This is a genomic window from Streptomyces spongiae (genome assembly GCF_009377185.1).
Classification (GTDB): domain Bacteria; phylum Actinomycetota; class Actinomycetes; order Streptomycetales; family Streptomycetaceae; genus Streptomyces; species Streptomyces spongiae.
In genome coordinates this window covers 1-55,878 of sequence record NZ_VJZC01000013.1, presented here as the reverse complement: position 1 = coordinate 55,878, position 55,878 = coordinate 1, and the positions used below count along the sequence as shown (strand labels likewise).

44 protein-coding genes are annotated in these 55,878 nt (G+C 71.2%); 29 read left to right on the top strand and 15 right to left on the bottom strand.

What is annotated here, in order from left to right:
- Positions 1-102: 102 nt before the first annotated feature.
- The gene (locus tag FNH08_RS03925; RefSeq protein ID WP_322723618.1) at positions 103-843 is read right to left on the bottom strand and encodes a GNAT family N-acetyltransferase; all 741 of its coding nucleotides are present in this window, start codon (positions 841-843) and stop codon (positions 103-105) included.
- 318 nt (positions 844-1,161) lie between these two features.
- Here FNH08_RS03925 and FNH08_RS03920 point away from each other — a divergent pair, with 318 nt between their 5' ends.
- Genes FNH08_RS03920 through FNH08_RS03895 form a run of 6 tightly spaced genes read left to right on the top strand, consistent with a single transcriptional unit; the run spans position 1,162 to position 10,193 of the window.
- Positions 1,162-1,800 carry a 4Fe-4S single cluster domain-containing protein gene (locus FNH08_RS03920; RefSeq protein ID WP_152769828.1) on the top strand — a complete coding sequence of 213 codons (639 nt, stop codon included), beginning with the start codon at positions 1,162-1,164 and terminating at the stop codon, positions 1,798-1,800.
- Positions 1,790-3,190, top strand: coding sequence for a coiled-coil domain-containing protein (locus FNH08_RS03915; RefSeq protein WP_152769827.1), 1,401 nt, complete (start codon positions 1,790-1,792; stop codon positions 3,188-3,190). The genes FNH08_RS03920 and FNH08_RS03915 overlap by 11 nt, the downstream gene beginning before the upstream one ends.
- Before the next feature lie 6 nt (positions 3,191-3,196).
- Entirely contained in the window at positions 3,197-5,734 is a 2,538-nt protein-coding gene (locus FNH08_RS03910; protein ID WP_152769826.1) for an AAA family ATPase, read from the top strand.
- Positions 5,721-7,337 carry a WD40 repeat domain-containing protein gene (locus FNH08_RS03905; protein WP_152769825.1) on the top strand — a complete coding sequence of 539 codons (1,617 nt, stop codon included), beginning with the start codon at positions 5,721-5,723 and terminating at the stop codon, positions 7,335-7,337. Before FNH08_RS03910 ends, FNH08_RS03905 begins: the two co-directional genes overlap by 14 nt.
- Positions 7,334-8,245, top strand: coding sequence for a hypothetical protein (locus FNH08_RS03900; RefSeq protein ID WP_152769824.1), 912 nt, complete (start codon positions 7,334-7,336; stop codon positions 8,243-8,245). The genes FNH08_RS03905 and FNH08_RS03900 overlap by 4 nt, the downstream gene beginning before the upstream one ends.
- A complete protein-coding gene (locus FNH08_RS03895; RefSeq protein ID WP_152769823.1) occupies positions 8,238-10,193 on the top strand; it encodes an Hsp70 family protein in 1,956 nt (651 codons plus the stop codon). Before FNH08_RS03900 ends, FNH08_RS03895 begins: the two co-directional genes overlap by 8 nt.
- Positions 10,194-10,240: 47 nt before the next feature.
- Here the strand turns inward: FNH08_RS03895 and FNH08_RS03890 are convergent, their stop codons facing one another.
- Entirely contained in the window at positions 10,241-11,233 is a 993-nt protein-coding gene (locus tag FNH08_RS03890) for a coiled-coil domain-containing protein (protein ID WP_152769822.1), read from the bottom strand.
- Positions 11,230-12,333, bottom strand: coding sequence for a hypothetical protein (locus tag FNH08_RS03885; protein ID WP_152769821.1), 1,104 nt, complete (start codon positions 12,331-12,333; stop codon positions 11,230-11,232). The genes FNH08_RS03890 and FNH08_RS03885 overlap by 4 nt, the downstream gene beginning before the upstream one ends.
- Before the next feature lie 221 nt (positions 12,334-12,554).
- Between FNH08_RS03885 and FNH08_RS03880 the strand changes: the two genes are divergently transcribed.
- The gene (locus FNH08_RS03880; protein WP_152769820.1) at positions 12,555-12,884 is read left to right on the top strand and encodes a CU044_2847 family protein; all 330 of its coding nucleotides are present in this window, start codon (positions 12,555-12,557) and stop codon (positions 12,882-12,884) included.
- A gap of 11 nt (positions 12,885-12,895) precedes the next feature.
- Positions 12,896-17,311: a tetratricopeptide repeat protein gene (locus FNH08_RS03875; protein ID WP_152769819.1), complete on the top strand. Its 4,416-nt coding sequence runs from the start codon at positions 12,896-12,898 to the stop codon at positions 17,309-17,311.
- A 72-nt stretch (positions 17,312-17,383) separates the two neighbouring features.
- On the opposite strand, the gene FNH08_RS03870 is transcribed toward FNH08_RS03875, so the two are convergent.
- Complete coding sequence (locus FNH08_RS03870) at positions 17,384-20,251, bottom strand: glycosyl hydrolase family 95 catalytic domain-containing protein (RefSeq protein WP_152769818.1); 2,868 nt, start codon at positions 20,249-20,251, stop codon at positions 17,384-17,386.
- Positions 20,252-20,357: 106 nt separating this feature from the next.
- On the bottom strand, positions 20,358-21,416 hold the full coding sequence (locus FNH08_RS03865; protein ID WP_152769817.1) for a LacI family DNA-binding transcriptional regulator: 1,059 nt from the start codon (positions 21,414-21,416) through the stop codon (positions 20,358-20,360).
- An 83-nt stretch (positions 21,417-21,499) separates the two neighbouring features.
- Here FNH08_RS03865 and FNH08_RS03860 point away from each other — a divergent pair, with 83 nt between their 5' ends.
- From FNH08_RS03860 to FNH08_RS03840, 5 genes are all read left to right on the top strand, one after another.
- Positions 21,500-22,798, top strand: coding sequence for an ABC transporter substrate-binding protein (locus FNH08_RS03860; protein ID WP_152769816.1), 1,299 nt, complete (start codon positions 21,500-21,502; stop codon positions 22,796-22,798).
- Positions 22,795-23,730 carry a carbohydrate ABC transporter permease gene (locus FNH08_RS03855; RefSeq protein ID WP_152769815.1) on the top strand — a complete coding sequence of 312 codons (936 nt, stop codon included), beginning with the start codon at positions 22,795-22,797 and terminating at the stop codon, positions 23,728-23,730. The genes FNH08_RS03860 and FNH08_RS03855 overlap by 4 nt, the downstream gene beginning before the upstream one ends.
- A 23-nt stretch (positions 23,731-23,753) precedes the next feature.
- The gene (locus FNH08_RS03850) at positions 23,754-24,620 is read left to right on the top strand and encodes a carbohydrate ABC transporter permease (RefSeq protein ID WP_152769814.1); all 867 of its coding nucleotides are present in this window, start codon (positions 23,754-23,756) and stop codon (positions 24,618-24,620) included.
- Positions 24,620-26,371 carry a DUF2264 domain-containing protein gene (locus FNH08_RS03845; RefSeq protein ID WP_152769813.1) on the top strand — a complete coding sequence of 584 codons (1,752 nt, stop codon included), beginning with the start codon at positions 24,620-24,622 and terminating at the stop codon, positions 26,369-26,371. Before FNH08_RS03850 ends, FNH08_RS03845 begins: the two co-directional genes overlap by 1 nt.
- Positions 26,372-26,434: 63 nt before the next feature.
- On the top strand, positions 26,435-29,101 hold the full coding sequence (locus FNH08_RS03840) for a discoidin domain-containing protein (RefSeq protein WP_152769812.1): 2,667 nt from the start codon (positions 26,435-26,437) through the stop codon (positions 29,099-29,101).
- 92 nt (positions 29,102-29,193) lie between these two features.
- Here the strand turns inward: FNH08_RS03840 and FNH08_RS03835 are convergent, their stop codons facing one another.
- A complete protein-coding gene (locus FNH08_RS03835) occupies positions 29,194-31,053 on the bottom strand; it encodes an ABC transporter ATP-binding protein (RefSeq protein WP_152769811.1) in 1,860 nt (619 codons plus the stop codon).
- Positions 31,054-31,439: 386 nt separating this feature from the next.
- Here FNH08_RS03835 and FNH08_RS03830 point away from each other — a divergent pair, with 386 nt between their 5' ends.
- The 4 genes from FNH08_RS03830 to FNH08_RS03815 all read left to right on the top strand — a co-directional run bounded on the left by FNH08_RS03830 (position 31,440) and on the right by FNH08_RS03815 (position 35,869).
- On the top strand, positions 31,440-32,849 hold the full coding sequence (locus tag FNH08_RS03830; RefSeq protein WP_228033860.1) for a GlxA family transcriptional regulator: 1,410 nt from the start codon (positions 31,440-31,442) through the stop codon (positions 32,847-32,849).
- Positions 32,850-32,892: 43 nt separating this feature from the next.
- Positions 32,893-33,894, top strand: coding sequence for a glycoside hydrolase family 43 protein (locus tag FNH08_RS03825; protein WP_152769832.1), 1,002 nt, complete (start codon positions 32,893-32,895; stop codon positions 33,892-33,894).
- A gap of 125 nt (positions 33,895-34,019) precedes the next feature.
- The gene (locus FNH08_RS03820) at positions 34,020-35,630 is read left to right on the top strand and encodes a serine/threonine-protein kinase (protein WP_322723617.1); all 1,611 of its coding nucleotides are present in this window, start codon (positions 34,020-34,022) and stop codon (positions 35,628-35,630) included.
- A 62-nt stretch (positions 35,631-35,692) separates the two neighbouring features.
- Positions 35,693-35,869 carry a hypothetical protein gene (locus tag FNH08_RS03815; RefSeq protein WP_228033859.1) on the top strand — a complete coding sequence of 59 codons (177 nt, stop codon included), beginning with the start codon at positions 35,693-35,695 and terminating at the stop codon, positions 35,867-35,869.
- Positions 35,870-35,883: 14 nt separating this feature from the next.
- Here the strand turns inward: FNH08_RS03815 and FNH08_RS03810 are convergent, their stop codons facing one another.
- The 3 genes from FNH08_RS03810 to FNH08_RS03800 all read right to left on the bottom strand — a co-directional run bounded on the left by FNH08_RS03810 (position 35,884) and on the right by FNH08_RS03800 (position 38,238).
- Positions 35,884-36,699: a hypothetical protein gene (locus FNH08_RS03810; protein ID WP_228033858.1), complete on the bottom strand. Its 816-nt coding sequence runs from the start codon at positions 36,697-36,699 to the stop codon at positions 35,884-35,886.
- A 256-nt stretch (positions 36,700-36,955) separates the two neighbouring features.
- Complete coding sequence (locus tag FNH08_RS03805; protein WP_152769808.1) at positions 36,956-37,816, bottom strand: class I SAM-dependent methyltransferase; 861 nt, start codon at positions 37,814-37,816, stop codon at positions 36,956-36,958.
- A 128-nt stretch (positions 37,817-37,944) separates the two neighbouring features.
- The gene (locus FNH08_RS03800) at positions 37,945-38,238 is read right to left on the bottom strand and encodes a putative quinol monooxygenase (RefSeq protein WP_322723616.1); all 294 of its coding nucleotides are present in this window, start codon (positions 38,236-38,238) and stop codon (positions 37,945-37,947) included.
- A 233-nt stretch (positions 38,239-38,471) separates the two neighbouring features.
- Between FNH08_RS03800 and FNH08_RS03795 the strand changes: the two genes are divergently transcribed.
- The 4 genes from FNH08_RS03795 (at position 38,472) to FNH08_RS03780 (ending at position 42,644) form a co-directional block, all read left to right on the top strand.
- The gene (locus FNH08_RS03795; protein ID WP_152769807.1) at positions 38,472-39,500 is read left to right on the top strand and encodes a sugar ABC transporter substrate-binding protein; all 1,029 of its coding nucleotides are present in this window, start codon (positions 38,472-38,474) and stop codon (positions 39,498-39,500) included.
- 173 nt (positions 39,501-39,673) lie between these two features.
- Positions 39,674-40,699 carry an ABC transporter permease gene (locus FNH08_RS03790; protein WP_152769806.1) on the top strand — a complete coding sequence of 342 codons (1,026 nt, stop codon included), beginning with the start codon at positions 39,674-39,676 and terminating at the stop codon, positions 40,697-40,699.
- Positions 40,696-41,529 carry an ATP-binding cassette domain-containing protein gene (locus FNH08_RS03785; RefSeq protein WP_152769805.1) on the top strand — a complete coding sequence of 278 codons (834 nt, stop codon included), beginning with the start codon at positions 40,696-40,698 and terminating at the stop codon, positions 41,527-41,529. Before FNH08_RS03790 ends, FNH08_RS03785 begins: the two co-directional genes overlap by 4 nt.
- 83 nt (positions 41,530-41,612) lie before the next feature.
- Positions 41,613-42,644, top strand: coding sequence for a LacI family DNA-binding transcriptional regulator (locus FNH08_RS03780; protein ID WP_152769804.1), 1,032 nt, complete (start codon positions 41,613-41,615; stop codon positions 42,642-42,644).
- Here the strand turns inward: FNH08_RS03780 and FNH08_RS03775 are convergent.
- From FNH08_RS03775 to FNH08_RS03760, 4 genes are read right to left on the bottom strand one after another with little or no spacing between them, the layout of a single operon-like run.
- Positions 42,574-44,160 (bottom strand): sensor histidine kinase, encoded by a 1,587-nt coding sequence (locus FNH08_RS03775; RefSeq protein ID WP_322723614.1) that lies wholly within the window; start codon positions 44,158-44,160, stop codon positions 42,574-42,576. The genes FNH08_RS03780 and FNH08_RS03775 overlap by 71 nt on opposite strands.
- On the bottom strand, positions 44,157-44,897 hold the full coding sequence (locus tag FNH08_RS03770; protein ID WP_152769803.1) for a response regulator transcription factor: 741 nt from the start codon (positions 44,895-44,897) through the stop codon (positions 44,157-44,159). The genes FNH08_RS03775 and FNH08_RS03770 overlap by 4 nt, the downstream gene beginning before the upstream one ends.
- Positions 44,898-44,952: 55 nt before the next feature.
- Positions 44,953-47,142, bottom strand: coding sequence for a glycosyltransferase family 39 protein (locus FNH08_RS03765; protein ID WP_152769802.1), 2,190 nt, complete (start codon positions 47,140-47,142; stop codon positions 44,953-44,955).
- 22 nt (positions 47,143-47,164) lie between these two features.
- Positions 47,165-48,460, bottom strand: coding sequence for a glycosyltransferase (locus tag FNH08_RS03760; protein ID WP_152769801.1), 1,296 nt, complete (start codon positions 48,458-48,460; stop codon positions 47,165-47,167).
- 401 nt (positions 48,461-48,861) lie between these two features.
- On the opposite strand from FNH08_RS03760, the gene FNH08_RS03755 reads away from it, so the two are divergent.
- Both FNH08_RS03755 and FNH08_RS50565 read left to right on the top strand, forming a co-directional pair.
- Positions 48,862-49,230, top strand: a complete 369-nt coding sequence (locus FNH08_RS03755; protein ID WP_322723611.1) for a hypothetical protein — start codon at positions 48,862-48,864, stop codon at positions 49,228-49,230.
- An 89-nt stretch (positions 49,231-49,319) separates the two neighbouring features.
- Positions 49,320-49,490, top strand: a complete 171-nt coding sequence (locus FNH08_RS50565) for a hypothetical protein (RefSeq protein WP_194238353.1) — start codon at positions 49,320-49,322, stop codon at positions 49,488-49,490.
- A 132-nt stretch (positions 49,491-49,622) separates the two neighbouring features.
- Here FNH08_RS50565 and FNH08_RS03750 read toward each other — a convergent pair whose 3' ends face one another.
- Positions 49,623-50,264, bottom strand: a complete 642-nt coding sequence (locus tag FNH08_RS03750; protein ID WP_152769800.1) for a superoxide dismutase — start codon at positions 50,262-50,264, stop codon at positions 49,623-49,625.
- 324 nt (positions 50,265-50,588) lie between these two features.
- On the opposite strand from FNH08_RS03750, the gene FNH08_RS03745 reads away from it, so the two are divergent.
- From FNH08_RS03745 to FNH08_RS03740, 3 genes are all read left to right on the top strand, one after another.
- On the top strand, positions 50,589-50,903 hold the full coding sequence (locus FNH08_RS03745; protein ID WP_322723609.1) for an FCD domain-containing protein: 315 nt from the start codon (positions 50,589-50,591) through the stop codon (positions 50,901-50,903).
- Positions 50,887-51,024, top strand: a complete 138-nt coding sequence (locus FNH08_RS51550) for a hypothetical protein (protein WP_228033856.1) — start codon at positions 50,887-50,889, stop codon at positions 51,022-51,024. The genes FNH08_RS03745 and FNH08_RS51550 overlap by 17 nt, the downstream gene beginning before the upstream one ends.
- A 173-nt stretch (positions 51,025-51,197) precedes the next feature.
- A complete protein-coding gene (locus tag FNH08_RS03740) occupies positions 51,198-52,856 on the top strand; it encodes a purine-cytosine permease family protein (protein WP_152769799.1) in 1,659 nt (552 codons plus the stop codon).
- A 60-nt stretch (positions 52,857-52,916) separates the two neighbouring features.
- Here FNH08_RS03740 and FNH08_RS03735 read toward each other — a convergent pair whose 3' ends face one another.
- On the bottom strand, positions 52,917-53,408 hold the full coding sequence (locus FNH08_RS03735) for a hypothetical protein (protein ID WP_152769798.1): 492 nt from the start codon (positions 53,406-53,408) through the stop codon (positions 52,917-52,919).
- 95 nt (positions 53,409-53,503) lie between these two features.
- Here FNH08_RS03735 and FNH08_RS03730 point away from each other — a divergent pair, with 95 nt between their 5' ends.
- The 3 genes from FNH08_RS03730 to FNH08_RS03720 form a co-directional block, all read left to right on the top strand.
- Positions 53,504-53,830, top strand: a complete 327-nt coding sequence (locus FNH08_RS03730; RefSeq protein WP_152769797.1) for a plasmid stabilization protein — start codon at positions 53,504-53,506, stop codon at positions 53,828-53,830.
- A gap of 129 nt (positions 53,831-53,959) precedes the next feature.
- Entirely contained in the window at positions 53,960-54,295 is a 336-nt protein-coding gene (locus tag FNH08_RS03725; RefSeq protein ID WP_322723608.1) for an STAS domain-containing protein, read from the top strand.
- 54 nt (positions 54,296-54,349) lie between these two features.
- Positions 54,350-55,878, top strand: a 1,529-nt coding sequence (locus FNH08_RS03720) for a SpoIIE family protein phosphatase (protein WP_152769795.1), incomplete at its 3' end; no start/stop codon positions are given.

Below are 55,878 nucleotides of genomic sequence, written 5' to 3'. Positions count from 1 at the left end.
AGCTGTGTATAAGAGACAGGGGGTGGGACATGCGTCGCATGGGCCACACCTCCGTCCGTCGCGCCTGCCGGGGCAGCGCCGTACCGCGTATCTCGTCGTGAGTCACAACGGCCTGGCGCCGCGGTCTGTTCCAGGCGCTGTTGCGGGCGCGGTTCCCGTCGCCGTTCCGGGCGTACGCAACTGGAGGATGGTCGTCCGGCGGCGCAGGGTGAAGCCGATCGACTCGTACAGCCGGATCGCCCCCGTGTTGGCCGCGGAAGCGTGCAGCAACGGCTTCTCCCCGCGCTCCCTGATGCCGGCGGCGACCGCGCGCACCAGCCGGGTGGCCAGGCCCCGGCCGCGGTACGCCGGGTCGGTGCAGACCGCGCTGATCTCCGTCCACCCGGGCAGCCGGAGGCGCTCGCCGGCCATGGCGATCAGCCGTCCCCGGTGCCGGATGCCGAGGTAGGTGCCGAGTTCGACGGTCCTGGAGCGGAAGGGGCCCGGTCTGGTGCGGGCAACCAGTTCCAGGATCTCCGGCACGTCGGCGGGCCCGAGCCGTACCGCCTCGGGGGCGGGCTCGGCCCGCAGGCCGGTGTCGACCAACTGGACGCCCCGCCCGCCGCCGACCGTCTCCCATCCGTCGGGAACGCTGTCGACTCCCTTGATGCGGAAGGTGGTCGCCGGCCCGACGAGCGCGTACAGGTCGGCCCAGGCGGCCGGGTCCGCGGGATCGGCCAGCGCGCAGTACGCGTAGACGTCCGCCGGATAACGGGCGGCCCGGCCCACCCGCTCCGCGAAGTGGGCGTGCGGGCCCGCCAACGCGGCCCAGACGGCGTTGTCGAGAGGAAGGGGAAGGCTCACCCACCCTGTCTAACAGGCGGATGAGCGAAAGATCATTGCGGGCGCATGAAATCCCGGCGGATCACCGATAGCCACAGCACGCACCTCACGCTCACCTACTTACTCCTTTCCCAATCATTTCCGATCAGTTTTTCCCCTCTTTTGAAAGACCTCGAAAGCGGCCTCCGTCACCGAGAGGGAAAGGCGGTATGAAAGAACCCGTCGGCGCCGCTGACGTCGTGGTTCGGCCCCTTGACCGCCCTCACAAGGCGGTGGATTCTGGGTTGGCCCGGCGGAGCCGCCGAATTCGGCGCCCATCGGGCCGGTCGGGGGGATTCAATGGGGGCTCTCAACGTTGCGACAACATGGGTGGGCACCACCGCGCTCGGTCCCGGACGGCGCTCCGTCGTGTGGGTGCAGGGCTGCCCCTTCCACTGCGCGGGCTGCATGTCGCCGGACTGGATACCGGACGTGCCCGCCCGCTCGGTCGAGCCGGCCGAGCTGGCCGCCGAGCTCCTGGCCGATCCCGCGGTGGACGGCCTGACGTTCTCCGGCGGTGAGCCGACGCACCAGGCCGCGGGGCTCGCCGAAGTGATCCGCGCGGCCCGCCGCACCCGGGACACGACCCTCGTCTGCTTCACCGGCTACCGCCTGGAGCGGCTGCGCCACCGGCCGCCCGCGCCCGGCGTGGCCGAACTGCTGGACGAGGTGGACGTCCTCATCGACGGGCTGTACGTCGCCGCGCAGGACGACGGCCGCGGACTGCGCGGCAGCGGCAACCAGCGTGTGCACCACCTGTCGGGGCGCCTCGCGGACTGCGGCTACGACTTCGAGGGACGCTCCCGCAGCACCGAGATCGTCGTCGACGGCCACGAGGCACTGCTGATCGGCGTACCGCCGCCCGCCCTGCTCACCGTGTTCGACACGGCCGTCGAGCAGGTGCGGCAGTCACACATCGGGGGAGACCATGAGCGGTAGAAAACGCATCCAGGTGGACGAGTCGGAGTGGTACCGCCTGCAACGCGAGGCATCACGGCACAAGGACGTCATCCGCAACCTTCCGGCGCTGATACGCGAAGTGCGCCGGCAGACGGAGGACGACCTGGAACGGGTCTTCGGCGTCATCGAGGACCGCCAGCGCTCGGTGGAACAGGCCTTCGAGGGACTCAGCGAGCAGACCCGCCGGCTGGAGACCGAGACCCAGGAGCGGTTACGCGCCCAGGCCCGCCGGACGGCCGAGGAGCTGCGGGCCACCGCGGGGGAACTGCGCAAGGAGACCCGCGAGCAACTCGCCGAGCAGGAAAGCCGGTTGCGGGCCGAGATCGAGGCCGAGCGGCAGCAGCGCCGCAGGGACATCCGGCGGATCGACAGCGAACTGGGCGAACTGGTCGAGGACCGCGAGCGCGCGGCCGTCCTCGCCCGCGAGGCACTCTCCGACGCACGCACCCTGCACAACCTCATCCGGGGCACCCTGCCGCACGAGCAGTACGCCCCCGGCCGGCTCGACGGCCTGGAGGTGACCCTCGACCGGGCACAGGTCAACATCGCACAGGGCCGGTTCGACGCGGCCCTGGCCACCGCGCAGGGCGCCCGTCAGGAGCTGGGCGAACTGCGCCTGGACGTGGAGCACCGCGAGCTCGAGCGGCAGACACTGCGCGTATACGCACGGGAAGGGCTCCTCCTGATCGAGCGGCTGGTCGAGGACAGCGCACGGCAGACCGCACGCGACGAGAAGGACGAGGCGCTGGAGGGATTCGACCTCGACGTCGACTACTGGACGCACGGCGAGCTCACCGCGCTGCTGGAGGAGACCGAGGCCCTCAGACGGCGCGTCGAGGACGAGGAGCGTCCGCCGTCCGCCGACGAACTCCGTGACGTCCTGCGAGACCGGGCGCCCGCCCTGCGGGAGCGCCTGGAACGGATCGTCGAGCGCGCGGGCCGCCGCCAGTTCGCCTCCCAGGAACGGGTCAACCTGGCCGAGTCGGTCGTCCGGGCCCTCGAACGCATGACGGCGTACGAGCTGGACGCGACCACCTACGCGGGAGGCGACCAGCGGGACGCCTACTTCGCCCGCCTCGTCCACGGCAACCGCAACGCGATCGTCGTGGAGGTCGCCCCGGCGGCCCCCGACTCCGGGGCGTCGGTCCTCAGGGTGCTGTCGTACGACCACGACACCGCCTCGAGCACCGAACTCGAGGAGCGCGGCGTCGAGTTGACCCGGGCCCTGCGAGAACACGGCATTCCGGCGGCGGACCCGCAGGAGGAGCCGGGAAGGCCGGACCCCGCCTACACCGACTTCGACGCGCTGAGCAGGCGGCGGGCGCTGCCGAGTACGGCCACGGACACGCAGACGGCCACGGAAGGCTGAGCCGGGATGACCGGCCCGCTCGTCGAGCGCCTGAACGGGTTCCGGCTGCCGGCCGGCGATCCTCTGTTCGTCGTGCACGGCCTCGGGGTCGACGACGTCTTCGTCGGGCACGACTACCGCGTACGAGGCATCGAGGAACTGTTGTGGGAGGTGCTGCACCAGGCGGGGTTCTCCCGGATCGTGTACTCCTCCCTGTCGCAGCCGCTGTACTTCCGCGACGTGGCGTCCCGGGACCTCTCCCGTCCCCGCCGTCGTACCGCCCCCGCGGCCGAGCGCAGGATGATGCGGCCCGAGTTCAGCGGTCCCCTGGGCCGTCGCGTGGTGCGCGAGAGCGCTCCGCCCGACGAAGGGCAGCTGACGGTGCCGGGTCCGGCGGCGCCGGCCCTCACCGATCAGCACCGGGTGATGATGCTCGACCACCTCATGAAGCAGACCGAGCACCGCACCGCCGTCGTGCTCGGGCACGCCGAGGAGTCGCTGCGCCACGACCGGGCCGAGCGCGCGCTGGCCGGTGCGCTGGCGGAGTGGGCCCAGCACGGCGACGACCACAATCTGTGCCTCCTCCTCTTCAGCCGGAACACCCTCGACGACGTACAGGAGTTCGTCGGCGAACTGCGCGGCCTGCCGCTCCTGGAGAGCTACCTGCGCGACCAGAGCGGGCGCTCCGCACGCGGCGCCACCGCGGCGATCGGTCTCCCGCACGCGGCGGAGCTGGAGCGCCTGGTCCATGTGCTGCGGCTGCGGGAGGGGCTGCGGATCGGCGACTGGCGCGGACTGCCGCTCACCGTGCGGGCGATGGCCGCCGCACCCGAGCGGGCGAAGAACTGGCGGGCGATGCTGCGGCAGCTCGTGAGGGACGAACGCCCGCTCGACCTGGCCGAACTACGCCGACGGCACTGGGTCGGCGGCAGCTCCCAGGACGACCGGGGGGTCTCCGACCGCATCCGGGACATGGTGGGGCTCAGTTCGGTCAAGGAGCACCTGGAGCGGCTGCGCTGGCGGGTGACGGCCGAGGCCGAACTGCGGGCCAGGGGCCTGGTCACGGCGGCCGACAGCGGCTCACCGCATCTGGTGTTCACCGGCAACCCGGGGACCGGCAAGACGACGGTCGCGCGACTGGTCGGGGAGATCTACCGCGACCTCGGGCTGCTGAGGCGCGGGCACCTGGTCGAGGCGGAAGTCCCCGACCTGGTCGCCGGGGTGGTCGGCGAGACCGCGATCCGCACCAACCGTACGGTGGACCGGGCGCTCGACGGGGTCCTGCTGGTCGACGAGATCTACCGGCTCAGCGACCAGCAACGCGGCTTCGGCCAGGAGGCCATCGACACCCTGCTCACCCGGATGGAGAACGACCGCGGCCGGTTCGTCCTGATCGCCGCGGGCTACCCGGACAAGGTGGAGGAGTTCCTCGGGTCCAACCCCGGCCTGCGCAGCCGGGTTCCGGCAGGCAACGTCATCCGCTTCCCCGACTACGAGCCGGCCGAGCTGCACGCCATCCTGCTCGCCCAGCTGCGCGCCGTGGGCCTGACCTGGACGCCCGAGGTCGAGGAGCTGCTGGGCGAAGTGACGCGGGGACTGTACGCGACGCGCGACGAGGAGTTCGGCAACGCGCGTGCCATGCGCGACCTGACGCAGGAGCTGAAGGACCGCTGGGCCCAGCGGGTGCGGGGAGTCGTCACCGAGCCCGTTCAGCCCGCCGATCTGCCGGAGCGGTACCGGGCCCATGTCCGTACGGCGGTGCCCGACGTCGACGAACTCCTCGCCGAACTCGACGCGTTGGTGGGCCTGGCGCCCGTCAAGGAGATGATCCGTGACCTGGTGGCGCGGCTGCGGTTGCTCCGGTCGCACGGCGGCGCCGCCTTTCCGCCGCCGCATCTGCTGTTCGTGGGCCCGCCGGGCACCGGAAAGACGACCGTGGCGCGGCTGGTCGGCGGACTGTTCCGCTCGCTCGGCCTGCTGGCCCGCGGCCATCTCGTCGAGGTGACCCGGGCGGAACTCGTCGCCGGGTACGTCGGCCAGACCGCCCTCAAGACCAAGGAGGCCGTCCGGTCCGCCCTCGACGGAGTGCTGTTCATCGACGAGGCGTACAGCCTCTCGCGCGGCGGGCACGGGGACTTCGGCATGGAGGCCGTCGACACGCTGACCCGGGAGATGGAGCACCTGCGGGGCCGGCTGGTGGTCGTGGCCGCCGGTTATCCCGGCCCGATGGAGGGCTTCCTGGCCGAGAACGCGGGTCTGCGTTCGCGCTTCACCGAACGCGTGCCGTTCCCGCACTACTCGGGGCCCGAACTGGTGGAGATCCTGCGCCGGATGGCGCGCGGCCGCGAGCCGGGTTACGAGCTGTCGGACGCCGTCGCACGACGGGCCCAGTCCTGGCTGGACCGCGAACGCGTCGCCCATCCCGCCGACTTCGGCAACGGCCGGACCGTCCGTGTGCTGTTGGACCGGATGGAGGCCCGGATGGCGCGCCGGCTCGGTCCCGACGTGTCCGCCGGTCGTGCGCCGGCCTTCGCCCCGGAGGACGTGCCCGATGGCGACCAGTGAGGCGACGGCCACCGCCGCCCCCGACGCGGTCTGCCCGGTGTGTCTTACGCCCGCCGTCGGCGAAGCGGTGTGCGCGCACTGCCGCTGGGCCCTCGAAGGGCCCCTGGTCCTCGGTCGTGCCACCCCCGGGATCCGGGCCGCCTTCGACGAGCGGCTCGCCACCGCCCGCCGCCGCCTCGACCTCCGGGCCGCCGCCCGGGCGGCGGGCTACCCGGCACAGGGCGACCCGAAGCGACTGGGGCGGCTGGAGTCCCTGGTCCGGGGCGGGCCCGCGGTGCCCGGTGAACGGGACGACGTACTGCGGGAGTTGGCACTCGACGACGTACCGGGGCCGGACGTTCCGGGGCGGTTGCCGGACGGTGTAGTCGCCGAGATCACCCCGCGCGGGCTGCGGACCGTGGTCGTCCGGGACGGCATCGAGGACGCCGCCACCGCCGAGTGGCCGTGGGCCGACCTGGTGTCCGGTCTGCCGGGGGACGAGGACGAGGCGCTGTTCCGGCTGGCGGGCGGCATCGGCGAGCGGACGACGGCCCTCCCGGAGGTGCGCGAGCCGGCCGACCTCGGCGCCGCCGCCAGGGCGACCGTACTGGTCAGCCGACTGGCCGGCTGGCCGGTACCCGAACGCCTGCTGGCCCGGCTGAGGCGGCGGCTGCCGGACGCCCGGCCTCTGTATCTGCCCGCCGCCGAGCCGCAACCGGGCCCCTTGCGCCATCCGGCCGGGTTCACCGCGGCCGTCTGCGGGGGCGGTCCCGCACCCGGCGAGGTGCGGTTCGCGGGCGGCGGTGCCGACGGCTCCGTGACGGTGTGGCGCCTGTGGCAGCCGGAGCCGCTCGCCACCCGGGCCCTGCACAACCGCCGGATCACCTGCGTGGACCTCACCGAGGACGGGCTGTCCGTGGTGTCGGGCGGGCAGGACGGGGCGGTCCGCCTGTGGTCGTTCGGCGGCTCGGGCCGTGTGCGGGTGCTGACCTGGCACAACGGCTGGGTCAGCGCGCTGCGCCGGCGGGGCGGTGTGGTCTTCAGCGTCGGCGACGACGCCCGGCTCCGCCGGTCGGTCATCGGCGCGGCGGGCACCGAGAGCGCTCCGCTCGCCCAGGTCGGCTGGGCCTCCGGCGACGCGATCGAGGCGACCTCGGACGGCGGGACCGTCTTCGTCGGGGGCTCGGACGGGGTGGGCCTGTGGGACGGCACGACCGGCAGGCCCCTGGCCCGCCTCGCCGGGGGCCACGCCGTCACCTCCCTGGCGCTCGACCCGGCCGAGCGGCTCCTGGCGGTCGGCTGCGCCGACTCCGTCGTACGCGTCTTCGGTCTGTACGGCGACCGCGCGCAGGAGTCGCAGGTCGACGGCCACTCCGGCGCGGTCCGTCATGTCGTCCTCGACGCCGACGGAGCGCTTGCCACGGCGGACAACGCCTCCACCGTCCGGTTCCGCGCCGCGCACGGCGGACCGGCCGTGGTGCTGGGCACCCACCCGGCACCGGTACGCGGCCTGGCCCTCACGGGGGACGGCCACCTGATCGGCGCGGGGGGCGACGGTCTCGTACGGACCTGGCCCCTGCCCCGCACCCACGCACGCCACACCTCAGGAAAGGAGGGGCCGTGAGCGAGAACTATCTGAGTGGCGCCTTCCGACAGCCGCGCACCGAACTGCAGTTGGCCCTCGACGAGCAGACCGGAACGGAGCACGTGACGCACGCGCTGCGCGCCGTGCTGACCCGGCTGGGCCGTCTCGCGGAGGACGACAGGGACCTCGACGCGTCCGTACGGCGACAGCTCTCCGCCGCCGTGGACCTGCTGCGTGCCGCTGTCGTGGGCACCCTGTCCGCCGTACGCGCCCCGGCCGTGCCAGAGCCCCGGAGTCCGCGGCCGCGCCGGTCGCCGTTCCGGATTCCGCTCCCCGGTTTCGGCTCCGACGACGAGGAGCGGCGCTGGGCGCGGGAGCGGGAGGAGGACCTGTTGCGCTCGCGCCGGCCCGTCGTGCACACCGGGTCGTTGCTGGACCAGGTCCAGGCGGCGCTGGAGGCCGCCGACCGGCTGCTCGCCGAGGCGGAGGTGCCACCGCCGGTGCGGGTACCGATCGACTGGCACGAGGACGCCGAACTGGTCAATCTGATCCGGGATCTGATGACGGCGCACAGCGAGGGCGACGGGGAACTGGCGCTCCGCCGGATCGACCGGCTGCGCAAGGATCTCGCGCTGCGGCACGACATCGAGGTGGTCGACTTCGACGGGTCGAACGAGTGGATGTTCACCCTGGGCACCAGTCCCGGCGTGACGGGCGGGGGCTACCGGACGACGCAGCCCGCGTTGGTGATGAGGGACGGGCGGATCCTGCGCCGCGGGGAAGCGGTCGGACCCTCCACCGGGCCACCGGCGCCGGACACGGACACAGGCACCGGCACCGGCACCGGTATTGGCACCGGCACGGACACGGACACCGGACACGACGAACGGTCCGGGCAGGGCAGCGAGAGCTACAACAACGGGGGCAAGGAGCACAACCATGACTGAGGCGTCCAGCAGCGTGGTGGTCGTCGGGTTCGACCTCGGGCACGGCGAGACCGCGCTCGCCAAGACCTACACCGACAAGACGGCATCACCCGTCGTCGTGGACCTCGGGTCGACGGGCTCGGGCCGGCAGCACGTCACCGCGGTCGGCGAACACCCCACCCGCGGGGTGCTGGTCGGCCGTGAGGCGATCGACGCGAGCGGGGTGACCTCGCTCTACCTCGCGTTCAAGTCGCCGGAGATCGACCGTGACGACGTCCGCACACCGATCCACCTCTTCGTCGACAAGGTCGGCCGCGACGCCCGGGAGCGGGACCAGGACCTCTCCGGGCGCCGCACGGTCCGCTGGGTGTTCGGCGCGCCCTCGGGCTGGGACAAGGAACTGCGGCGCTCCTACGCGGAGTTGCTCGGTCAGGCGGGGTTGGGCGACGTGGAGGTGGTGCCGGAGTCCCGCGCCGCCATGCTGTACGCCCGGGACGCGGGTGAGGTCCAGGTGGAGCAGGGCCAGTTGGGCGGCACCGTCCTCGTCATCGACCTGGGCTCGTCCACCGCCGACTTCACCAGCCTGCTCGGCTACCAGACCGGGCCGCCCCTCGACACCGGTCTGCAGCTGGGTGCCGGCCTGATCGACCGGACCATTCTGGAGCGTCAGCTCGACCGGCACCCGATGAACGAGCAGCTCCAGGAGATCCTTCAGGAGTCACGCTTCGAGCGACTGCGGCTGGAGCTGATGTGCCGGGAGGCGAAGGAGACGTTCTTCCGTACCGACCGGAGCCGGTTCGTGGACGACCCCGAGGCCACGGTCGGGGGTGTGCGCAAGATGCCCACGCGCTCGGGCAGCGTCTACTTCGAGGTCGAGCTGACGGCCGCGGAGATGGACGCGGCCGTGAACGCGCCCCAGCCGAGCCTCGGCGGCCGCACCTGGCGCCAGGCCTTCCGGGACTCGCTCGACGACGTGGCCCGCACGATGGGACAGCAGCCGGACATGGTCCTGCTCACCGGTGGCGCCTCCCGGATGCACTTCGTACAGGAGGAGGCCCGGGAGGCGTTCGGCGCGGACCGGGTGCTGCTCGGCCTGGAGCCCGAGGTCGCCATCGCCAAGGGGCTGGCGCTGGCCGGACGGATGAGCGTGCGGGCCGACGGGTTCCGGGCCGACATCCGCGAGCTGCTCCAGAGCGACCGGATCGGGTCGCTCGTGCAGGACCGGCTGGGCGACCTCGGGCAGCGGCTGGGCGAGGCGGTCGCCGACGGCATGACCGAACGTCATGTGATCCCGGCCTTCCGCCGCTGGCGCAACGGGGAGATCGCCACGCTCGACGACATGGCGGCGGGCATCTCCCGGGCGCTGCACGCCGAACTCACCGAGCCCGGCAATGCCAGGCTGACCGCGGCGATCGCCGAGTGGCAGAACGGGCTGCGGCCGGAACTGGAGGAACTGACCCGGCCGATCTGCCTCCGCAGGCACATCCCGCCCTCGGCGATGGAGCTGCCCGCCGTACAGGTGAGCGGCGGCCAGGTCAACGTGCCCTTCGACTCGGCGGCCGCCACCGAGGTCCTCGACAACATCGCCAAGGTGGTGAACGTGGTCGTGGCCGGGGTGATCGCCATGGCCCTGTTCGGGGCCGGCACCGCGATCATCGCGACGACCGGGCCGTTCGCGGTCATCATCGCCTTCGTCGTGCTGCTCGTCGGAGCCAACGAGACACGGGAGGCAGCGATGGCGAAGGCCCGGCAGGCGAACATCCCGATCATGCTGCGCAAGGTGCGCAGCGAGAGCGGTCTGGTCACGAAGCTGCGCCAGGGGGCGGAAACCCAGGAGGCCGAGCTGGCGCGGGCGTTCAGTGCGCAGTTCCTCGACAGTGGCGGTCAGGTGCTGGTCGAGGAGATCTCCAAGGGCATCGCCCAGGACCTCGAAGCACTCGCCGACGACGCGGAGTTGCTCATTTCCTGACGCAGCACGACATCACCACGCCACCCGACGTCCCGCACCGCCCGACGTCACCGTACGGGGTGCGGAGCCGGGCCCTCGTCGCTCCAGGCGATGACGGCCCGGCCCGGGGCGGTCGCCCGGTCGCGGGCGTCCATGGCCCGGCCGAGTGCCCTGTCGAGATCGTGCAGCCGCCTCTCGACGTCGTCGGCCAGGGCACGGACCCTCTCCACGGTGCCGTCCTCGGCCCCCCGGTGCTCGGGGGTGTCGAATGCGGCGAGCGCGTCGGCCAGGTGTCGGTCCGCCTCGGTGCGGGCGGCGAGTTCGGCCAGCCGTTTGTCGCGCTCGGCCTCCACCGCGGCCAGCCGCGCCGATGCCTGGGCCGCGCGCCCCTCGGCCTCGGTCAGCTCGGCCTCCGCCTCGGCCAGTTCCCGCTGTGCCGTGGTGGCGCGCTCCAGCGTCTCCCGCACGGGCCCGGCCAGCCGGGTCAGCTGGTCCTCGGTCAGCCGGAGCAGTTCGGTGCTGCCGAGCCGTACGGCTTCCTCGGTGCCGCCCGCGTGCCGGGTCAGCAGTGCCAGCCGCTCCTCGACGGCTGTCTGCTGGGCCCGGATGTCGTCCAGTGCCTCCACGAGTCTTTCGAGGCGGCGCAGTTCGGTTATCTGGGTGCGAAGGCCGTCCAATTCCTCAAGGCGGACACGCAGTTGGGCTTCCGTCCGGGCCAGTCGCTCGTGTTCCTGCCGAGCGGCCCGGGTCATGCCGCCGAGGTCGGTGAGTTCACGCTCGCGGTCCGCGAGGTAGGCCTCCACGTCCGGCCCGGGTTCCGCGGCGGCCAGCAGTCCCGGTACCGCGCGGGCCAGTTCGGCACTCACGCTGAGGGCGTCGTCGAGGAGGAAGACCGCCTCGACGGCTTCGGTGTCCGTCGCCGTGCCGGCCATCCGGGCCACGACCCGTGCCGACCACTCCAGTGAGCAGCGCAGGGCCCGCAGCGCGTCATGGTCCTCACCGCCCTCCAGCGCCTCGGCCATCCGCGTCCTCGCCTCGTCGTTCATCGTGTCGCCGTTCATCGTGTCGCCCCCGTCGTTCCCGCGGTCGGTGCGCCCAGCGGGAGCAGCACCGGCTCCCCGCCGTCGTCCGGTCGAAACACCAGTACGCCGGGCCCGTCCCCGGACGTGTGCATCCCCAGCCGGTGCCGCCCGCCGCGCAGGCCGGGGCACGGCACGTCGGTCTCCCGCCCGTCCCGCCGTACGCGGACGTCGGGGCCCTGTGCCTCGGGCACGTCCACCGTCACGGCACGCCCGCGCTCCAGGACGGCCATGGGCACGGGCTCTCCGAGGACGGTGAGCGGGATGTCCGACTCGACGAGCAGCCCCCGTCGGACACCGTGGACGGTCAGGCTCACCGAGTGACGGGCGGCGGTGCGCACCCGTACGGAGTCCGTGGCGACGAGCAGCGCCCCGAGCGCCGCGGCGTGCGTCTCCAGCAGGCCGGGCTGCCGGCCTCCCGTGACCTCCTGTACGGCGCCGCGGGCGAGGGGATGTCCGCCCAGTGCACCGTCCATCAGGACGGGCGTGTCCTCGTGGCGGGCGCGGGCGTCGGTCACCGCCGACCGCAGCGCCTCCTCGACAGGCTCGAAGGCGTCGAGCACCGCGCCGGCCGTCGGGTTCCCCGGAGTGCGTAGCGGTGCGGCCCGGTAGCGGGGCTGCGTCCGCGCCCTGGCCAGCAGGAGGGCCGCCCGGCCCGTGGGTTCTCCCAGGGCTTCGGCCCGTGGCCGGCCGGTCACCGCACGCCGCTGGGCGCCCAGCGACTCCACGGTCTCCCCCGAGGCACGGCACAGCACGGCCTCGGCGGCGTCCGCGTCCGCCCGGCACACGAGCACCTCGCCGTCGGACCGCCGCAGCGAGGCCACGGCCGCCACCGACCGGGGCACGAACTGCCGCAGTGGCAGCCCCAGTCGGTCGGCGAACTCCCCGTACAGCGCCTCCCGGCGTACGGCGCCGGGCTCGTCGAAGCACTGGTCCGGCAGGGCGAGGACGAGGCCCTCCACCTGCTCCCGGCACTGACGCAGATACCGCGCCGCTCCCCCGGGCAGCGGCTCCGGCGGCCGTACGCCGTCCCTGCCGCCGGTCACGGCGATCCCCGCCTCGACGTCGATTCCCACGAACACGGGCCACCACCGTTCGCGCCCACCACACGCCCGTCCGCTCCCCGCGCGCACCGGTCGGCCCAGAGTAGTCCTTTCCGTCAACACACGCCCCGTTTCTGGAAGATGAGGTGATTTCAGAATCAACTGCGATGAGTCAGGACTACACTCGGGGCGCACTGAAGCCGGGCCGGAGAGGCAACCGGACAGACAAGCGGGCCGGACAGGCAAGCGGGGGGCGGCGCATGAGCGAGCTGGTGCGGTTCGAGACCACGGACGGAGCGTCCATGGTCGTCGAGGTCGAGGACACGTCGCCCGGCCTGGAGAACGTGGGGCACGGTGACAACGGCGTCCTGGAGGCGAGTCGCCGCCTCGACGAGATGCTGACCGGCGCCCGTCCCACGATCGAGTCCGTGCTCGGTCTGCTGCGCCAGCTGGCGCCCGACGAGTACGAGGTCGAGTTCGGCATCAAGCTGAACGCCGAGGCCGGAGTGGTGGTCGCCAAGACGGCGGCCGAGGGCCACTTCAACGTACGGCTCGGCTGGCGCCGTGACGGCACCGCCGAGGCGGGCTAGGAGCGGGCGCCGTGGCGGGCTGGGAGCAGGCCCCCTGGCTGGTGAGCATCGCCCTGGGCGAGGGCCGGGCACCGGCGGGGGCCGGCGTACTCGTCACCGACCGTCATGTGCTGACCTGCGCCCATGTCGTCAGGGAGGCAGCCGGTCCCGAGCCGCCGGACGGTCCGCTGTTCGTCCGCTTCCAGTGGGCGGGCGAGCACGATCCGCTGCCCGCGGTGGTCGTCGCCGACGGCTGGCACCCACCGGAGAGCGAGGAGCAGCGGGGCGACCTGGCGGTCCTGGAACTCCGGGACCCGCTGCCGGAGGGCGCCCGGCGCGCGCCGCTCGTCAGCACCACGGACACCACCGCCGGCCACGAGTTCCACGTGTACGGCTTTCCCGAGGGCCCGCACCACCGCGGCGGTATTCCCGCGTACGGCTCGCTCCGCGGTGCCTCGGGTCACGAGCGGATCGGGCTGGAGTCGAGTTCCCAGATCGGACACGGTCTCGCCCGCGGCTTCTCCGGGTCGCCCGTGTGGGACCGCACGCTGGGCGGCGTCGTCGGCATCGTCGTCGCACGCGACAAGCCGTTCCGCGGTCAGGACACCCGGACCGCCTACGCGATCTCCGTCGACGCGCTCGCCCAGTACTGGCCGCCCTTGCGGGGACTGATCCGCGCCCCGATCACCGAAGCGCAACGGGAGCGAATCGACAGCCTGTTGGGGCTCCCGCTGGACGACACCGGCGAACTGCCCCGGCTCCACGACATCAACATCTACGACATCGGCGTCACCCCGCCGAAGATCCTTCAGGAGCGGCCGGACCCGCCCTATGTTCCTCGGCTCAAAGAGGACCGCGAGCTCGAAGAGGCCTTGAGGGAGAGGTCGTTCGTCGTTCTGACCGGCGACTCCAAGGCCGGCAAGTCCCGAACCCTCATCGAGGTCCTGCGCCGCGCTCTGGCCCCCGGCACCCGGATCGTCGTACCCAGACCCATTCCCTCGGCTCCGGGAGACCTGGCCTCCCTCCCCCTGCCGACCGGCGGCGACGACGCCGTGCTGTGGCTCGACGACATCGACGAGTACCTCAGGCCCGGTGGTGTCGACACCAGAGTCATCGTGACCTGCCAGAAGATGTTTCCGCACCTCAGGGTGGTCGCCACCATCACCAGCGAGCGGCTCACCAGCCTCAAGGCCCTCAAGGGGGAGGTCAACCGCACAGCGAGCAAGGTGCTGGAGAAAGCCCGGACCATCGAGCTGGCGCGGCTGCTGAGCGAAGAGGAACGGGACGAGGCGCAGCGTCTCTATCCGGAGGAGGACTTCACCAACCGCGGGATCGGCGAACAGATGGTGGCCGCGCCGCTCGTGGAGGAACGCTTCAACGGAGGCCACGACTCCTGTCCCGAAGGCTGGGCCGTGGCCCGGGCCGCCGCCGACTGGCACCGCATGGGCTGTGAGGTGCCGCTCACCAGGGCCGCGCTGGCGGATCTCTTCACGCGGTATCTCGCCGCAGGCCCCAGCAACCGCGCGGCGACCAAGGACCTCCTGCAGAACGGCATCGAGTGGGCGGCGGAAGCGGTGGTCGGCAACATCGCGCTCCTCACGGAGTACGGGGAGGTGGGCGCGCCCCCGCACGCCACGGGGGACGAGGACCGGGAGGGCCTGCGCTACGAGGCGTTCGCCTACCTGCCCGGCTACCTCGACGGCCGGAACGACCCGGACACCGTGCGCGTCCCGCCCTTCGCCTGGGAGCTGGCGGTGTTCCACACACCGCCCGACCACCTGCTCGGGGTGGCGTTCGCGGCGTTCACCCGGGAGGAGGGGGACGCCGCCGTGAGCGCGCTGGAACGCGCCCACTCCGACGCCACCGAGACCGGTGTCACGGCCTGGGCAGCGCTCATGCTCGGCGAGCTGGCCATGTACGTCGACCAGGACCTGGACCGCGCCAAGGAGCTGCTGGGAGAGGCCGCGGGGTCCGGGGCGGCCGACGTCGCACCGCTGGCGCAGCTGGATCTGGCCGCCGCGCTGCAGTTGGCCGGCGACCTGGCCGGTGCGCGTCGGCTGCTGGAGGCGGCCGTCGACTCCGGTGATCCGCAGGCGGCTCCGCTGGCCCGGGCCGGCCTGGGCGGGCTGCTGCTCAGCCAGGGCGAGACGACGCGGGCCCGGGAACTGCTGGAAGCGGCACTGGAATCGGGGGACGCCCAGGTCGTGCCGCTCGTGCAGACCGGGTTCGGCGGTCTCATCATGCAGCGCCAGGAGATGTCCAAGGCGGGTTCCCTGACCAAGCGTGACACCTCCGGTCCGCTCCCCTCCGGTGGGCAGCCGTCCCTCGGCGGCACCGAGGCGCTGAGCCTGCCGCGGGCGGTACGCGAGTCGGCGATCTCGTCGGCCGTGCCGCTCGCCCAGGTCAATCTCAGCGCGGCACTGGTCGACCAGGGAGAGCTGGACCGCGCCTACGAACTGCTGCACACGGCGCTGTCCTCCGAGAACCCGTGGGTGGTACCGCTCGCGCAGGCGAACCTCGGGGGTTTGTACATCCAGCGGGGCGAGCCGGCGAAGGCCCGCGAGATGCTGGACGCGGCCGCCGAGTCCGGGCACCTGCTCGCCGCCGAGCACGCCCAGGTGACCCTGGCCTGGCTGCTGTGCCAGGAGGAGCGCCTCGACGAGGCGCAGGAGATCCTGACGCGCGCCGTCCACTTCACCAATCCGGACCAGTCGCTGCGCGCGCACTGTCTGCTCAGCATGGTGCACGCGGCTCGCGGGGAGTACACGACCGCCGCGGAGCAGCTCCAGGCGGTCGTCGACTCCCAGCACGCGGGCTGGTCCGCCCTCGCCCGCGCCGACCAGGGGATGAACTGGGCACAGGCCGGCGACTACGACCGGGCCCGCCGGGCGCTCGCCGAGATCGCGGACTCCGGCCACCCCGACCAGGGCCCCCGGGCCGCGGACTTCCTCGGCGACGTCAGGGCGACGTTGGAGGACTGGCCGGGCGCGGAGGCCGCGTACCGTGCCGCGATCGACTCCGGCCACCCCGTGTGGGCCCATATCGCCCGGCTGGACCTCGCCCTGATGCTCACCCGGCTGGGCGACGAACGAGGACCAGGTCTGCTCGCCGAGGTCGCGGACTCCGACGAGCCCGACATGGCACCGCGCGCCGCCGACCTGCTCGGCGACGCGCTGGCCGCCCGGGGCGACTGGGCCGGTGCCGAGGCCGCCTATCAGCAGGCCATGGACTCCGGGCACGCGCACTGGTCGAGCGTGGCCCGGGTGGATCTGGCCCTGATGCTCGCGGAGCGCGAGGAGCTCGACCGGGCCGAAGCCCTGTTCACCGAGGAGGTCGAGTCGAGGTCCGCCATGGCCGAGCTCGCCGAGGCCTTCCTGGGGATCCTTCTCGTCCTGCGGGGGCGGGTGGAGGAAGGACGCCCGATCCTGTCCCGGATCGCGGGGTCCGACTGGGTCGAGGCCGCGGACCTCGCGAGTGTCCAACTGGCCAAGATGGCCGCCCAGGAAGGCCGTCCGGAGGAGGCGGCCCTGCGCTTCGAAGCCCTGCTGGCCTCCGGCAGTGAGATCGCCGCCTCGGTGGCGCCGCTCGCCCGCGCCCATCTGGGTGCGCTCAGACTTCAGCAGGGCGAGATCGACGACGCCCTGGAACTGCTCGACGAAGCGACCGCCTCGGGACACACGGACGCGACAGCCGTGGCGTTCGCCGGCCGGGGCGAGTACCTGGTGGAGGTCGGGGACACCGCGGCCGCCCAGCAGTATCTGCGGGCCGCACTCGATCTGGAGGACCCCGAGGTCTCGCCGAAGGCGCTCGCCCTGCTCGGCGTGGCGATGCTCGCCGAGAACGAACTGGACGAGGCCCGGGCCGCCCTCTCGGAGGCCCTTGCCACCGAGACCCCCGCGATCGAGCCGATGACCCGCCGCTACCTCGGCAGCACGCTGGCCCGGCTCGGCCGCCGGGCGGAGGCCCGCGAGACCCTCCTCCCGCTGGCCGGCTCGGACGATCCGGACCACCGCCCCCAAGCCCTGGTGATCCTGGGGCAGTTGGCCATGCTGGAGGGACAGGTCGACGAGGCGCGGGGCTGGTTCGGCCAGGCGGTCGCGTCGGACGCCCCCGATGCCAGGGCCCAGGCACTCGACGCCCTGGACGACACCACCACCGGGCACCGCCCGTCCCGGCGCCCCGACGTCACCCCCGTCCCCGAGTCTCCGGTACGACCCACGCCCCTGCCCGGTCCGTCTCCCTCCCGCACGGCACTCCTCGCCGGCCTCGGCCCCGGCATGCTCCTCCTCCTCGGCCGCGTCGCCGAGGCCGAGGGCCTGCCCGAGGAGGCGCTCTACTGGCTCGACAGGGCGTACGCGGCCGGCTCCGACCCGGAGGAAGCCCGGTCACTCGCGGAAACACTCTCCGCGCCCCGCAAAGGGCGCGGGGAACTGCGCGACCAGCCCTGACCAGCCCGCAGGTTCATCCACTGCGACCAGCCCCACAGCACGCAGGTTCACTTCCTGCGACCAGCGGAGCGCCTAGTGTTCCAGCGACAGCGCGAACACATGCCCCCTCGCCGCCCCCTCCGGCGCGGTGAGCGTGATCGTGGTGAGCTGCTTGCCCGCGTCGAGTTCGACCACCTGGTGGAAGACGGCCGCCTTGGTGGACACCGGCCCGCTCCGGGCGTGGATCTGACTGGTGGTCACCGCCTCGGTCTCGCCGTTCTCGGGTCCGAAGGCCAGCCAGCCAGTGAGGGAGAACGGTGCGCTCGCGCTGGTTCCGTCGGCGTACCGCACCACCGCGGGGACGGTCACGCCCGCCGTGTCGCCCGCGCCGAGCACGTGCAGCTTCGTGTAGGCGCCCTGCGGGACCGTGATCTCCTGTCCGGCCGCGACGACGTTGTTGTTGGTTCCCTCGCTGCCGTTGGTGAAGAGGAAGGCGATCCCGTTGTCCGTCGTCTGGCCGGTCTGCGGGAGTTGAGCCATGGGGTACGTGCGGCCGGCGCCGTCGAAGTCCCCGTCGCCGTAGTACATCTCGGTGGTGATGCCGTCGTTGTCGAAGACGCCGGTGAGGTCGATCTGGGTGACGGTTCCGCTCTGCGGCGGTTCCGGCAGGCCCCACGGGTCGGCGGGCACGGTCACCTTCACCGGGGCGATCCGCAGGTCGGGGCGTGAACCGGCCGGGTGGATCACCGCCTCCGCGTCCCGTGGCAGGTCGATCTCGACCACGCCGTCACCCAGGTCGCGCCAGGCGGGGGCCGGGCCGCCGACCCCGGCGACCGTGACCCGTCCGCGCAGGGAGTGGCGGATGCGGCACGGCTCCCCCGCGAGACTGCGGACCCGCACCCAGCGGGTGGTCCCGCCCCGGCGGACGGCGCTGAGCAGGAACGCGCCCTGGGTGCGGAAGTCGTGCAGGGTGACATCCTTCCAGGCCCCGGGGACGGCCGGGAACACGCGGATCGTGTCGCCCCAGCTCTGGCACAGCATGTCGTGCATGCTCTGCGCGGCGGACAGCGGTGTCTCGATGACGGGACCCGCCTCGTAGTACATGGTGTTGGGCTGGACGAACCGGTCGACCAGCTCCCGCAGATACGTCAGCGAGTCGTCGCCCCGGCCCATCTGGGCGGTGATCGAGGCGGCGCCGGTGAAGCTGTAGCCGCGCAGGGCGCCCTCGAAGCCGATCCAGTGGTTCAGCGAGCGTTCGATCAGGTCACGGTGCTCGGGCTGATCCCAGTTGACGAGGTAGAGGGGGTAGACGGAGAGCATGTGGGAGTAGTGCCGGTGGGACTTGTCGAAGGGGACCCCGGCCCCGATCATGAAGCCGTTCTCGTCCACCGGGTAGTCGGTCAGCTTCTCCAGCACCTCGCGCCACTTGGGTGCCAGGTCGTCGCGTATGCCGAGCCGGTCCGTGGTCTCCAGCAGGGTCGCGCAGCTCCAACGCAGCAGCGCCAGGTCGTAGTTGCAGTCGGGGGCGCTGCCGTACTCCGGTGAGTAGGTGGTCGGCAGGTGCAGTCGCCCGTCGTCGCCCTCGTACAGGAAGTGCAGGTAGTAGTTGGTGGTCCGGCGCAGGAGCGGGTAGAGGACGTCTTCCAGGACGCCCCGGTCCATGGTGTGACGGTAGGTCAGCCACACGTTGTGCAGCGCCCAGGGCAGGTTGCCGACCTCCGGGGTGCTGCCGACGCCCGGAACGGCGACCGTGCCGCTGGTGTCGCAGGTGGCGTCGGTGGCGCGGCGCACCCCGGCCGAGTCGGCGCGGTACTCGGGGCGCAGGGCTCCGATCAGGGTGTCGGTGTTCTCGGCGAGGGTGTGCGGGACGGCGTCCAGCTCCAGGTGGTTGGAGCCGTGCACCGCCCAGTACTCCAGCTGGACGTTGAGGTTCCACCACACGGCGGGCCAGGGGGTGGACTCCAGCCAGGGGCCGGTGGTCGCCATGATGGGCGCGTGTTCGCGGGCCGCGGAGGCGAGCTTGTAGAGCTGGATCCAGTAGAAGCTCTGCAGCATCCCGTCGGGGACGGAGAGGAAGCTCTTGCGGTAGAAGCGGTGCCACCACTCGCGGTGGGTGCGCAGCAGGCTGGAGACGGGCAGGGCGGACGCCTTGCGGACGGTCGTCCTGGCGCGGCCCTCGGCGTCGGTGCCGGGGTGGGAGTGGGCGACGGCCAGGACGTACACGCGGTCGTCGCCGAGCGTGCGTTCGCGGTGGGCGGTGACGGTCTGGCCGCCCGCGACCAGTGACTGGACGACGACGCCCGTGCCGTCCGGATCGCGCGTGGTCACCGGGTCGGGGTTGGGCTTCAGGCCGGCCGGCGGGTCCTCGCGGACGATGCGCGGGCTGACGGCGGGCGAGGGGACGAACTCCCAGCGGAAGTCCCGCTCCCCCGCGCTCGCCGTCGCGGTGACGAGCAGCAACGTACGGTCGTTGTGGACCAGGGCGCGCAGTTCGATGGTGCCCTTGTCCGTGGTGACCGTGCCGCTGACCTCGGCGTTCCACAGGTCCAGGCGCAGGTCGGCGCCCGTGATGGCGCCGACGGGGCGCAGGAGGAGATTGCCGACCGGCAGGCGGGCGACGCCCCAGTTGTGGCCGAACTCCGGCCGGTGGTCCTGTACTTCGCTGTGGTGGACGGTGAAGCGCAGGGCGTTCGCCCCGGGTTCCCGGTAGACGAGCGAGCCGAGCAGACCGTTGCCGAGGAACGGCCCCTCGTACCAGGCGCCCGGCAGTCGTCGCCAGCGCGGGTCCTGTGCGGCGAGGAAGTCCCGCCACTCGCGGTCGGTCCGCATGCCGGTGAGGGCCACGGGGCCGGCGGCCGAGCCCGGTTGGGCCACGGCCGGTTCCGCGACGCCGATTGCCGTAGTCGCTCCGGCCGCGCCTGCGGCGACGCGGCCCAGGAATCCCCGTCTGCTGACTCCCATCACCGATCTCCCGTCTCATTGATCCGATGACTTGGCTAGTCCGGAGGGTAGGAAGTGGCCAATGGTGCGTCAATACACCCGACGGCACGGAAATTCATCCGATGGATTACTCATGAGCCATGGGGGCCGGCGGCCCACTGCTCTCCCGCACCACCAGCTCAGTCGCCACCTCCACCCGGGTCGTCTCCGGCTGCTCCCCGGACAGCAGCCGCAGCACCATCCGGGCCGCGAGCGCGGTCATGTCGGCCAGCGGGGTGCGGACCGTCGTCAGCCGTGGGGTCACCCAGTCGGCGAACGGCAGGTCGTCGAAGCCGACCACGCTGACGTCGTCCGGGATCCGCAGCCCGAGTTCGGCGGCGGCCCGGTAGGTGCCCAGCGCCTGGTGGTCGCTGCCCGCGAAGATCGCCGTCGGACGCTCGGGCAGCGCCAGCAGCTCCAGCGCGTGCCGATGCGCGGGGTTGTGCGTGAAGTCGCCGTAGCGGACCAGCGCCGGGTCGAAGGGGAGCCCCGCCTCCGCCAGCGCGGAGCGGTAGCCGTCGACCCTGGCCCGTGAGGTGAGCCGGCGCTCCGGGCCGCTGATGATCGCGATCCGGCGATGCCCCAGCTCGATGAGGTGGCGGGTGGCGGCCAGCCCGCCGGGCCAGTTGGTCGCGCCCACCCACGGCGTCCCGGGCGCGGGCTCGTCGATCGGCGCCACCAGCGCGTACGGGATACCGAGTCGGCCCAGCTCCTCGTGCTGTTCCGGCGTCAGCTCCGGCACCACGAGGATGGCGCCGCGGGTGGAGCGGGTGGCCAGTGAGTCCAGCCACTGGCGGGCACGTCTGGTCCGGCCGTGTGTGGCGGAGACGACCAGGCCCATGTTGGCGTCGTGCAGCACGTCCTCCGCGCCGCGGATCAGCTCCACGGCCCAGGGGCTGTCCAGTTCGTTGATGACGAAGTCGATCAGCCCGCCGGGCTGTGCCGCGGTGGCGGTGGGGCGGTGTTTCGCCAGATAGCCGTGCTGTTCCAGCAGACGCTGCACCTTCGCCCGGGTCTCCGCAGAGACATCGGATCTGTCATGCAACACCTTGGAGACAGTGGAGACCGAAACCCCAGCCTGTTCGGCGATTTCAGCCAGCGTCCGCCGCCTTCCTGGGCCTGATCCCGTCCGAACCGTTGACGTCATCGGATGAATCTCCTACCTTTCCGAGCGGTCGCGAGTTGCGAAAACTATCGCAACCATGCTCCCGGGAGTAAAGGTGGTCTTCGATGAAGAGATGGCGCGCCGCTTCTCTGGCCGCCGTCGCGGCACTGGCGCTCTCCGCGTGCGGAGGTACCGGTGGCGGCAGCGGCAAGTCGGGCGATGACAAGGGCGAGTTGCTGGTCTGGGTGGACAACACCCGCACACCGGCGGCCCAGGAGTACAAGAAGGCACACCCCGACCTGAAGATCCGTGTCGTCACCGTCCCGCCCGAGGCCGGGTACGTCCCCACCAAGGTCTCCCTCGCCAACCGCACCAAGAGCGGCTGGCCCGACGTCGTCTTCCTGACCAACCCCGCCGAGGCGGCGACCCTCGCGAGCGACAAGTTCGGCTACGCGGCACCGCTCGACGGCCTCGTACCGAAGTCCGTCCGCGACGGCTTCGCGCCCGGCTCCCTCGACACCTGCACGTTCAGCGGGAAGACGTACTGCCTGCGCAACGACATCGCCCCCACCGTGCTCTGGTACGACGCCTCGCTGATGAAGAAGTACGGCTACGAGGTCCCGAAGACCTGGGCCGAGTACGAGCAGGTCGGGCTGAAGGCGGCCAAGAAGCATCCCGGCACGATCGTCGGCGCGATCAACGGCAAGTACGGCGCCGGCACCTACTTCGGCAGCAGCGGCTGCCCCACCCGGGACACCCTCAGCCTCACCAAGGTCCACATCGACCTCACCCAGCGGACCTGCACCCGGGTCGCGGACCTGCTCCAGCCGATGGCCAAGGCCAAGGCCGTCACCACCGTCGTACCCACCGACCCCGCCTTCGCCAAGCTCGGCAAGGAGGACAAGATCCTGATGCTGCCGGGCCCCGCCTGGTTCGGCGACTTCATGTTCGGCCCCGCCTTCAAGATCCCCAAGGGCCGGATCGCGGCGGCCCCCATGCCGACCTGGCCCGGCGAGACCACGTCCTTCGCGGGCCAGGTCGGCGGCGGTGCCTTCCTCGTCTCCGCGCACGCCGGTGACCGCACCAAGGAGGCGGTGGACCTGGTGCGCTGGATGACCACCGACGTCGCCCTCCAGGCCAAGCAGCCCACCTACCCGGCCTTCACAGCCGCCGCCCAGAAGTGGGGCGAGGCCAAGGCGAAGGACCCGTACTACGCCTCCGACCCGATGCCCGCCCTCACCGCCGCGGCAGGCGCCCTGCGCCCCGGATTCGGCGCCGTCCGCTTCGAGGCCGACTGGCAGGCGAGTTTCAACGACACTTTCGGCAAGACGGCCGACTCCGGCGGCAACCTCCGCAAGGCGCTGGAGAGTTGGCAGGACAAGCTGGACGCGGCGGCCAAGACCGGTGAGTACACGGTCGGATGAGAACCCTGACACCGACCCGTCCGCCCGCGGTGGAGACCGTGTCCCCGGCCGCGCCCCGGCGTGTGAAGCGCCGGGGACGTACCGTCGCCACATGGCTCCTCGTCGGCCCGTACGCCCTGTTCCTCGCGGCCTTCGGGCTCGCGCCCGCCGGCTATGCCCTGTGGACCTCCTTCGTCCATGACGGCTCGTTCTCCGGCGGGCGCAACTGGACGGCCGTCTTCGACGACTACCGGCTCGGCGAGGCGGCGGGCAACGTCACGACGTACCTCCTGCTGTGGCTGCCGGTCCTGCTGCTGACCGTGCTCTCGCTCGCCTTCACCCTGCACGCCCGGCCTGGCAGGGCGACCGGCGCGCTCCAGCTCGTCTACTACCTGCCGGGCGCGGTCACCGGCTCGGCGGCGGCCCTGCTCTGGCTGTTCATGGTCAGCCCGGACAGCAGCCCGTTCGGACCGCTGCTGAGGCTCATGGACGTGAAGACCGCCACCGACGCGCTCTCCGGCGGCAGCCTGGTCGCCGTCCTCGCCGTGATGGGCGTCGCGGTGCACGCGGGCGGCTGGATCGTCGTCCTGTACGGGGCGCTCACCGCGCTCCCGAAGGACGTCCTGGAGGCGGCGCAGGTCGACGGCGCCTCGGCCTGGCGGACCATGTGGCACGTCAAGCTGCCGATGGTCCGCACGTACGTCGCCTTCGTGCTGATCTCCAGCTTCGCCTCCGGCAGCCAGGTCTTCGTCGAGCCCACCGTGCTGTCCACCGGCGCGCCGGGCCAGATCAGCCCCACCTGGTCCGTCAACCAGCTCGCCTACGTGTACGCCACCCAGGACGGCGACTTCGGCAAGGCCGCCGCACTGTCGCTGACCATGCTCGCGGTCGGACTGCTGGCCGCGTGGATCGTGATCACCCGCACCCGTATGTACGCCACGGACACCAGGTGAGATGACCTTTCATGACCGATGCGATGACTGCTCTGTCCCGCGGCGCCCGCGCCCTCTTCCTGCTCGGCGCGGCAGCCTTCTTCGGACTGCCGCTGCTGTGGCTGCTCCTCGCGCCCACCCGTACGGCCGACGACCTGACGACCGGCTCACCGCTCGGCTTCGGCTCCCTCGGCCGGGTCGGCGACGCCTGGGCGCATCTGATGTCGTACAACGACGGCGAGATCACGCTGTGGATCGGCAACTCCGTCGTCTACGCGGCGGCGAGCGTGGCCCTCGCCCTGCTGCTGTGCGTGCCCGCGGGCTATGTCCTCGCCAAACACGACTTCGCGGGCCGCCGGACCCTGCTCACCCTCTCGATCGTGACGATGATCCTGCCGCCGGCCGCACTGGTCCTGCCGCTCTACCTGGAGATGTCGGCGGTGAACCTCGCGGGCACGATCTGGGCGGTGATCCTGCCGCTGTCCTTCTACCCGTTCGGTGTCTACCTCGCCTTCCTGCACTTCCAGGCGAACCTGCCCGACAGTCTGCTGGACGCCGCGCGCGTCGACGGCGCGAGCGAGCTGCGGCTGTTCTGGTCGGTGGCGCTCCCGCTGGCGCGGCCCGCGATCGCGCTGATCGCCTTCTTCGGCTTCGTGCGCTGCTGGACCGACTTCTTCCTCCCCTTCGTGATGCTCTCCGACGACCGCACCTTCACCCTCCAACTCGGGCTGATGTCCCTGCTCCAGTCCACCGGCGCGGTCAACAACTCCAGCGGCTTCGCCGACCTCGACATCCACCAGCCGGAGGCGGCCCTGGCGGGACTCGTGGCGTGCGCACCGCTGATGATCGGTTTCGTCCTCGCCCAGCGCTTCCTGCGCACCGGGCTGCTGGCCGGGGCGGAGAAGGGCTGATGCGCGCCGAACTCCAGAACCGGGTACGGGACTTGGTGGCTCCCGTGGTGCCGCACTTCAGCCCCGGCCGGGCTCGCGTACGCCTCGGCGTGAACACCGCGATCCACGACGACACCGCGGCCGAACTGGAGGCGTTCGCCCGCCCGTTGTGGGGACTGGCCCCGCTCGCGGCGGGCAAGGGGGCCGTACCGCATGGGGAGTTGTGGCTACGGGGCCTCGCCCACGGCAGCGACCCCGCCCATCCCGAGTACTGGGGCGAGCCCCGCGACCGCGACCAGCGCATCGTCGAGATGGCAGCCATCGGCTTCGCTCTGGCGCTCGCCCCCGAGCAGTGGTGGGACCCGCTGAGCGGCCCCGAACGGGACCGGCTCGCACGGTGGTTGCGCAGTGCACTCCCCCGCGAGACGGCCGACAACAACTGGCACTTCTTCCCGGTGCTGATCGGCCTCGGCCTCCACCGAGTGGGGGTGCCGTACGACCGCTCGCTGGTCGCCGCCCGGCTGGCGCGCCTGGAGACGTTCTGGCTCGGCGACGGCTGGTACTCCGACGGCCCCACCGAACGGCGCGACTACTACGTGCCGTGGGCGATGCACTTCTACGGGCTGCTGTACTCCCGGCTCGCAGGGGACGGTGACGGGTACGGAGAACGCTTCCGTGAGCGCGCGGCGCGGTTCGCCCACGACTTCCGGCACTGGTTCGCGGACGACGGCGCCGCCGTCCCCTACGGCCGCAGCCTCACCTACCGCTGGGCACAGGCCGCCTTCTGGGGCGCCCTGCCCTTCGCCGAGGTCGACGCGCTGCCCTGGGGCGTGGTGAAGGGGTATCTGCTGCGGCATCTGCGCTGGTGGGAAGGGCGACCGGTGAGCGGGCCCGACGGGCTGCTGTCCATCGGCTACGGCTATCCGCAGCCCGCCCTCGCCGAGCAGTACAACGCGCCCGGCTCCCCGTACTGGTCGTTGAAGGCGTTCCTGCCGCTCGCGCTGCCGGACGATCACGCGTTCTGGACGGCGGCGGAGGAGCCGGCTCCCTCCCTGCCCGCCGTCAGCGCCCAGCCGCACGCGGGCGCGGTGCTGATGCGCGCTTCCGGCGACGTCACGCTGCTCGCCGGGCGCCAGCACCATGCCTGGGTGCGCCATGGGGCGGAGAAGTACGCCAAGTTCGCGTACTCGTCCCGCTTCGGCTTCAGCCTCCCGAACGGCTCGCTGGGGCTCGCGCAGGGCGCGTACGACTCGATGCTGGCGCTGAGCGACGACGGCGGGGCGCACTACCGGGTGCGCGAGGAGCCGGCCGGCCCCGAGGCAAACGGCGACACGATCCGCTGCACCTGGCGGCCCTGGCCGGACGTGGAGATCACCACCTGGCTGACGGCCGCCCCGCCCTGGCATCTGCGCACGCACCGCGTCCGGACCGACCGTGCGCTGCACACGGCGGAGGGCGCCTTCGCCGTGGACCGTGACGCGGGCGTGGGCCGCGATATGAGCGCGGAGCGGTCGGCCGGGACGGGGTACGCCCGTGTGTCGGCCCGGGCGGGGTTCAGCGGACTGCGGGACCTCGACGGCCTGCGCGAGGGCGAGGTCGTGGACTGCCTGCCCGGCACGAACGTCCTCGCCCGGCGCACGGCACTTCCTGCCCTGACGGGTCAACTCCCGCCCGGCGAGCACTGGTTGCGCTGTGCGGTGCTGGGCGCTCCCGGCGGACCCGACACCGAGGCGGCCTGGCGGCGACCCCCGACCAATGGAGGCGGGACATGAGGACGACCGGAGGCGCGGCATGAGGACGACCGGACGGGACATGACGACGACCGGAGGCGGGACATGAGACTGAGACACCTATCCGTACTGGCCGCTGCGACAGCGCTGTTGGCCTTCCCCGTCCAGGGCCAGGCCCAGGCGGCGGGCCCCGGCCGCACCTACCACGTGGCCCCCTCGGGCAGCGACCGGGCGTCCGGCTCCCAGGCGAGCCCCTTGCGCACCATCGGCGACTGCCTCTCACGGGTCCGCCCGGGCGACACCTGTCTGATCCATCGCGGCACCTACCGCGAGCAGGTGACCCCGCCCTCCGGCGCCAAGGACGCGCCGATCACCCTCGCCGCGTACGGCGACGGCCCGGTGACCGTCGACGGCACCGAGCGGGTGACCGGCTGGAAGGACGCCGGCGACGGCCTGGTCGCCGCCGACACCGACCTGCCCCTCGACCCGGACTTCAACGCGCTGTTCATGGACGACGACCGTGCGGAGGAAGGCCGTTGGCCCAACTCCGGACCCGATCCGCTGAACACCACCTGGGCCGAGGCCGGCGCCACCTCCACCGACCAGCACATCGACGACCCCGACCTGCCGGACGCCGACTGGACCGGCGCCACCGTGCACCTGTGGGCGGGCTCCAACCCGTGGGCCCAGCAGACCGGCACGGTCACCGCCACCGCGTCCGGCAAGCTGGACTTCAAGGGCGGCAACTACCGCTGCCCTCCGCTGTGCATGGGCAACCAGAACTACCGCAACTACTACCTCGTCGGCTCCAAGGCCGCCCTGGATCAGCCGGGCGAGTGGTACTACGACGAGAGCGCGAAGCGGCTGTACATGGTCCCGCCGAAGGGCGGCATCGACGGACACACGGTGACCGCCAAGCACCGGCTCTGGGGCGTCGACCTGAGCAAGAGCTCGTACGTCACCGTGCGCGGACTGAACCTCTGGGGCACCTCCCTGCGAACGGGCAACGACAGCACGGGAGTCACGGTCGACCGGCTGCGCGCCACCTACATCTCGGAGTTCTCGACCCTGCCCATGCCGCCGGACAGTGACCTGGCGATCCCGCCCTTCGAAGGCAACATCGTCGCCTCCCGGATCCTCGACTCGGGCGTGCAGATCCTCGGCACCGGCAACACCCTGAAGAACAGCGAGATCTCCCAGTCGGCCGGGGACGGTGTCCTGCTGCGCGGCACCGGCAACACCATCACCAACAACTACATCCACGACGTCGGCTGGATGGGCAGCTACACACCCGGCATCGAGGTCAACGGCAACGGCCACACGGTCACCCACAACACGGTCCGGCGCACGGGACGCGGCTCCATCGACACCGCCTGGCAGCTCAACGGCCCCGAGTTCCACGACAACCGCATCGCCTACAACGACCTCTCCGAAGCGATGCGCACATCACGCGACGGCTCCCCCTTCTACGTGTGCTGCAGCCTGAACGGCACCGGCACCTCCATCGACCACAACACCTCGCACGACGCGGACGGCCAGGTCGGCTTCTACGTCGACAACTACTCGGGCCACTTCCGGCTGCACCACAACGTCGCCTGGAACACCGGCACCCGGGGCACCTTCTTCAACGGACACACCGGACCGAGCATCGCCAACGAGGACCACAACTCCAGCTACGGCGTGGGCATCAACGGCAACTCGGTGCTGCTCAGCGGCGCGACGGACGCCTCCGGCTCGTACATCAGCAACATCATCGGCCCGAAACCGATCAGCGCCACCCAGACCGGCGACCCGCTGCCGGTGGTCCGCTCCAACCTGATCAGCGAACAGCCCGGCTACACGGACGCCGTGAACGGCGAACTGTGGCTCACGGCCGACTCCCCCGCCATCGACGCCGGCGAGACGATCGACGGCATCACGACCGACATCCGGGGCGCGGGCCCCGACCAGGGCGCGTACGAGTACGGCGCACCGATCTGGTCGACGGGCTGCAACCTCCCCGGCTGCCGGCAGCGCGTCCGGCACGGCACCTGGACGGCGACCGCGAGCGACGGTACCGACGCCTCCGCCGTCACCGACGGAGACATCAACACCCGCTGGACGGCGGCGAGTCCACAGTCCCCGGGCCAGTACCTGACCGTCGACCTCGGTGAGTCCAAGACCTTCGGCCGGCTCTCGCTCGACGCCGGACGCGACACCAGTGGCCAGCCGTACGGGTTCTCCGTCTCGGTCAGCCGCGACGGCACGCACTGGGGCGAGCCGCTCGCCGAGGACTCCGGCCGCTCCTTCACCCAGGACGCGGTGTTCCCCCGGCAGACCACGGCCCGCTACCTGAGGATCACGCTCACCGCGAGCGGGCCGGTCCCGTGGGTCGTCAACGACCTGCGCCTGTACGGCGACGGCCCCGACGCCGCCTCCACGCTCCAGGCCGAACAGGCCATCGCCGTACGCGGCGTGGAGCGCGGCACGGCCGCCACCGGGGTGCTCGGCTCGGGCGACTGGGTGGGCTTCCGCAAGGTGAACCTCGCCGGAGACCGGCTGACCGTACGCAGCGAGTCCTCCTGCGCGCGCACCTGCTCGCTCCAGCTGCGCCTGGACGCGCCGGACGGTCCGCTGGTCGGGGTGGTACCCGTCCGGGCCGACGACGACGGCGACTGGCGGGAGCAGTCGGTGCGGCTGAAGCGTGAGGTCACCGGTAGCCACGACCTCTACCTGGTGGCGGAGGGCGGACGGCAGGTGGCCGCGCTGGACTGGCTGACGATCCGGAACTGATCGGCACTGATTGGCACTGATCGGCGGCGATCAGCGGCGATCGACACGGGCGGACCCGGGCGGCAGCACATGACTGCCGCCCGGGTCCGTGTTCAGTGCAGGTCGGCCGGCGCGGAGCTGTCGTCGAGGAGGCTGTCCTCGACGGGGCCGCCCTTGAGGGAGCTGTCGTCGAGGAAGCCACCCGACTGGTGCTGCCACAGCTTCGCGTAGGCGCCCTCCGAGGCGAGCAGTTCCTGGTGCGTGCCCTGCTCGATGATCCGTCCGCGGTCGAGGACGACGAGCTGGTCCATGGTGGCGACCGTGCTCAGCCGGTGCGCCACCACGAGCGCCGTCCGCCCCTCCATGAGCCGCCACAGCGCCTCCTGGACGAGGAGCTCGCTCTCGGAGTCCAGGGCGCTGGTGGCCTCGTCGAGCAGCAGGATCGGCGCGTCGCGGAGGATCGCCCGGGCGAGGGCGACCCGCTGGCGCTGTCCGCCGGACAGCTTGATCCCGCGCTCTCCCACCATGGTGTCGAAGCCGAGCGGCAGCACATCGGCGAACTCCGTGACGTGCGCCGCCTCGGCGGCTCGGCGGATCTCGGCTTCGGTGGCGTCCGGCCGGGCGAACGCGATGTTGTCCCGCAGCGTGCGGTGGAACATCGCCGGGTCCTGCGGTACGTAGGCGATCAGACTGCGCAGGTCCGCCTGGCGCAGTCTGCTGATGTCCTGACCTCCGATCAGGATGCGGCCGGAGTCGATGTCCGTCATCCGCAGTAACAGCCGGGAGAGCGTGGTCTTGCCACCGCCGGAGCGGCCGACGAGACCGATCTTCGACCCGCTGGGCACCATCAGGTCGAGCCCCTCGAAGAGCGGCTCCGCGCCCGCGTGGGCGAAGGTCACGTCCTCGAAGCGGACATCGGCCGCGCGGGGCCGCAGCGGCTCCGGCGACGCGGGATCGAGCACGGTCGGCGACTCCAGCAGCAGTTCGGTGAACTGCGCGGCCTCCGTCATCGAGCCCTCCATGCGACGGTAGATCTGGTTGAACTCGAACATGATCCGGGTCGCGTTGGTGTAGTACGTGAAGGCGACCACGACCGCCTCCACGCCGTGCCCGCCGCCGCCGAGCGTGACCGCGAGCAGCAGGCCCAGGACGTTGGTCAGCACGGACATCGGCGCGACCAGGGTGTCGATGCGCAGGTTGCCGTAGTCCCACGACCTGAGTGAGAGCCGCCGCGACTCCGCGACACGCGACCGGTGCTCCGCGGCCTCGCGGTCCTCGGCGGCGAACGCCCGGACCGTGTCCATGTTCATCAGGCTGTCGGCGACATGGCCCGACACCCGGGCGATCGCCGCCTCGCGCTGGGCGACGAGTGCCTGGCGGCGACGGATGAGGGGCACCACGCACAGCGCCGTCACCGCGATCATCACCAGGAGCCCGACGACGAGCAGCGGTTCGTAGCGCCACAGCACGACCGCGCCGAACAGCAGCGGCACGAAGTTGCCCACGACCGAGAACGTCAGTGTGTCGACGAACGGCTCGAAGCGGGAGGCGAAGCTCAGGACCCGCTTGGTCAGCGATCCGGCGAAGTTGTCGTGGAAGAACGTGGCGTCCTTGGCGAACAGTTCGTCCATGCCGATCACGTACAGGTGCTCGATACCGAGGGCGTCGAGCCGGTTCAGACAGTGCAGGCCGACGCGCCACACCGCTTCCGCGAACAGCAGGACTCCGGCGAAGCTCAAGACGTACGGCAGTGCCGAGCCGACGGTGGCACCGGTGTTGCCGGCGATGCGTCCGACGAGCTTCGCGACGACCAGCGGCGCGATGTAGTAGATGCCGATGTTGCCCAGCGCCGGCAGCAGCATCCCGGGGACCGTCAGCCGCCGGAGCCGGGCCAGCTCCCGTCCGTAGTAGCGAAGTGCGAGGAGTACCGAGCCCTTGCTCGGCGTTGCGTCACGCGATTCAGGAGTTCCCATCCCAATCCTGTGTGGTCATGTGGCGGCCCCGCCGCGGGAACGCGTGGAATCGCAGTTTCCCGCGGCGGGGCCCGGGAAGTCCAAGCGTTTTTTCAGGCCGTTGACCAGCGACCTTGGGTTTCCCGATAAACCGTTACCCCGATCAATTGTGTGCACATCGAGAGCGAGTTCGATTCCCATGACTATAGGAAAATACGCCTCCTTCATGACTGGTGGCCGAATTCGGTCGAGGCATGGAGATAACACGACACGCCGGCGGCCCTCCCGCCTGCCGCGGCGGCCGGCGGCAACGCCACGTGCGGGGGCGGCGACCGCCACGCAGTAGCCTTGAATACAATCTCAACTTCGGCTCGTACGATCAGAGTTGGCTAACGAAGGCAGGGGTGTTGACGGAGCTCGCCGCGACCGGTGCCGCCGCGCTGGTGAAGCACATGCAGGAGGACTCCTGGCCCCTCCTCCGTGACGCCGTCGCCGCCTTCCTCGTGGACAACGAGCCCGGCGGCAGAGGTCGTGGCGACGAGGTCGGGCGGGAACTGGAGCAGGCCCGCCAAGCCCTCGCCAACGCTCTCGATCGCGGGGACGAGGGCGCGGTCGCGGAGGTGGAAGCCGAGTTGCGCCTGCGGCTGCGGCATGTCCTGCGGGGAAACCCACAGGCAGCCACCCGGCTCGACCGTCTGCTGCGTCGGTTCTCGCGTGTCCCCCAGGGCGCCTCCAGGGGGCCGTCGTCGGGTCGGCGTCGCCGGGAGACCGTCGCGGTGGTGCTGTTCAGCGGCAGCCCCGTCTTCGAGAGTTCCATACCGCTCTCGGTGTTCGGGAGCGACCGCCAGGACCCCGGAGTGCCGCGCTACCGGCTCCTGGTGTGCGCGGGAGAAGAGGGCCCGCTGCGGACCACGGGGGACCTGGAACTCACCGCGCCGAACGGGCTGGAGGCGATCTCCCGGGCGGGCACCGTCGTCGTGCCCGCCTGGCGCTCGATCACCTCACCACCGCCGAAGGAGGCGCTCGACACACTGCGCCGGGCGCACGAGGAGGGCGCCCGCATCGTCGGACTCGGCACCGGCGCCTTCGTGCTGGCCGCCGCCGGACTGCTGGACAGCCGCCCGGCCACCACCCACTGGATGTACGCACCGACACTGGCCAAGCGCTACCCGTCGGTGCACGTCGACCCGCGCGAGCTGTTCGTCGACGACGGAGACGTCCTCACCAGCGCCGGCACCGCCGCGGGCATCGACCTGTGTCTGCACATCGTGCGCACCGACCACGGCAACGAGGCGGCCGGCGCACTGGCCCGGCGCCTGGTGGTCCCACCCCGCCGCAGCGGCGGCCAGGAGCGCCACCTCGACCAGTCGCTGCCGGAGGAGATCGGCGCCGACCCGCTCGCCGAGGTCGTCACCTGGGCGCTGGAGCACCTCCACGAACCGTTCGACGTGGAGACCCTCGCCGCGCGCGCCTACATGAGCCGCCGCACCTTCGACCGCCGGTTCCGCTCCCTCACCGGGAGCGCTCCACTCCAGTGGCTGATCACCCAGCGCGTGCTGCAGGCCCAACGTCTGCTGGAGACCTCGGACTACTCGGTCGACGAGGTCGCCGGACGCTGCGGCTTCCGCTCGCCCGTCGCCCTGCGCGGCCACTTCCACCGCCAGCTGGGCTCGTCCCCGGCGGCCTACCGGGCGGCGTACCGGACGCGGCGACCCCAGAGCGAGAAGCCGGACAACACGTACGACGACGAACGCCCCGCACCGCCGCCCGGTACACAGCCGCCCCCTCCCCCTGAGGAGCACCCGCGGACGCCTTGAACCTGCCCCACCGTATTCTTCGACCGTGGCTGACACCGAGCTGATGCGGCTTCCCGACATGCCGCTGCACGATCCCTTCGTCGTAGCCGACAAGAGGACCCGCACCTACTTCCTCTACACCTCCAACGACCCGTCCGTGTCGGGCGTGGACGGCACCGGCACGATGGTCTACCGCAGCCACGACCTGCGCGACTGGACGCCCCCCGTCGTGGTCTTCCTGGCGGCCGAGCAGCCAGGAATCTGGGCCACCGACGGCGGCTGGGCTCCGGAGGTGCACGAACGGGATGGCCGGTACTACCTGTTCACCACGCTGCACGACCAGCACAGCCCCCTTCCCGTGCCACCCCCCGGCCCATGGGGCACGCCGTTCCCGACAGCCACCCACATGCGGGGCACGATCACGGCCGTGGCGGACTCGCCGCTGGGCCCCTTCACGGTCGTCGACCCGTCACGCCCCACACCGCCCGAGAACCTCATGACCCTCGACGGCACGCTCTACGTCGACCCGTCCGGGCAGCCCTGGATGGTGTACGCGCACGAGTGGCTGCAGACCATCGACGGAACCATGGAGGCGATCCGGCTGGCTCCGGACCTCTCGGAGACCGTCGGCACACCGGTCTTCCTGTTCAAGGGCTCGGACGCGTCCTGGATCAGCGAGCAGATCCCCAGCGGCGTACCGCACCAGCTCCCGCCCTACGTCACCGACGGCCCTCAGCTGTACCCCACCCCTGACGGGTCCCTGCTCATGCTGTGGTCGACGTACGAGAAGAACGCGGCCAAGCAGGACGGCACCGTCGGCGGGGGCTACGTGCAGACCTACGCGGTCTCGCCGTCCGGCGACCTCACGGGGCCGTGGCAGCAGCACCGGCCCCTGGTCCGGGACGACAGCGGTCACGGCATGCTGTTCCACACCTTCGACGACCGGCTGATGATGATCCTCCACCGCCCCTTCGAGAACGCGCGGGGGAAGCTGTACGAGATGCAGCTCGTCGGGCACGAGCTACGGGTACTGCGCCAGCGCACCGACCTCGACGGCGGCGGGTGACCCGGCGCGGCGCCGACCGCGACTCGACGTGACCTGATTCACGAAAGCACACATGCGGCAGCGGTTATGGTGACGACGGCAGACAGGGGTATCGCAACGCGGGCACAGGTAGCGGAGGGCACACGGTGTCGGACGAGGGACGGCTCATCGCCGGACGCTACCGGCTCACCGAACTGATCGGCCGGGGCGGCATGGGCACGGTGTGGCGCGCCGAGGACGGGGTGCTGGGCCGCCAGGTCGCACTGAAGCAGTTGCACATGCATCCGCATCTGTCCTCCGACGACCTCGCCACGCTGTTCGAGCGGACGCGGCGCGAGGCGCGCAGTGCGGCCAGCGTCACGCACCCCAGCGTGATCGTCGTGCACGACGTCGTGGAGGACGACGGGCGGCCCTGCATCGTGATGGAGTACGTCCCCGGCAGCACGCTGGACGATCTTCTCCGCGGCGGCGGGACCATCGCACCCGGGGAGGCCGCCCGTATCGGCCTGGGCATGATCGCCGCCCTCCGTGCCGCGCACGCCGCCGGTGTCCTGCACCGCGACGTCAAACCCGGCAACGTGCTGCTCGGCGCCGAGGACCGGGTGGTGCTCACGGACTTCGGCATCGCGATGACGTCCGGCACGTCGACGCTCACCAAGACCGGTGAGATGGTCGGCTCCATCGACTACATGGCTCCGGAACGCATCCGCGGGCAGCAGCCCGGCCCGGCCTCGGACCTGTGGTCGCTGGGCGCCGCGCTGTACCAGGCGGTCGAAGGGCGGCCGCCGTTCCGCAGGGACACGGCGGTGGAGACCGCGTACGCCGCCGTCGTCGATCCGCCGGCCCCGATGCGACACGCCGGGCCGCTGGAACCCCTCATCGAGTCCCTCCTGGCCAAGGACCCCGACGAGCGGCCCTCGGCGGAGCAGACGGAACGAGCCCTGCACGCGGCGCGCTCGGGCGCGACGACGTCCGCGGTGTCCACGTTGTCCGCGGCCCCCACGTCCGCGTCGCCCGATCGTTCCGGGGACACCGACCGATCCGGGGCGGCCGAGCGGCGTGCGGGGGCGTCCGGGCACGGGCCTGGCCGACCGCCCGGCTCGGAGCCGGGGCCACCGGCGTCTCCCCGGGGCGCCGGGCGCGGCCGCGGGAGACGACGGCGTCGCGCGGGTGTCGTCGCGGCGGTCGCGGCCTCCGCCGTGGCCGTAACCGCGGGAGCCTCGTTCTACGCGATGTCGCACCGCGGCCCGGACAGCACCGGTTCCCACGCGAACCGACGCCCAGCCGCGTCGTCGCCCGCGCCGTCCTCGGCGCCCAAGGGCTACCGCCTGGTCCGGGACACGCGGCTCGGAGTCGCCTTCCCCGTGCCGGACGACTGGAAGATCGGCAAGCGGACCCCCGACGAGGTCACGTACGCCGCCCCGTCCGGACTGGCGGGCATCACGATCGGCACCGTGGCCCCCGCGGGAAGCAACCCCGTGACGCACTTCTCCGACATCGAGGCCAACACGAAGGACAACTACCCGACGTACCGCCGACTGCGGATGCAGCGGACCACCTTCCGCGGCCGGCCCGCGGCCGTGTGGGAGTTCACCTTCCAGGGACGCGCCCGCCTCTTCCGTGCCATCGACCTCGGCTACGGCAGGGAAGGCGACCGGGAATACGACATCTACCTGTCCGCACCCGCCGCGGAGTGGGACACCTACCGCCCCGTCTTCGACCAGGTCAGGGACGGGTTCACCACGACCGCCACCTGATCTCTCGCCTCTGCGCGGCTTCGGGAGGAGCATGGGAGATGAGCGAGCGAGGGAGGCCCGCCATGAAGACCGGAGCCTCGGACGACGACCGCTGGCTGTACTCGCACACGCCCTCCCAGGCCGAGGGTGAGCGCGACGAAACGGCCGAGCGCACAGCCGTGGAGCAGCATCCGGACGTCCCCCGGACCGAGCCGTCCCAGGCGGAGGGCGAGCGGGTGGACGACGCCCGAACCACATGACCGCCGACGACTGATCAGCGAAAGGTGCCCGCGGCAGAGCCCTCTGAATCGCCCTTCCCGGTGGTCTCGCCCGGCAGGAACGTCCGGCGCGCCCACAGGCCCAGCAGTACCGTCGCCCCGACCAACAGCGGCACCGGGTCGCGGGCCAGAGGAGCCAGCGCGTATCCCAGCGCCATCACCGTGAAGACGATCAGGGGAACGAACGCCGCGGCACCCTCCATACCCAGCCGCAGCGACGACCGACCGGCACCCAGGACGCTCGCCCCGCCGGGCACCCAGGGACCGGCGGCGACCACCAGCAGGCCCGCGGTGTTGAAGGCACCGGCCAGCTGACCGGACACCACCTCGGGGATGTCCGGGCCGGCGCCCCACAGCCGCAGGGTGTCGCCGATCAGCGTGACGGACAGCCCGACGACCGACACCCACAGCGTGGCGCGGTGGTCGTCCCGTACGAGGGGGCGCAGGGCGAGCAGAAAGCTGAGGAACACGACTTCCGCGGCCCACAGGGCACCCACCATTCCCGTGCCCAGCTGCCACCCGTCACCGGGTCCCCGCAGCAGTACCCACCCGGTCATGAACACGGACCCGGCGGTGACGACCCCGTCGAGCACGCGCCGCAGCCACATGCGGCGGCCCGTACCGGCATCGGCCGCGACCACGAGACCCGCCGTCCCCAGGCCGACCGCGACCGTCACCCCGGCGATCACCATGGCACCGAGCACCGACCGCACGTCCGGGCCCCATGCCCAGGGGTGAGCCGACAGCACGTCGACCGCGGCCCGGTACACACCCCCCGCGGCCGCCGAACCCGCCAACAGGAGCAGGCGCATCCGCACCCGCCCCCTCACCCCGGACGCGCGGAGCGCCAGGGAGACCGTCAACGCCCAGCATCCGACGGCCGGACCGAAACCCGTCAAGCGCGCCGCCCCACTCTCGACCGCCCACCACCCGTTGACAGTGAGCGCTGTGCCAACAACATCGAGACCGTAAGGGACCCACCAGCGGCGCCGGACGAAAGATTCGGCTGATTCACTCGTACTGCGTAAAGGAAGCTCGAAGGAGCGCGATGCCCGACAACGGCTACAGCTACCTCTCCGCGGTCAAGGGCGTGCGCTCCGCCGGCTGCGTGGTCCCCCAGGCGCTGATGAGTTGCGGGTAGGCGAACACGGCCTCGAACGTGGCCAGTTCCTCGCTCAGACGGGCCTGGAGTGTGTCCACCCCGACTTCTTCCGCTGTGGCCACGCCGGTCTGTTCGATCACCGGGAGCATGGCCCGGATGATCCCGGCCATCAGGGCCGGGCCGTCCGGGTCGCCGGGGGCGAAGTGGGGCTGCATGCCCAGCATGCCCAAGGGGTGCAGACCTGCCTCGCACAGGAGCGTCCACAGGCGCGGGCCCAGTGAGTGGGTGATGCCCGCGCGGTCGGATGCCTCGGCCTGCCAGGACAGCAGCCGGGTGGCCAGCGGGGTGGCGGGCCGGGGGCCGCCGCTGAACAGGTCGACCTCGATGGGCGCCACCACGCCACCGGGACGCAGCTGTGCGGCCTGGGTCCGCAGGACCTTGGCCGGGTCCGGCAGGTAGAGCAGGACGAGGCGGGCGGTGATCGCGTCGAACGGGCCCCCGGGGGCGGGCTGTTGAATGTCGCCCACGACGAAGCTGACGTTGTCGAGTCCGTGGTGCCGGGCGCGTGCCCGGGCAGTGGTGATCGCGTCCTGCGACTGGTCGATGCCCACCACCGCTCCGGTCGGACCGACCAGTTCGGCGGCGACGAACGACACGTCACCGGCCCCGGCTCCGAGGTCCAGCACCCGCATCCCGGTCCCGATCCCGGCCGCCCGCAGCAACGTCCGGGTGGCGGGTGCGATGGCCCGGCCCTGACGGCCCAGCCGTTCCAGTTCTTCGGGGTCACTGCCCAGGTGGTAGCCGCTGCCGCTCCGCGATGAAGCCATGGGTCTCGCCTCCCGGTGTCCGTGTCCGTAGCGCCTGGCCCGGCGTTCGGTGGCCGCACCTCACTGAAGTGCGGCCACGGCCCTTTGCCAACATCGCTTTTCAGCCTCCTGCCGGGCGGCGAAGAAGCTCAGGTCACCGGATCCAGGAAGGTCAGCACCGAGGCGTCCTCCTCGATCAGCGGGGCGAGTGCGGCGTTGAACGGGCCACCGTACGGGGCCTTCAGGTGCGCCTGGAAGGCGTCCTCGTCCCGGTACACCTCGAAGATCCAGTAGGCGCGCGGGGCGGCGGCCTTGGTGTAGACGTCGAAGGCGAGATTGCCCTCTTCCTCGCGCACTTTCTCGGCGTAGTCCAGCAACAGGCGGGCGACCTCGTCCTCCGCTCCCTCGCGGGCGGTGAACTCGGCGAGCAGGGTCTTGTTCACGGTGTGGTGTCCTCCATGGCCGGGATCCATCGCGTGAGGCGGCGACGGATACGGACGGACGTCGGCCCCGGGCGTTGCCGATTTGTGACGAGTGCAGGGCATTGACGTTTCCGGGAGACGGAGTCCATCATCCTCGCCATGCAGTGTCAACGATGACATAAGTCAACGATGACACCTCGGAACGGCATGCTCGGATGCCGCCCGCGCCGCTCGCGATCCCGCAGGAGTCATTCATGTCTCGCACCACTCGTCTGCCCATGTCCCTCCTCAGAGCCGCCGCGTGCACGGGCATCGCGGCCCTCACCCTGACGGCCTGCGGATCCGGCTCCGGTTCCGGATCGGGTTCCTCCAGCGCCGGTTCGGGCGACGTCAAGGTGGGTCTGATCACCAAGACCGACACCAACCCGTTCTTCGTCAAGATGAAGGAGGGCGCGGAGAAGGCCGCGAAGGCCGAGGGCGTGAAGCTCATGACCGCGGCCGGCAAGTTCGACGGCGACAACGCCGGTCAGGTCACGGCCATCGAGAACATGGTCGCCTCGGGCGTGAAGGGCATCCTGATCACCCCGAGCGACTCCAAGGCCATCGTGCCCGCCATCGCCAAGGCCCGCGCCAAGGGCGTCCTGGTCATCGCCCTGGACACCCCGACCGAGCCGGACGACGCGGTCGACGCCCTCTTCGCCACCGACAACCTCAAGGCCGGCGAGCTGATCGGTGAGTACGCCAAGGCCGCCATGAAGGGCAAGTCGGCCAAGATAGCCACCCTCGACCTCGCGCCGGGCGTGTCCGTCGGCGTCCAGCGGCACGACGGCTTCCTCAAGGGCTTCGGCATCAAGGAGGGCGACCCCTCCGTCGTCTGTTCCCAGGACACCGCGGGCGACCAGGCCAAGGGCCAGACCGCCATGGAGAACTGCCTCCAGAAGGAACCCGGCATCAACGTCGTCTACACGATCAACGAGCCGGCCGCGCTGGGCGCGTACACCGCGCTCAAGGCCAAGGGCCGGGAGAAGGACGTCCTGATCGTCTCGGTCGACGGCGGCTGCACCGGAACCAAGGCCGTCAAGGACGGCAAGATCGCCGCCACCTCGCAGCAGTACCCGCTGAAGATGGCCTCCCAGGGCGTCAACGCCGTCGTGACGTACGCCAAGGACGGCAAGAAGGCGTCCGGTTACACGGACACGGGCGTCACCCTCATCACCGACAAGGCGCAGGACGGGGTCACGTCGAAGGACACCGCCTACGGCCTGGAGAACTGCTGGGGCTGAGCCGCCCGGTTCGAACCGTAGGACAACGCCTTCCCCTCAGCGGGGCGGCCGCCCCAACTCCCCGACCCGGGGCGGCCGCCCCCTCGTTCCCTTGCCCTCCGACAGGGACGGACCACGACATCTGTCCTCCGACCAGGACGGACAAGGCTTCTGTCTTCCGACAAGGACTTCGCATGACAGCCACGACCACGCCCCCGAGCACGCCCCCGGGCACCTCCTCGCCGTACGCCGGGCTCAAGGCACCGACGACGGCCCGCAGACTGCTCACGGCACCGACCACCGGCCCGCTGGTCGCCCTCCTGTTGGCCTGTGCCTTCTTCTCCTTCTCGACCGACCAGTTCCTCACGGGCGGCAACTTCTCGCTGATCGTGCAGCAGGTCATGGTCGTGGGCACGCTCGCCATCGGCCAGACCCTGATCATCCTCACGGCGGGCATCGACCTGTCGTGCGGTGCGGTGATGGCGTTCGGCAGCATCATGATCGCCAAGATGGCCGCCGAGGGCTCGCTGCCCCCGCTCGTCGCCATCGCTGTGGGCATCGGCGTCTGCGGCGCCTTCGGGCTGCTCAACGGGCTGCTGGTGCAGAAGATCCCGCTGCCGCCGTTCATCGTCACCCTCGGCATGCTCAACGTGGCGTTCGCGCTGACCCACATCTACTCCGAGGAGCAGACGGTCACCAACCTGCCGGGCCCGCTGACGGCGCTCGGGCAGACCTTCCCGCTCGGCCGCACCGACATCACCTACGGCTCCCTGGTCACCATCGCCCTGTTCCTCCTCCTCGCCTACGCGCTGAGCAACACCGGTTGGGGCCGGCACGTCTACGCGGTGGGCAACAGCCCGGAAGCGGCACGGCTGAACGGCATCCGCACCTCCCGGCTGACCGTCGGCGTCTACACCGTGGCGGGTCTGTTGTACGGCATCGCCGCCCTGTTGCTCATCTCCCGCACCGGGGTCGGCGACCCGCAGGCGGGCCAGACAGACAACCTCGACAGCATCACCGCCGTGGTCCTCGGGGGCACCAGCCTCTTCGGCGGGCGCGGTTCGGTCCTGGGCACCTTCATCGGCGTCCTCATCGTCGGCGTCTTCCGCAACGGCCTGCAACTGATGGGCGTCGCCTCCATCTACCAGACCCTGATCACCGGTGTCCTGGTGATCCTCGCGGTGACCGTCGACCAGATCTCCCGGAAGAAGGCCCGATGAGCGCCAACTCCCCCACCCCCGTGCTGCAGGCCCGCGGTCTGGTCAAACGCTACGGCCACGTCACCGCCATCGACGGCGCCGACTTCGACCTGCTGCCGGGCGAGGTCCTCGCCGTCATCGGCGACAACGGAGCCGGCAAGACCAGCCTCATCAAGGCGCTGACCGGCGCGTTGGTCCCCGACGCGGGCGAGATACTCCTGGGCGGGAAGCCCATCACCTTCTCCGGTCCGCAAAGCGCCCGCGCCCACGGCATCGAGACGGTCTATCAGGACCTCGCCGTGGCCGCCTCCATGGACATCGCCTCGAACATGTTCCTCGGCCGGGAACTCCGCCGCCCCGGCGTCCTCGGCAGTGTCTTCCGCATGCTGGACAAGAAACGGATGCGTGAGGAGGCCGCCGAACACATGGCCGACCTGAAGATCGGCCTGCGCTCGCTGACACAGGCGGTCGAGACACTCTCCGGCGGACAGCGACAGGCCGTCGCGGTGGCCCGTTCCGTCGCCTGGGCCCGCAGCGTCGTCGTCATGGACGAGCCCACCGCCGCTCTCGGCGTCAAGGAGTCCGGTCAGGTCCTGGACCTCATCCGCCGCGTCCGGGACAAGGGCATGCCGGTCGTCCTGATCAGCCACAACATGCCTCACGTCTTCGAGATCGCCGACCGGATCCACGTCCACCGGCTGGGCCGGCGCGCCGCCGTGATCAAGCCCTCCGACTACTCCATGGCGGAGGTCGTCGCCATCATGACCGGCGCGCTCACCGTCGATGATGCCGGAGGTACGGTCGTGGCGGATTCCGAGGCGGCGAAGGCGGCCGGGGTCCAGGCGAGCTGACGGCGCTCGGTACGACGGAAGCACGCACGGGTTCCGGCCGAGGCCGCGGCCGGACCCGACGAGCACAGGAGACACCTACCTCCATGGCAGCGAACCGCCGCCCCACCCTGGCCGACGTCGCCCGAGAAGTGGGCGTCAGTGCCAAGACCGTCTCCCGCGTCCTCAACGAGGACGGACCGGCCTCGGCGCGGACCAGGGAACAGGTACTCGCCGCCGTGGCCAAGCTCGGCTTCCAGCCGAACCTGATGGCCCGCAACATCCGCGTCGGCGGGCCCGACAGCAGCATCGGACTTGTCATCCCCGACCTCGGCAACCCCTTCTTCGGAGCCGTGGCCGGCGGCATCGAGGACACGGTGCGCGACCGCGGTCTGACCCTCGTCATGGGGTCCTCCGCGGACGACCCCGACCGCGAACGCGCGTTGACGGACAAGTTCCTCGCCCGCCGCATCAGCATCCTGTTGGTCGTGCCGTCCGTCGGCGCCGACCACTCCCACCTCAAGGCCCACCGCGCCGCGGGGCTGCCCGTCGTCTTCGTCGACCGTCCGGGCGCCGGTCTGGCCACGGACAGCGTCGTCAGCTCCAACCGTGCCGGCGCCCAGGACGGCGTCGCCCACCTGATCGCCCACGGCCACCGGCGCATCGGCTTCGTCGGCGACCTTCCCACCAGGCTCTACACACGCCGTGAGCGTCTGGCCGGATACCGCGCGGCACTCCAGGAGGCCGGCCTCCCCCAGGACCGCTCCCTGATCACCAACGCCCATGACCAGCACGGCGCTTCGGCCGCCACATCGCAGCTGCTCGGCCTGGAGGATCCCCCCACCGCCCTGTTCGCCGGCAACAACATCGTCGCGCTGGGCATCGTCACCGAACTCGCCCGCAGCAGGCGGAAGGACGTCGCCGTCGTCGCCTTCGACGACGTGGCGCTCGCCGAGGCACTCGAACCTGCCCTGACCGTCGTCGCGCAGAACCCCGAGGGAATCGGCAGAACGGCGGCGGCCACCGCCCTGGCCCGCCTGGACGGCGACCGCTCGCGCGGCCGCACCGTCACGGTCCCCACCCGCCTGATCGTCCGGGGCTCGGGCGAGCGCCCTGCTCCGGTGCCGCAGAGGGTTTGATCATCTCGCCGGGCAGTACGAGACGGAAGGTGCAGCCCTCGCCGGGTGCGGTGTCGAGTTCGAGGCGGCCGCCGTGGCCCTCGGCGATGGTGGACGCGATGGCGAGTCCGAGTCCACTGCCACCGCGGGCCCGCGAGCGGGAGGGATCGGCCCGGTAGAACCGCTCGAACACGTGCGCGGCGTCGTGCGCGGTCAGTCCGGGCCCTTCGTCGGACACTTCCACGATGCTCACCGCGGTGTCCTCGGACAGGGACGGTGAGGCGCTGGTACGCCCCGGTCGCCCGGATCCGCCGGCCGCACCGCTGCGGGCGGTGCCCACCCGGACGTGGACGGCGGTACCCGGTGGAGTGTGAATCCGCGCGTTGGACAGCAGGTTCTCGACGATCTGCCGGAGGCGGTGCGGGTCGCCCATGGTCTCCACGAGTTCCAGCTCGGACGTGCCCGCGGAACCCTCCGGGGGACGCACCGGGCCGAGATCGACGGGGTGAGTGGTGTCCTGGAGGGCCGCCGTACTGACGGCGTCCGCCGCGAGCGACAGCAGATCCACCGGTTCGTGCCGGTAGGAGGGTTCCTTGTCCAGGGAGGCGAGCAACTGCAGGTCGTCGACCAGCAGACTCATGCGTTCCGCGTTCTGGGCGACCACCCGGTCCGCTTCCTGCCGTTCACCCGCGGAACGCCGTTCAGGACGCAGGGCCAGCTCCGCGTAGCCCTGGATCGCCGTGAGCGGGGTACGCAGTTCGTGCCCCGCGTCGGCCACGAAGCGCCGCATCCGCGCCTCCGATGCCTCCCTCTCCTGCAGTGCCCGCTGCAGCCGGTCGAGCATGGTGTTGAGCACCCGCCCGAGCCGTCCGATCTCGGTGCGCGCGTCGGTGTCGGTCAACCGCAGGTCGAGGTCGCCGGCGGTGATGTCCTCTGCGGTGCGCTCCATACGGGTCAGCGGCAGCAGCCCCAGGCGGACCACCCAGCGCCCCACGGCGATCAGTGCGGCGACCGCGACGCCCAGCACGGCGGCGTCGAGCCACAGGAGTCGGGACAGAGTGTCGTCGACGGTGTCCAGCGGCAGGGCGACCACGGCGTTCATGCCGTCCGGTCCGGCGTACCGGACCACTCTCCAACTCCCGTCGCCGTCCTCGGCGGAGATGGTCTCCGGGCGCCCGTAGTCCATTCCCAGATCGTCGGAGGAGTCCGCCAGCAGGGGGGCCGACTTCCGCCCCGCGCCCATGGAATGGTTCAGTCGTTCGCCCGTCGAGTCGTAGAAGTAGACGCGGAAGTCCGAGGGCAGCACGCTCGGGCGGGTCCTCGGGCCGGGAAGATCGTCGCGGAGCGCGTCGGCGTAGACGGGTGCCGGTGGATGGAAGGCGGCGAGCTGTTGGTCGACCCGGTCCAGCAGCCACGAGCGCAGCACCACGGAGCCGATCGCCTGCGAGGTCAGCACCGCCAGGGTTGCCAGGACCGTGACCCCGACGACGAGCCGTCGCCGCAGTGATGTCGCAGGACGCAGGAGGAACTTTCTCACTGGTCGACCGTTCCGGACCGGTCGCGGGGCAGCCGCAGGCAGTAGCCGACCCCGCGTACGGTGTGGATGAGCGGCGGGTCGATGTGGTCGATCTTCTTGCGCAGGTACTTGATGTAGGTCTCGACGATGCGCGCGTCGCCCGCGAAGTCGTAGCTCCAGACGTGGTTGAGGATCTGGACCTTGCTCACCACCCGTGTGGCGTTCTCCATGAGGTAGCCCAACAGCTTGAACTCGGTCGGTGACAGTGGGATGTACACGCCGGCGCGGTGCACGTCATGGGCGTTCTCGTCGAGTTCCAGGTCGGCGTAGCTCAGTACGCGTTCCGTGGGGGGCGGCGGGAGCGCGGCGCCGGTGCGGCGCAGGATGGCCTCGATGCGCAGCAGCACCTCCTCGATGCTGAAGGGCTTGGGCACATAGTCGTCCCCGCCGACACTCAGGCCCTTCAACCGGTCGTCGAGGGCTGTGCGGGCGGTCAGGAACAGCACGGGCACGTCGTTTCCCGCCGCCCGCAGCCTCCGGGTCACCTCGAATCCGTCCAGGTCCGGCAGCGTCACGTCCAGCAGCACCAGGTCGGGTGTGCCGCGCTCGGCCTCCACGAGGGCCGCGTGCCCCGTGTCGGCGCTGTTCACGTCGTACCCGGTGAGGCGGAGGGTGGACTCCAGCAGGGTGCGGATGCTGGGTTCGTCCTCCACCACGAGAAGCCTGCGCCGGGGCTTGTCCGCGGCCCGCTGTGTCATGACGCCGGTCTGTCCGTTCTGTGGTGTGTGTCGTGCGTACGGGCCGCCCAGCGGCTCACTTGGCGGCGCAGTCGTACAGGACGTCGGCGCCGAATCCCATCATCTCGCCGTTCCGCTGCGACGACGTGCCTCCGTACTTGGAGGCGGCCACCTTGGTGCAGTTCTTCGAGATCCAGCCGGAGCGCTCCTGCGAAGGGCTGCCGGACATGCCGGGGAAGCCGCCGGCGGCGTCCGAACCCAAGATGTAGCGCAGTTCGCCGTTCTTGGTCCACTTCTCCAGCTGGGACACCGACGGCGCGTTGTCCGAGCCGGTGAAGCCGCCCATGCCGATGACTGTCTCGTCGCTGCCGAGGATGAACGCGCCGGTGGACATGGCGCCGCCCTCCACGGCGAGCTTGATCCGTGCTGTCGGCGCGCGCTCGACCACGTAGTCCAGGATCTTGCGCTGGTTGCCCGTCAGTTCCGCACCGCCACCGAACACACCGGCTCCGCGGGCACCCGAGCCTCCCTGGCTTCCGGGACCTCCCTGCCCTACGGGATCTCCGGGACCTCCGCCGGAGCCGTTGCCGGGGAAGGAGGGCATCCCACCCGACGGGAGCTCACCGGACTGGCCCGAGCCCGAGCCACCGGGGAGGCCGGGCATACCCGAGGGCATTCCGGACGGCATGCCCGACGGCTGGTTCCCGCCGCCGGAGCCGGGCTGCCGCATGCCCGCTCCGCCGAATCCGAGGACCATCGGTCCCGCCGTGGGGTTGGCGCCGCCCATCACGCTGGTCGATCCGGGCACGCTCACCGCCCACGCGCCCGGGGCGACCAGGACCGCGGCCACCGCGGCTCCGACGGCCACCGGCAGCAGACCGCCTCGGCGTCGGGCGAGCAGCAGGAGAGCGACCGCGGCGCAGCCGGCCAGCAGCACCGGCCACACCAGCCAGCCGTTCCAGTCCGGGGTACGGCGGATGAGGGTCGCGGCCCAGATGACGCTCGCCGCCACGGCGGCCGTGCCCACCCACGACGTCCAGCGCTGTCCCGCGCGGTGGGCCCGGACGAGGGCGGCCGTCAGGCCACCGCACAGGGCGGCGATCGCCGGGGCCAACTGGGTGGTGTAGTAGGGGTGGAAGATGCCCTTCTGGGTGGAGAAGACGGCCGCGCAGACCACCAGCCAGGTCCCCCACAGCCACCAACCCGAGGCGGGCAGCACGGCGTTGTCGGGCAGCCGACCTCGGCGCCGCAGCACCGCGCAGACCACCGAGACCGCCAGGGCGACGGCGCAGAGGGGCAGCAGCCAGCTGATCTGCCCACCCACCTGGTCGTTGAACAGGCGCCCGAGACCGGCGGCGCCGCCGAACGACACGCCACCGCCCCCGGGGCCCTGGCCTCCGCTGTCGGAGCCGAAGACCCGCCCGAGTCCGTTGTAGCCGACCACGAGGTCCCAGGCCGAGCCGTCCTCGCTGCCCCCGACGTAGGGACGGTCGCCCGGCCACAGGGCCACCATCGCGACCCACCACAAGGAGGACGCCGCCAGGACGGCTCCCGCACCCAGCAGCCGCAGCACTCGCGGTGTCCAGGCGCCGCTTCCTGCCACGAGCCAGGCGACGGCGAAGGCCGGGACGACCATCCAGGCGGCGAGCATCTTGGTGAGGAACCCGCACCCGATCAGCAGGCCGCTCGCGCACAGCCACCAGGTCATGGCCCTGCCCTCGGCCCGCAGCGCCCGGGTGAGCGCGTACGCGGCCGACACCAGGAACAGGACGAGCAGGGTGTCGGGGTTGTTGTCCCGGTTGATCGCCACGGTGATGGGCGTCAGGGTGAGTGCCAGCGCGGCGATCAGCGCCGCGCCCTCCCCCGCCCAGCGCCGTACGGTGCGGTGCAGGACGAGGACCGCGGCCACGCCCTCGATCACCTGCGGCAGGATCATCGCCCAGCCGTGCAGCCCGAAGATCTTGGTGCTGATCACCTGCGGCCACAGCGCGGCGGGCGGCTTGTCGACCGTCACGACCCCGGCCGGATCGTAGGAGCCGAAGACGAAGTTGGTCCAGCTCGTCCCCATCGACTTCACGGCGGCGGAGTAGTAGCTGTTGGCCCAGCCGAGCGAGCCGAGCGCCCAGCCGTGGAGCACGGCTGCCAGGACGAGGATCAGGGCGAGGGCGGCGGGCGCCGACCAGGAGGGCAGTGAACGGCCGGCCGGGTGCTGGTTCCGGCCGGGCCCCGAGGTCGCGACGGACAGAGTGTGCGCGGAGTTGCTCATGAGGGAGGGAAGTTCGCTCTCGTCAGGGCCGGCGTCGGGCGGAACTGCGGAAGACGGCGGACCGCAGCACGGTGAACCGCACGACGGTGACCATCACGGAGGCCGCGGCCAGGACGGCGGTCTCAGCGGCCGGTGAAGCGCCGGGATCGGCCTGCTTGAACCAGAGCACCGCCCCGGAGGTCACCAGGTACCCGAGGACGAACAGGCCTCCGGCCCCGAGGTGCGCCCGCGCGGGCCGGGCTGAGGAGTGCCGGAAGGTCAGCCGGCGGTTCGCCTCGGTGTTCAACAGCGTGAGCACGAGCAGCGAGACCAGGTTGGCGAAGGCCGGCGACCACCAGCCGCGTAACAGCCAGTACAGCAGGGCCTGTCCCGCGGTCGAGGCGACGCCGATCGCCGCGAAGCACACGACCTCCCAGGGCAGCGCCGAACGCCCGGAGGAGGGCGCGAGTACCGCGTCCGGATGCTCGGCCGCCGGTGCCGGGCGGCGCGGCAGGTCGACCCTGGCGTCACCGGACGACTTGAGCCGCGCCATGCGCCACAGGCCCCGCAGGTCCTCGGCCGCCGTGCTCACCACGTCCACGCGGGTGTCGACGTCCTCGACCCAGTCGACCGGCACCTCGTGGACGCGCAGCCCGTTGTGCTCGGCCAGTAGCAGTAACTCGGTGTCGAAGAACCACGCGTCGTCACGTGTCACCTGCAGCAGCGGCCGGAGCACCTCCGTGCGGGCCGCCTTGAAACCGCACTGGGCGTCGGTGAAGCGCGCCCCGTGCGTCAGCCTGATGATCCCGTTGTAGCAGCGGGAGACGAACTCGCGGCGCGGTCCGCGCACCGTTCGGGCCCCGGGGGCCAGCCGGCTGCCGATCGCGATGTCCGAGTGGCCGCTGGCCAGCGGGGCGATCAGCGGGAGCAGACCGTCCAGGCCGGTGGACAGGTCGACGTCCATGTACGCCACGATGTCGGCCTCGCTCGCACCCCAGACCGTGCGCAGGGCCAGCCCGCGGCCCTTGCGGTCCAGGTGCACGACACCGACGCCGGGCAGCTCCTCCGCGAGGCGGTGGGCGGTGTCGAGCGTCCTGTCGGTGCTGGCGTTGTCGACGACGGTGATCCGCCAGGGGAAGGGGAAGCCGTCGGACAGGCGGGCGTGGAGTGTCCGCAGACAGCCCGGCAGGGCGCGCTCCTCGTTGTGGACGGGGACGACGACGTCCACCGTCGCGGTACCGGAGCCTTCGAGCGCTGAACGGTCGGAGTCGGCGGGTTGGAAGCGGGCCGGATGCCATGTGTGGAGGCCGGGAGTGGTCAGGTGGGGGGTGGGAGTCATGGCTTCCTTGGGCATGAGGGGACGGCGGACAGCGGTTCCTTGAGCCCTGATCGCGGGCTGCCGCACCACTGTTGCCGCTTCCCCTGTGCGGACCGGGGGAGGAAGCAGGGAACTGACGGGGAGTCAGAAAAGGAATCGGATACCCGCGATGCCGTCACCACCGCCCAGGCCGCCGATGAAAAGAGATCCCACTCTCACAGATTTGGGCAACTCGCGGAATTCGTGCCCAGTTTGTGGACCTTCCGCACTCCTGTAACGCGGCGGCATTGCAGGGCGCTGAATTACACGGGCTCATGTGACGACCATGGGCGAGGCGGCCGTCCGCCCCTCTCCCGGAGCGGGCAACCCGGGAGGCCGCGCCATACGCCGGCCCGCAAAGCGATGCGTCAGATTGGATTCCAGTGAGCAATACCGACCCGATTCCCGGACAGCACGCCTACGACCAGCCCCCGGGCCACCCGCAGGGCTACCCGCACCGCCGCGAGCGGAACCAGGCCACTACCCGACGGACGGCCCTGACCATCAGCACGATCGCCGACATCGCCGCCGGGTTCCTGGGGCTGTGGATCCTGCTCCACCTGCTCGGAGCCAACGAGGCCAATGTCTTCGTCGAGTTCGTGCACGGCACGGCCGACTGGCTGGCCTGGTGGTCACAGGATATTTTCACCATGGACACAGACGGCATTCGAGTTCTCCTCAATTACGGCCTGCCTGCCCTGATTTACCTGGCCATCGGTCATGGGATCGCCGCACGGCTCAGTCGGGCATGAAGGAGAATCACGATTATCCTTGAGGTCACCAAGGATGGATTTCGCGTCCGATCGGCCGGCTAAGAACGACACCCAGAAGGACCAGCCCTGTGACACCGAACTCGACCCGCAACGACGAACTGCCGATCTACGAGAGCCTGGTGCGTGAACGCGGTGACGTCGTGGCGGAAGCCCGCGTGGTGGCCGAAGAGACGCAGCACCAGGCAACGCAAGCGCTGAACGGGAACGACGGGGGCCGGCAGGAGAACCGTCCTCAGTGAGACCGTTGAGACTGCGGCCAAACAGAAGGGCTCCCACAAGTCACGTCCTTGGGGGAGCCCATCCTTGTGCCGCCTGCCCCGTGAAGGTTGAGAAGACGATCACGAGCAGGACATCTGCGGGGTGTTACGGCGTCACGGCGCGAGCAGCAGGCTGTCGCCGCGCTCCTTGGCGGCGGCGAAGCGCCTGGCCACGTCCTGCCAGTTGACGACCTGCCACATGGCCTCGATGAAGTCGACCTTCTGGTTCTTGTACTGCAGGTAGAAGGCGTGCTCCCAGGCGTCGAAGACGAGGATCGGGGTCGAGCCCTGGCCGACGTTGCCCTGGTGGTCGTAGACCTGCTCGACGATCAGGCGGCCACTGAGCGGCTCGTACGCCAGCACACCCCAGCCCGAACCCTGGGTCGTGGCCGACGCCTTGGTCAGCTGGGCCTTGAAGCCCGCGAACGAGCCGAAGGACTCGGCGATCGCGTCGGCCAGCTCACCCACACCGTCCTTGTCCAGCGGCTCGCCGCCGCCCTCGCCGGTCATGTTGTGCCAGTAGATGGAGTGCAGGATGTGACCGGAGAGGTGGAAGGCCAGATTCTTCTCCAGGCCGTTGATCGAACCCCACGTCTCCTTGTCCCGCGCCTCGGCGAGCTGCTCCAGGGTGTCGTTCGCGCCTTTGACGTACGCCGCGTGGTGCTTGTCGTGGTGCAGCTCGATGATCTCGGGGCTGATCACGGGCGCGAGGGCCGAGTAGTCGTAGGGGAGCTCCGGGAGCGTGTAAATCGCCATGTCCAACGTCCTCCGCGTTATTGCGAATGATATGCAGCTGCACGTTAACAGTAAGAGCGACACCTTGCCGATCAGGCGTTGGACCTAGGACCTGAGCCGTGTCGCGCAGCGGCGACCGCGCGCCCTCCAAGCCGAGGCACTGGGGAGCGGGGCGCGGTGAGTTCCCGGAAACGAGCCGTTCACCGTGCGACGGCTTCCCGGGAAACAAGCGGTTTCTAGCGTGTTCGATCATGGATGCAACGCTGTATACGCAGCCGGATGCGATCCTGGATCCGGTGCCGCGTCCCGTGCTGGATCCGGCCCCGCCCCCGGCGCCCCCACTGCGTGAGGAGGTCTACGCGAAGCTGCGCGTGGCCGTCCTCGGCGGCGAGTTCGGCTCGCGCGAGCGGCTGGGCGAGATGCGGCGAGGTTCGGGTCACCCTGGAACTGCGTGGCGTCGCCCGCGCGATCGAGGACTCCTCCGTCCGGCACGACACGGCGGTCCTCACCGCCGAACTGGACCGCTGGTACGCGATGCGTGAGCAGCCTCCGACGCCGGACCCGCGCTTCGTCGTCCAGGACGAGCGCTTCCACGCCGAACTCTCCCGCGCCTCCGGCAATCCCGCGCTGACACATCGAGATCATGGAGTTCGTCCGTGACGGACGGCTCGACGAGAGCTACCGGGCCTGCACGCCCATGTCGGCGACTCGATGGCCGTGGTGCTGGAACGCGCCCCAGCGGGCCATGACGCAGATGGCCCTGCACGCCGACCGCCTCTGAATCCCCGTAATCCCCGTAATCCCCGTAATCCCCGGGGGAGTTAACGCCCCGGCCCCGACTCCCGGCCGGCGACGACGCCAACCGGAGTGTCCCACCGCTCACCGCACCACGACCCCCTGCACGACGGAAACCCAGACCCCCACGCAGCACCACCGTCCCCCGAAGGGCTGGCCATGAGTAGTACAGAGTCACCTCTGACAGCCACACCACCGAACGCCACGACGACGAGCCAGGCGACCAAGGAGACGCTGGAGGACTACACCCTCCGCTTCGCGCCCCGCAGTTACCGCCGCTGGACCCCGATGGTCGTGGCGACGACCGCGCTCGGCGGCATCGCCTACATGGCCGACTTCTCCATCGGCGCCGGCATCGGCCTGGCCCACGGCACCGGCAACGCGCTCGTGGCGATCGCCGTCGCCGCCGTCGTCATCTTCGTCACCGGCTTCCCGCTCGCCTACTACGGCGCCCGCTACAACATCGACCTGGACCTGATCACCCGCGGTTCCGGCTTCGGCTACTACGGCTCGGTGTTGACCAGCGTCATCTTCGCCAGCTTCACCTTCATCTTCTTCGCCCTCGAAGGCTCGATCATGGCCCAGGGCCTCAAGCTGGGCCTCGGGCTGCCGCTGTGGCTGGGCTATCTGGTCTCCACCCTGATGGTGATCCCGCTGGTGATCTACGGCATGAAGGCGCTCAGCAAGCTCCAGGTGTGGACGACGCCGATCTGGCTGGTCCTGATGGTCGCCCCGCTCGTCTACCTCGTCGCCACCGACCCCGGCACGGTCGACCGCTTCCTCTCCTACGCGGGCACCGACGGCGAAGGCGGCGTCAACACCGCCTCCGTACTCCTCGGCGCCGGTGTCTGCCTCTCCCTCATCGCGCAGATCGGTGAGCAGATCGACTACTTGCGCTTCATGCCGCCCAAGACCGAGGCCAACAAGCGCACTTGGTGGACGGCCGTGGTCATGGCCGGCCCCGGCTGGGTCGTACTCGGCGCGCTCAAGCAGGCCATCGGTGTCTTCCTCGCCGTGTACATCCTGGCCAAGGTCGGCCCGACGGCGGCGCCCGAGCCGATCCAGCAGTTCCGTGGTGCCTTCGACGCGATGATGCCGTCCTGGATGGTCGTCCCGCTGGCCGTGGCGCTCGTCGTGATCAGCCAGATCAAGATCAACGTCACGAACGCGTACTCCGGCTCGCTGGCGTGGACCAACTCCTTCACCCGCGTCACCAAGCACTACCCCGGCCGCATGATCTTCGTCCTGGTCAACCTGGCCTTCGCGCTGGCCCTGATGGAAGCCGACATGTTCAGCTTCCTCAACAGCATCCTCGGCTTCTACTCCAACTGCGCCATCGCCTGGGTCGTCACCGTCGCCACCGACATCGGCGTCAACAAGTACCTGCTGAAACTCTCCCCGCTCCAGCCGGAGTTCCGCCGGGGCATGCTCCACGCCGTCAACCCGGTCGGCGTCGTCGCCTTCGTCGCCGCCTCCGGCCTGTCCATCGCCATGTACTTCCACGCCCTGGGCGACACCCTGCAGCCGTACTCCCCCGTCGCCGCCGCCGTCATCGCCTTCGTCCTCACCCCGCTGATGGCGATCGTCACCAAGGGCAAGTACTACCTGCGCCGCACCGACGACGGCATCGACGAGCCGCTCCTCGACACGGAGGGCAACCCGAGCGCGACGACGTACGACTGCCACGTCTGCCGCCAGCCCTACGAGCGCCCCGACCTGGCCGCCTGCCGGACCCACGACGCGTATGTCTGCTCCCTGTGCCTGAGCACGGACAGCGTCGGCGACCACGTACTGCCCGCGCAGCCGACAGCCGTCTGAAGCCACGACCGGGTGACAGGCGCACGGCCGGGCGGGCGCCCGCCACCCGGCCACCCCTCGTCATGTGCTCTCTGCCCGCATGCCCTTGGCGGGAGCGGCGAAGAGCCGACGTGCCGGGGTGTTGAGCGCGGCGAACCCTTCGACGATCTGCGCCGCCACACACCAGCGCCCGTCCCGCGGGCGCCGGCGCAGACGCCAGCGGTGGAACGCTTCTCCGGCGTACTCCTCGCTCCGGGCGGCCCCGGCCTCACGCCCACGGAGGAAGAAGCGCAACCGGGTCCTGGCGGTGATGGATCCGGGCGCCTCCTGACGGATGTCGAGGATCTGCAGGACCTCGTGGGACTCGTCGAAGAAGACCGAGCGTTCCCGCAGGAAGTCGCGCAGCCCTGCCTCCCCCTGCCACACGTACCCGCCCTCGAATCCCGTCCCGAAGTCCTCGGTGAGGATGCCGGTGAGCATCTCCTCCGCCGGGACATGGGCCTGCAGCAGGGTGAAGTACCGCTCGATCGTGTCGATGAGGACGGGTTCGAGGACGTCACCGGGAGCAGACATCCGAACTCCTTTCGACGGCGGGCCGGGCACTGGCGGAGCGGTTCGGTCGTGGAGGGCAGGGTACTCGCGGGGGTCCTGGAGAGAGGAGTTCCGCCATGCCCGCAGGATCGAGCCGGAAGCGCGAGCGGCAGTACGAGCACATCAAGGAGAGCGCCCAGCAGCGGGGCGAGTCCGCCGGCCGGGCGAAGGAGATCGCCGCGCGCACGGTGAACAAGGAGCGGGCCCGCGCCGGTGAATCCCGCACATCGAGCCGGACCTCGACGCGCGATCCCAAGTCCGCCTCCCAGCGCGGCGGCGAACGCTCCCACCGGGGTGCCGCTGGGCCCACCAGGGACCAGCTGTACGAGGAGGCGAAGAAGCGCAACATCGAGGGCCGCTCCTCCATGAACAAGCGGCAACTGCAACAGGCGCTCGGCCGCTGACCCGCCGTTCGACAGCGAGCCGATCGGACGGCCGCGACCACCGTATGCCGACGCGGGGCGGCGATCGACTAGTGCGATGATGAGGAGATTCCACAGTGAGGGGGAACCTCCATGGTTCCGGTGTCCGGCGTGCGACGCTCCGAGGACTGTGGGGTGTGGGCGGTGGTGGTCCTCACCGGCGAGGTGGACCTGTTCCTGGCCCCGGTGCTGCGCGACGCCGTGGACACGCTGATCGTCGAGGGCCGGGCACGCATCGTGCTGGACCTGGAGCAGGTGTACTTCATGGACTCGTCCGCGCTGGGCGTACTGGTGTACGGGCTGCGGCGGACCGGAGCCACGGGGGGCACGCTGCGTCTGGCGGCACCGGGCGAGCAGGTACGCCGCCTGCTGGAGCTGACGGGCCTGGACACCGCCATCGAGATCTTCCCGTACGCCACGGCTGCCTGTGAGGCCCCGTGGCCGTGACGCCCCCCAGGAAGCCTTGCGGAGACAGCCGAGGCGGCGGGCAGAATACGTCGGGTGGAGAGCGGTTCGGGAAAGCATGACGTCACCGGCGTCGGCACGGGCGAGGCGCTGACGTCCGCGTTGTTCGCCGCCGCGGGCGCCGGCATGTACGCCGTGGACGACCAGGGCACGGTGATCGCCTGCAACCCCTGGGCGGAGCAGCTGCTGGGCTACGAACCGGGCACCCTGATCGGGGTCGATGCCCACCGCGCCCTGCACTCCCTGGACACGGAGACCGCCGCCGCGCCCGTCCAGCGGCCGATCCTCCAGGACGTCGCGCTGGGCAGGCGGACCAGCGGCGACCGCGCCGTACTGGTGCGCGCCGACGGCACACCGCTTCAGGTGTGGTGGACGGCCGCGCCGCTGCCGGCGTCGATGGGACACGGCGAGGGCGTGGTGGTCGTGTTCCACGACGCGACCGACCAGCGAGAGCGGGAGGGGCGCCGCGCCGAGCGGTACGCGCACAGCGAGACGATGCGGGAGCAGGCCGAATACGATCTGGCGGAGATCACCTGGCTCGGTGAGCTGACGCTGGCCATGACCAGCACCCTGGACACGGACGAAGCCCTCCACCGTCTGGTGCGCCAGCTGGTGCCCCGCCTCGCGGACACCGCCCTGATCGACCTGGCCGAGGGGCGTGGTCATCGCCGCGCGGCCGGTGCCCACCACACGCCCGACGTCCTACCGGCCGGCCGGTCCGACGAGTCGCTGCCGGAGCACCCCGCCCACCACGCGGCCATCACCCACGTACTGCAAGGAGGCGCTACGCAGCACCTGACGGACCTTGCGTCCGCGGCGCACGAGGAAGCGGACCTGTTGGCGGTGGTGGAAGCCCACGAAGCTCTGGTCGTTCCGCTGCGGCTGCGCACCACCACCTTCGGGGCGCTGACGCTGACCCGCGCGCCGGCCAGCCCTCCCTTCAACGAAGCCGACCGGGTCCTGGCGGAGGAGGTGGCCCGCCGCATCAGCCTGGGCCTGGACAAGACCAGCCTGCACGCCGCCCAGGCCGACATCGCCGCCACGATGCAGCGCGCTCTGCTCACCGACCTGCCCGACGTCACGGGCATCGAACTGGCCGCCCACTACCAGCCCGCGCAGCACGCCGCGGAAGTCGGCGGCGACTGGTACGACGCGTTCCTCCTGGAGGACGGCGACCTCGCCATGGTCATCGGAGACGTCACCGGGCACGACATCCAGGCCGCCTCCCGCATGAGCGAACTGCGCAACATGCTGCGTGCCCTGGCCGTCGACCGCCCCGACGAAACACCCGGCCAGATCCTCCGCCGCCTGGACACCGCCCAGGCCCGTCTGACCCTCGCCGACTCCGCCACCGCGATCCTCACCCGCCTGCGCCAGACCGCCGACGGGGCCTGGCAGGCATCCTGGTCCGTCGCCGGTCATCCCCCGCCCCTGCTCATCACCGCCGACGGCACCGCCACCCACCTCACCGGAGCGCACGCCATGCTCCTGGGGCTGCGCCCCACCGCCGAGCGCCCGACCACCCACGCCCCTCTGCCCGACGGCGCCACCTTCCTGCTCTACAC

What these genes read in the sequence shown, in the direction of transcription:
- FNH08_RS03735 (WP_152769798.1), bottom strand. Translation starts at nt 53,408, where the DNA reads ATGTCTGCTCCCGGTGACGTCCTCGAACCCGTCCTCATCGACACGATC.
- FNH08_RS03750 (WP_152769800.1), bottom strand. Translation starts at nt 50,264, where the DNA reads ATGGCGATTTACACGCTCCCGGAGCTCCCCTACGACTACTCGGCCCTC.
- FNH08_RS03790 (WP_152769806.1), top strand. Translation starts at nt 39,674, where the DNA reads ATGACAGCCACGACCACGCCCCCGAGCACGCCCCCGGGCACCTCCTCG.
- FNH08_RS03855 (WP_152769815.1), top strand. Translation starts at nt 22,795, where the DNA reads ATGAGAACCCTGACACCGACCCGTCCGCCCGCGGTGGAGACCGTGTCC.
- FNH08_RS03895 (WP_152769823.1), top strand. Translation starts at nt 8,238, where the DNA reads ATGACTGAGGCGTCCAGCAGCGTGGTGGTCGTCGGGTTCGACCTCGGG.
- FNH08_RS03805 (WP_152769808.1), bottom strand. Translation starts at nt 37,816, where the DNA reads ATGGCTTCATCGCGGAGCGGCAGCGGCTACCACCTGGGCAGTGACCCC.
- FNH08_RS03905 (WP_152769825.1), top strand. Translation starts at nt 5,721, where the DNA reads ATGGCGACCAGTGAGGCGACGGCCACCGCCGCCCCCGACGCGGTCTGC.
- FNH08_RS03770 (WP_152769803.1), bottom strand. Translation starts at nt 44,897, where the DNA reads ATGACACAGCGGGCCGCGGACAAGCCCCGGCGCAGGCTTCTCGTGGTG.
- FNH08_RS51550 (WP_228033856.1), top strand. Translation starts at nt 50,887, where the DNA reads ATGGAGTTCGTCCGTGACGGACGGCTCGACGAGAGCTACCGGGCCTGC.
- FNH08_RS03785 (WP_152769805.1), top strand. Translation starts at nt 40,696, where the DNA reads ATGAGCGCCAACTCCCCCACCCCCGTGCTGCAGGCCCGCGGTCTGGTC.
- FNH08_RS03780 (WP_152769804.1), top strand. Translation starts at nt 41,613, where the DNA reads ATGGCAGCGAACCGCCGCCCCACCCTGGCCGACGTCGCCCGAGAAGTG.
- FNH08_RS03810 (WP_228033858.1), bottom strand. Translation starts at nt 36,699, where the DNA reads ATGCGCCTGCTCCTGTTGGCGGGTTCGGCGGCCGCGGGGGGTGTGTAC.
- FNH08_RS03915 (WP_152769827.1), top strand. Translation starts at nt 1,790, where the DNA reads ATGAGCGGTAGAAAACGCATCCAGGTGGACGAGTCGGAGTGGTACCGC.
- FNH08_RS03815 (WP_228033859.1), top strand. Translation starts at nt 35,693, where the DNA reads ATGAAGACCGGAGCCTCGGACGACGACCGCTGGCTGTACTCGCACACG.
- FNH08_RS03910 (WP_152769826.1), top strand. Translation starts at nt 3,197, where the DNA reads ATGACCGGCCCGCTCGTCGAGCGCCTGAACGGGTTCCGGCTGCCGGCC.
- FNH08_RS03865 (WP_152769817.1), bottom strand. Translation starts at nt 21,416, where the DNA reads ATGACGTCAACGGTTCGGACGGGATCAGGCCCAGGAAGGCGGCGGACG.
- FNH08_RS03890 (WP_152769822.1), bottom strand. Translation starts at nt 11,233, where the DNA reads ATGAACGGCGACACGATGAACGACGAGGCGAGGACGCGGATGGCCGAG.
- FNH08_RS03845 (WP_152769813.1), top strand. Translation starts at nt 24,620, where the DNA reads ATGCGCGCCGAACTCCAGAACCGGGTACGGGACTTGGTGGCTCCCGTG.
- FNH08_RS03870 (WP_152769818.1), bottom strand. Translation starts at nt 20,251, where the DNA reads ATGGGAGTCAGCAGACGGGGATTCCTGGGCCGCGTCGCCGCAGGCGCG.
- FNH08_RS03795 (WP_152769807.1), top strand. Translation starts at nt 38,472, where the DNA reads ATGTCTCGCACCACTCGTCTGCCCATGTCCCTCCTCAGAGCCGCCGCG.
- FNH08_RS03860 (WP_152769816.1), top strand. Translation starts at nt 21,500, where the DNA reads ATGAAGAGATGGCGCGCCGCTTCTCTGGCCGCCGTCGCGGCACTGGCG.
- FNH08_RS03825 (WP_152769832.1), top strand. Translation starts at nt 32,893, where the DNA reads ATGCGGCTTCCCGACATGCCGCTGCACGATCCCTTCGTCGTAGCCGAC.
- FNH08_RS03740 (WP_152769799.1), top strand. Translation starts at nt 51,198, where the DNA reads ATGAGTAGTACAGAGTCACCTCTGACAGCCACACCACCGAACGCCACG.
- FNH08_RS03765 (WP_152769802.1), bottom strand. Translation starts at nt 47,142, where the DNA reads ATGAGCAACTCCGCGCACACTCTGTCCGTCGCGACCTCGGGGCCCGGC.
- FNH08_RS03730 (WP_152769797.1), top strand. Translation starts at nt 53,504, where the DNA reads ATGCCCGCAGGATCGAGCCGGAAGCGCGAGCGGCAGTACGAGCACATC.
- FNH08_RS03840 (WP_152769812.1), top strand. Translation starts at nt 26,435, where the DNA reads ATGAGACTGAGACACCTATCCGTACTGGCCGCTGCGACAGCGCTGTTG.
- FNH08_RS03850 (WP_152769814.1), top strand. Translation starts at nt 23,754, where the DNA reads ATGACTGCTCTGTCCCGCGGCGCCCGCGCCCTCTTCCTGCTCGGCGCG.
- FNH08_RS03835 (WP_152769811.1), bottom strand. Translation starts at nt 31,053, where the DNA reads ATGGGAACTCCTGAATCGCGTGACGCAACGCCGAGCAAGGGCTCGGTA.
- FNH08_RS03920 (WP_152769828.1), top strand. Translation starts at nt 1,162, where the DNA reads ATGGGGGCTCTCAACGTTGCGACAACATGGGTGGGCACCACCGCGCTC.
- FNH08_RS03880 (WP_152769820.1), top strand. Translation starts at nt 12,555, where the DNA reads ATGAGCGAGCTGGTGCGGTTCGAGACCACGGACGGAGCGTCCATGGTC.
- FNH08_RS03760 (WP_152769801.1), bottom strand. Translation starts at nt 48,460, where the DNA reads ATGACTCCCACCCCCCACCTGACCACTCCCGGCCTCCACACATGGCAT.